Annotated in this window: 46 protein-coding genes and 6 pseudogenes (2 of these 52 running past the window's edge); 27 read left to right on the forward strand and 25 right to left on the reverse strand. The window is 69.3% G+C overall.

Annotated elements, in window-relative coordinates:
- Nucleotides 1–126, reverse strand: partial view of a 3-oxoacyl-ACP reductase family protein gene (locus QOL88_RS31810; protein ID WP_097221721.1) — the 5' portion only. 618 nt of this gene lie to the left of the window's left edge; the window shows 126 of its 744 coding nt (coding positions 1–126); the start codon lies at nt 124–126; its stop codon lies off the left edge, out of view.
- 244 nt (nt 127–370) lie between these two features.
- Between QOL88_RS31810 and QOL88_RS31815 the strand changes: the two genes are divergently transcribed.
- Together QOL88_RS31815 and QOL88_RS31820 are read left to right on the forward strand one after the other, a co-directional pair.
- Nucleotides 371–1,195: an AIM24 family protein gene (locus QOL88_RS31815; protein ID WP_097221722.1), complete on the forward strand. Its 825-nt coding sequence runs from the start codon at nt 371–373 to the stop codon at nt 1,193–1,195.
- 316 nt (nt 1,196–1,511) lie between these two features.
- Entirely contained in the window at nt 1,512–1,907 is a 396-nt protein-coding gene (locus QOL88_RS31820; RefSeq protein ID WP_097221723.1) for a guanyl-specific ribonuclease, read from the forward strand.
- A 38-nt stretch (nt 1,908–1,945) separates the two neighbouring features.
- On the opposite strand, the gene QOL88_RS31825 is transcribed toward QOL88_RS31820, so the two are convergent.
- On the reverse strand, nt 1,946–2,146 hold the full coding sequence (locus QOL88_RS31825) for a hypothetical protein (protein ID WP_097221724.1): 201 nt from the start codon (nt 2,144–2,146) through the stop codon (nt 1,946–1,948).
- Between the two features lie 177 nt (nt 2,147–2,323).
- Between QOL88_RS31825 and QOL88_RS31830 the strand changes: the two genes are divergently transcribed.
- Together QOL88_RS31830 and QOL88_RS31835 are read left to right on the forward strand one after the other, a co-directional pair.
- Nucleotides 2,324–3,598, forward strand: coding sequence for a sensor histidine kinase (locus QOL88_RS31830; protein ID WP_373559320.1), 1,275 nt, complete (start codon nt 2,324–2,326; stop codon nt 3,596–3,598).
- A gap of 106 nt (nt 3,599–3,704) precedes the next feature.
- Nucleotides 3,705–4,382 (forward strand): response regulator transcription factor, encoded by a 678-nt coding sequence (locus QOL88_RS31835; protein WP_097221725.1) that lies wholly within the window; start codon nt 3,705–3,707, stop codon nt 4,380–4,382.
- 16 nt (nt 4,383–4,398) lie between these two features.
- Here the strand turns inward: QOL88_RS31835 and QOL88_RS31840 are convergent, their stop codons facing one another.
- Nucleotides 4,399–5,421 carry a Gfo/Idh/MocA family protein gene (locus tag QOL88_RS31840; protein WP_097221726.1) on the reverse strand — a complete coding sequence of 341 codons (1,023 nt, stop codon included), beginning with the start codon at nt 5,419–5,421 and terminating at the stop codon, nt 4,399–4,401.
- Between the two features lie 128 nt (nt 5,422–5,549).
- On the opposite strand from QOL88_RS31840, the gene QOL88_RS31845 reads away from it, so the two are divergent.
- The 11 genes from QOL88_RS31845 to QOL88_RS31895 all read left to right on the forward strand — a co-directional run bounded on the left by QOL88_RS31845 (nt 5,550) and on the right by QOL88_RS31895 (nt 18,452).
- Nucleotides 5,550–6,287, forward strand: a complete 738-nt coding sequence (locus QOL88_RS31845) for a GntR family transcriptional regulator (RefSeq protein ID WP_179879156.1) — start codon at nt 5,550–5,552, stop codon at nt 6,285–6,287.
- A 148-nt stretch (nt 6,288–6,435) separates the two neighbouring features.
- The gene (locus tag QOL88_RS31850) at nt 6,436–7,584 is read left to right on the forward strand and encodes an ROK family glucokinase (RefSeq protein WP_097221728.1); all 1,149 of its coding nucleotides are present in this window, start codon (nt 6,436–6,438) and stop codon (nt 7,582–7,584) included.
- Nucleotides 7,581–8,162 carry a sugar kinase gene (locus QOL88_RS31855; RefSeq protein ID WP_097221729.1) on the forward strand — a complete coding sequence of 194 codons (582 nt, stop codon included), beginning with the start codon at nt 7,581–7,583 and terminating at the stop codon, nt 8,160–8,162. The genes QOL88_RS31850 and QOL88_RS31855 overlap by 4 nt, the downstream gene beginning before the upstream one ends.
- Before the next feature lie 122 nt (nt 8,163–8,284).
- On the forward strand, nt 8,285–11,179 hold the full coding sequence (locus QOL88_RS31860; protein WP_097221730.1) for an SCO1167/SCO6262 family helicase: 2,895 nt from the start codon (nt 8,285–8,287) through the stop codon (nt 11,177–11,179).
- An 827-nt stretch (nt 11,180–12,006) separates the two neighbouring features.
- Entirely contained in the window at nt 12,007–13,836 is a 1,830-nt protein-coding gene (locus tag QOL88_RS31865) for an SWIM zinc finger family protein (protein WP_441349302.1), read from the forward strand.
- A 298-nt stretch (nt 13,837–14,134) separates the two neighbouring features.
- Nucleotides 14,135–14,425 carry a hypothetical protein gene (locus QOL88_RS31870; RefSeq protein ID WP_257027946.1) on the forward strand — a complete coding sequence of 97 codons (291 nt, stop codon included), beginning with the start codon at nt 14,135–14,137 and terminating at the stop codon, nt 14,423–14,425.
- Between the two features lie 496 nt (nt 14,426–14,921).
- Nucleotides 14,922–15,125 (forward strand): cold-shock protein, encoded by a 204-nt coding sequence (locus QOL88_RS31875; protein WP_023586116.1) that lies wholly within the window; start codon nt 14,922–14,924, stop codon nt 15,123–15,125.
- 335 nt (nt 15,126–15,460) lie between these two features.
- On the forward strand, nt 15,461–16,951 hold the full coding sequence (locus QOL88_RS31880) for a DEAD/DEAH box helicase (RefSeq protein WP_097221731.1): 1,491 nt from the start codon (nt 15,461–15,463) through the stop codon (nt 16,949–16,951).
- 46 nt (nt 16,952–16,997) lie between these two features.
- Entirely contained in the window at nt 16,998–17,402 is a 405-nt protein-coding gene (locus QOL88_RS31885) for a CBS domain-containing protein (RefSeq protein WP_097221732.1), read from the forward strand.
- 50 nt (nt 17,403–17,452) lie between these two features.
- On the forward strand, nt 17,453–17,761 hold the full coding sequence (locus tag QOL88_RS31890) for an SCO5918 family protein (protein WP_097221733.1): 309 nt from the start codon (nt 17,453–17,455) through the stop codon (nt 17,759–17,761).
- A 487-nt stretch (nt 17,762–18,248) separates the two neighbouring features.
- Entirely contained in the window at nt 18,249–18,452 is a 204-nt protein-coding gene (locus QOL88_RS31895; RefSeq protein ID WP_030052720.1) for a cold-shock protein, read from the forward strand.
- A gap of 591 nt (nt 18,453–19,043) precedes the next feature.
- Here the strand turns inward: QOL88_RS31895 and QOL88_RS31900 are convergent.
- The 3 genes from QOL88_RS31900 to QOL88_RS31910 form a co-directional block, all read right to left on the reverse strand.
- Nucleotides 19,044–20,729: a ribonuclease J gene (locus QOL88_RS31900; RefSeq protein WP_097221735.1), complete on the reverse strand. Its 1,686-nt coding sequence runs from the start codon at nt 20,727–20,729 to the stop codon at nt 19,044–19,046.
- A 746-nt stretch (nt 20,730–21,475) separates the two neighbouring features.
- A complete protein-coding gene (locus tag QOL88_RS31905; protein ID WP_097221736.1) occupies nt 21,476–22,327 on the reverse strand; it encodes a YihY/virulence factor BrkB family protein in 852 nt (283 codons plus the stop codon).
- A gap of 207 nt (nt 22,328–22,534) precedes the next feature.
- Nucleotides 22,535–23,551: a DNA-directed RNA polymerase subunit alpha gene (locus tag QOL88_RS31910; protein ID WP_097221737.1), complete on the reverse strand. Its 1,017-nt coding sequence runs from the start codon at nt 23,549–23,551 to the stop codon at nt 22,535–22,537.
- A 587-nt stretch (nt 23,552–24,138) separates the two neighbouring features.
- Here QOL88_RS31910 and QOL88_RS38980 point away from each other — a divergent pair.
- A pseudogene (locus QOL88_RS38980) lies at nt 24,139–25,240 on the forward strand (IS110 family RNA-guided transposase).
- Between the two features lie 573 nt (nt 25,241–25,813).
- Here the strand turns inward: QOL88_RS38980 and QOL88_RS31930 are convergent.
- Nucleotides 25,814–26,146 (reverse strand): CobW C-terminal domain-containing protein, encoded by a 333-nt coding sequence (locus QOL88_RS31930; protein WP_306456193.1) that lies wholly within the window; start codon nt 26,144–26,146, stop codon nt 25,814–25,816.
- 239 nt (nt 26,147–26,385) lie between these two features.
- Between QOL88_RS31930 and QOL88_RS31935 the strand changes: the two genes are divergently transcribed.
- Nucleotides 26,386–26,541 (forward strand): hypothetical protein, encoded by a 156-nt coding sequence (locus QOL88_RS31935; protein WP_010059700.1) that lies wholly within the window; start codon nt 26,386–26,388, stop codon nt 26,539–26,541.
- 879 nt (nt 26,542–27,420) lie between these two features.
- Here QOL88_RS31935 and QOL88_RS31940 read toward each other — a convergent pair.
- The gene (locus QOL88_RS31940; protein WP_143668904.1) at nt 27,421–28,083 is read right to left on the reverse strand and encodes a hypothetical protein; all 663 of its coding nucleotides are present in this window, start codon (nt 28,081–28,083) and stop codon (nt 27,421–27,423) included.
- Nucleotides 28,084–28,637: 554 nt separating this feature from the next.
- Between QOL88_RS31940 and QOL88_RS31945 the strand changes: the two genes are divergently transcribed.
- Together QOL88_RS31945 and QOL88_RS31950 are read left to right on the forward strand one after the other, a co-directional pair.
- Nucleotides 28,638–28,853 (forward strand): DUF6243 family protein, encoded by a 216-nt coding sequence (locus tag QOL88_RS31945; RefSeq protein ID WP_179879016.1) that lies wholly within the window; start codon nt 28,638–28,640, stop codon nt 28,851–28,853.
- A gap of 257 nt (nt 28,854–29,110) precedes the next feature.
- A pseudogene (locus QOL88_RS31950) lies at nt 29,111–29,225 on the forward strand (transposase); the annotation flags it as partial.
- Nucleotides 29,226–29,763: 538 nt separating this feature from the next.
- Here the strand turns inward: QOL88_RS31950 and QOL88_RS31955 are convergent.
- On the reverse strand, nt 29,764–30,243 hold the full coding sequence (locus tag QOL88_RS31955) for an RICIN domain-containing protein (protein WP_097221739.1): 480 nt from the start codon (nt 30,241–30,243) through the stop codon (nt 29,764–29,766).
- An 811-nt stretch (nt 30,244–31,054) separates the two neighbouring features.
- On the opposite strand from QOL88_RS31955, the pseudogene QOL88_RS31960 reads away from it, so the two are divergent.
- A pseudogene (locus tag QOL88_RS31960) lies at nt 31,055–31,231 on the forward strand (ATP-binding protein); the annotation flags it as partial.
- A gap of 696 nt (nt 31,232–31,927) precedes the next feature.
- On the opposite strand, the gene QOL88_RS31965 reads toward QOL88_RS31960, so the two are convergent.
- The 7 genes and pseudogenes from QOL88_RS31965 to QOL88_RS31995 form a co-directional block, all read right to left on the reverse strand.
- Nucleotides 31,928–33,373: a glycoside hydrolase family 43 protein gene (locus QOL88_RS31965; RefSeq protein ID WP_078615424.1), complete on the reverse strand. Its 1,446-nt coding sequence runs from the start codon at nt 33,371–33,373 to the stop codon at nt 31,928–31,930.
- A gap of 683 nt (nt 33,374–34,056) precedes the next feature.
- Complete coding sequence (locus QOL88_RS31975; RefSeq protein WP_097221740.1) at nt 34,057–35,484, reverse strand: non-reducing end alpha-L-arabinofuranosidase family hydrolase; 1,428 nt, start codon at nt 35,482–35,484, stop codon at nt 34,057–34,059.
- A gap of 434 nt (nt 35,485–35,918) precedes the next feature.
- Nucleotides 35,919–36,736, reverse strand: a protein-coding gene (locus tag QOL88_RS31980; protein WP_373559322.1) for an IS5 family transposase whose coding sequence is annotated in 2 segments (ribosomal slippage) — nt 35,919–36,373 and nt 36,373–36,736 — 819 coding nt in all. Because the reading frame shifts where the segments join, the coding sequence is not laid out codon by codon here.
- Nucleotides 36,737–36,940: 204 nt separating this feature from the next.
- The gene (locus tag QOL88_RS31985; RefSeq protein WP_143668905.1) at nt 36,941–37,813 is read right to left on the reverse strand and encodes a hypothetical protein; all 873 of its coding nucleotides are present in this window, start codon (nt 37,811–37,813) and stop codon (nt 36,941–36,943) included.
- Nucleotides 37,814–38,282: 469 nt separating this feature from the next.
- Nucleotides 38,283–38,729, reverse strand: coding sequence for an SPDY domain-containing protein (locus tag QOL88_RS38985; protein WP_373559355.1), 447 nt, complete (start codon nt 38,727–38,729; stop codon nt 38,283–38,285).
- A gap of 15 nt (nt 38,730–38,744) precedes the next feature.
- A pseudogene (locus QOL88_RS38990) lies at nt 38,745–39,005 on the reverse strand (DUF317 domain-containing protein); the annotation flags it as partial.
- A gap of 215 nt (nt 39,006–39,220) precedes the next feature.
- Entirely contained in the window at nt 39,221–39,862 is a 642-nt protein-coding gene (locus tag QOL88_RS31995; RefSeq protein WP_373559323.1) for a helix-turn-helix domain-containing protein, read from the reverse strand.
- A gap of 690 nt (nt 39,863–40,552) precedes the next feature.
- Between QOL88_RS31995 and QOL88_RS32000 the strand changes: the two genes are divergently transcribed.
- The 3 genes from QOL88_RS32000 to QOL88_RS38995 all read left to right on the forward strand — a co-directional run bounded on the left by QOL88_RS32000 (nt 40,553) and on the right by QOL88_RS38995 (nt 44,981).
- Nucleotides 40,553–40,852 (forward strand): trypco2 family protein, encoded by a 300-nt coding sequence (locus QOL88_RS32000; protein WP_097221743.1) that lies wholly within the window; start codon nt 40,553–40,555, stop codon nt 40,850–40,852.
- Complete coding sequence (locus QOL88_RS32005) at nt 40,849–43,758, forward strand: NACHT domain-containing protein (RefSeq protein ID WP_097221744.1); 2,910 nt, start codon at nt 40,849–40,851, stop codon at nt 43,756–43,758. The genes QOL88_RS32000 and QOL88_RS32005 overlap by 4 nt, the downstream gene beginning before the upstream one ends.
- A gap of 71 nt (nt 43,759–43,829) precedes the next feature.
- The gene (locus tag QOL88_RS38995) at nt 43,830–44,981 is read left to right on the forward strand and encodes a DUF6801 domain-containing protein (RefSeq protein WP_373559356.1); all 1,152 of its coding nucleotides are present in this window, start codon (nt 43,830–43,832) and stop codon (nt 44,979–44,981) included.
- Here QOL88_RS38995 and QOL88_RS32010 read toward each other — a convergent pair.
- A complete protein-coding gene (locus QOL88_RS32010) occupies nt 44,876–47,704 on the reverse strand; it encodes an AfsR/SARP family transcriptional regulator (RefSeq protein ID WP_257027951.1) in 2,829 nt (942 codons plus the stop codon). The two genes, QOL88_RS38995 and QOL88_RS32010, sit on opposite strands and share 106 nt — an antisense overlap.
- Nucleotides 47,705–47,906: 202 nt before the next feature.
- Here QOL88_RS32010 and QOL88_RS32015 point away from each other — a divergent pair, with 202 nt between their 5' ends.
- A complete protein-coding gene (locus QOL88_RS32015; RefSeq protein WP_097221746.1) occupies nt 47,907–48,248 on the forward strand; it encodes a hypothetical protein in 342 nt (113 codons plus the stop codon).
- Nucleotides 48,249–48,841: 593 nt separating this feature from the next.
- Nucleotides 48,842–49,306, forward strand: a complete 465-nt coding sequence (locus QOL88_RS32020) for a GNAT family N-acetyltransferase (RefSeq protein WP_097221747.1) — start codon at nt 48,842–48,844, stop codon at nt 49,304–49,306.
- A gap of 224 nt (nt 49,307–49,530) precedes the next feature.
- On the opposite strand, the gene QOL88_RS32025 is transcribed toward QOL88_RS32020, so the two are convergent.
- Nucleotides 49,531–49,980 (reverse strand): hypothetical protein, encoded by a 450-nt coding sequence (locus QOL88_RS32025; protein ID WP_257027952.1) that lies wholly within the window; start codon nt 49,978–49,980, stop codon nt 49,531–49,533.
- A gap of 301 nt (nt 49,981–50,281) precedes the next feature.
- On the opposite strand from QOL88_RS32025, the gene QOL88_RS32030 reads away from it, so the two are divergent.
- On the forward strand, nt 50,282–50,851 hold the full coding sequence (locus tag QOL88_RS32030) for a hypothetical protein (RefSeq protein ID WP_143668906.1): 570 nt from the start codon (nt 50,282–50,284) through the stop codon (nt 50,849–50,851).
- A gap of 149 nt (nt 50,852–51,000) precedes the next feature.
- Nucleotides 51,001–51,189: pseudogene (locus tag QOL88_RS32035) on the forward strand (tyrosine-type recombinase/integrase); the annotation flags it as partial.
- A gap of 133 nt (nt 51,190–51,322) precedes the next feature.
- Here the strand turns inward: QOL88_RS32035 and QOL88_RS32040 are convergent.
- From QOL88_RS32040 to QOL88_RS32070, 7 genes and pseudogenes are all read right to left on the reverse strand, one after another.
- Entirely contained in the window at nt 51,323–52,123 is an 801-nt protein-coding gene (locus tag QOL88_RS32040; RefSeq protein ID WP_257027953.1) for an HNH endonuclease, read from the reverse strand.
- A 471-nt stretch (nt 52,124–52,594) separates the two neighbouring features.
- The gene (locus QOL88_RS32045) at nt 52,595–54,067 is read right to left on the reverse strand and encodes a glycoside hydrolase family 32 protein (RefSeq protein ID WP_097221749.1); all 1,473 of its coding nucleotides are present in this window, start codon (nt 54,065–54,067) and stop codon (nt 52,595–52,597) included.
- Nucleotides 54,068–54,189: 122 nt separating this feature from the next.
- A pseudogene (locus QOL88_RS32050) lies at nt 54,190–54,750 on the reverse strand (fibronectin type III-like domain-contianing protein); the annotation flags it as partial.
- Between the two features lie 16 nt (nt 54,751–54,766).
- On the reverse strand, nt 54,767–55,015 hold the full coding sequence (locus tag QOL88_RS32055; RefSeq protein ID WP_257028113.1) for a hypothetical protein: 249 nt from the start codon (nt 55,013–55,015) through the stop codon (nt 54,767–54,769).
- Nucleotides 55,016–55,024: 9 nt separating this feature from the next.
- Complete coding sequence (locus tag QOL88_RS32060) at nt 55,025–56,029, reverse strand: multidrug effflux MFS transporter (RefSeq protein ID WP_257027954.1); 1,005 nt, start codon at nt 56,027–56,029, stop codon at nt 55,025–55,027.
- A 40-nt stretch (nt 56,030–56,069) separates the two neighbouring features.
- Complete coding sequence (locus QOL88_RS32065; RefSeq protein WP_097221750.1) at nt 56,070–57,011, reverse strand: SMP-30/gluconolactonase/LRE family protein; 942 nt, start codon at nt 57,009–57,011, stop codon at nt 56,070–56,072.
- Between the two features lie 96 nt (nt 57,012–57,107).
- Nucleotides 57,108–57,671: the 3' portion of an NADPH-dependent F420 reductase gene (locus QOL88_RS32070; protein WP_097221751.1), read on the reverse strand. The gene runs 87 nt beyond the window's last position; the window shows 564 of its 651 coding nt (coding positions 88–651); its start codon lies beyond the right edge, outside the window; it ends in the stop codon at nt 57,108–57,110.

The raw sequence follows: 57,671 nt of genomic DNA on the forward strand, positions 1-57,671 counted from the left end.
GTTCACATAGCCGACGGCCACGTCCGCGCCCTCACGCGCCAGCCGCACCGCCGTCGCCGCGCCGATGCCACGGCTCCCGCCGGTCACGAGCGCCACCTTGCCGTCCAGAGTTCCCTGAGAAGTCATGGCTCCATCCCAGCGGCCGCGCGGCACCGGCGCTGGCGGCGAACGGACGTCGACGTTCCCGGTCGCGCGCCGGAGGTTCCACGGTCCGGCACACACCCGATGCGCCCACAATCGATGCGCCGCACACCCGATCCGCACCCACTCGATCCGGCTTTGCACCCGATCCGGCATGCACCCGATCCGGAGCCCACCCGATCCGACGCACATGCGGAACCTTTCCCTCCGCCTCCCTCGTTCTCCGGTCGTGACCCTTCAGCAAGAGATCGTCGGCAACGCCATGCAGATGGCGGTCGTGAGCCTGCAGCCCGGTCAGACGGTGTACTGCGAGGCCGGAAAGTTCCTGTTCAAGACCACGAACGTGACCATGGAGACCCGCCTGGGCGGCCCGTCGGGCGGGGGTGGGCAGCAGTCGCAGCCCGGCGGCAGCGGCTCGGGCGGCATGGGCGGGCTGCTGCGCCAGGCCATGGGCACGGCCATGCAGGCCGGCCAGCGCGCCCTCGCGGGGGAGTCGCTGGCGTTCCAGTACTTCACCACCCAGGGCGGCGAAGGCACCGTCGGCTTCGCGGGCGTGCTCCCCGGGGAGATGCGGGCGCTGGAACTGGACGGCACGCGCGCGTGGTTCGCCGAGAAGGACGCCTTCGTGGCCGCGGAGTCCACCGTCGACTTCGGCATCGCCTTCCAGGGCGGCCGTACCGGCCGGAGCGGCGGCGAGGGTTTCGTCCTGGAGAAGTTCACCGGACGCGGCACGGTGATCATCGCCGGAGCCGGCAACTTCATCGACCTGAACCCGGCCGACTTCGGCGGCCGCGTCGAGGTCGACACGGGGTGCGTGGTGGCCTTCGAGGAAGGCATCCAGTACGGCGTCCAGCGCGTCGGCGGCCTCAACCGCCAGGGCGTGATGAACGCGGTCTTCGGCGGCGAGGGGCTGTCCCTGGCCACTCTGGAGGGCAACGGCCGCGTGATCCTCCAGTCCCTCACCATCGAGAGCCTCGCGAACGCCCTGAGGAAGGCCCAGGGTGGCGACAAGCAGGGCCCGACGGGCGGGCTGTTCTCCACGAACGCCCAATGAGCGGACGTTCGGACCGGCGACGAGTTGCGGGTGCTGATGGGGTCTGACGTGATGGCATCAGGCCCCACACCAGGAAGCGGGCACCCGCCATGGGCAAGCTTGTCTCCCCCTTCTTCGGGAGCGTCACCGGCGGGGGCGTCTCGATCCAGACGTACGACCTGAAGGGCCGGCCGGAGTACGGCGAGTCCGGCCTGCCGGAAGGCGCGTGAGGGCGCTGCCGGGCCGGTGAACTCCCCGCGAACTCACGGGGCTTCACAGGAAATTCTCCTGGCTTGTCATTGACATGCCAGCGTCTACGCGCGTCATCATGAGCGTCATGAATTTCCCCCCACGCGCCTCGCGGCTCGGCGCAGCAGCCGCCCTTCTGTCCGCTCTCCTCGTCGGCGGAACCGTCTCCGCCACCACGGCCGACGCGGCCCCCACCGCCGTCGGCGACATCTGCTACAGCGACCTGCCGTCCCAGGCCCACGACACGCTCGACCTGATCGAGCAGGGCGGCCCCTACCCGTACGACCAGGACGGCACCGTCTTCCAGAACCGGGAAGGCGTCCTGCCCAGCAAGTCGTCCGGCTACTACCACGAGTACACGGTCATCACCCCGGGCTCCTCCAACCGCGGTGCGCGGCGCATCGTCACCGGTGAGCAGAACCAGGAGGACTACTACACGGCCGACCACTACGAGTCGTTCGACCTGGTCGACTACGGCTGCTGAGCCCTGACGGGACCGCGGGCCGGACGTCCGTCGGCAGCTCAGACGGACGTCCGGCTCCCGGCCGCCGCGAACAGGGCCACGCCCAGCACGAGCAGCGCGACGCTCGCGTAGATCTCGTAGCCGTCGAGGAACCCCAGGCGCTGGACCAGGCCCCAGTTCCAGTCGGTGAACTCGTGCACCAGGCCCGCCACGCCCTGGACCAGGGCGAGGAAACCGAGAATCTCCAGTACCTGCTTCATGCCCCCAGCCTCGTCCGGCGGACCCCTCACGCACATCGGCCGCGGGACGAGCACCCCGGGACGGAAGTCCCCGCTCCGGGGTGCCGGCCGACATCGAAAGTCTGCGGCGTGACGACTTTGGTCGACGATCCCGCCCGAGGACGGCCGGTCGCGCTTCGGCTGCGTAGATTTGGCGCCGTGAGTGGTGACGACGTGGGGCACGCCTCCCCGGTACCGGTGGGGGCGACGCCCGCGCTCGTCACCGGGCGCAGATGGTTCTTCCCCTCGGCGCTCCTGCACGAACTCGACCCGGACGCCGCACGGGCCGGGCGGCGGCCCCGGCGCACCGCCCGCGACTGGGTCGTCGACTTCTCCTGCTTCCTGCTGGCCGTGATCGTGGGCGCGACCGCCATGGAGGCGCTCGCCGACAACCCCCACGTGCCGCCCGGGCTCGCCGCCGTCGACCAGGTGATCGGCGCGCTGGCCTGCGCGGCGGTCTGGCTGCGGCGCCGCTGGCCGCTGGGGCTGGCCGTGGTCATGACGCCCCTCTCCCTCGTCTCGGACACCTCGGGCGGCGCGGGCCTGATCGCCCTGTTCACCCTCGCCGTGCACCGCCCCTTCCGGTACGTGGCATGGGTGGGCGGCATCAACGTGGCGTTGGTGCCGCTCTACTACTGGCTGCGCCCCGACGCGGACGTCCCCTATCTGGTGAGCGTTCCCTTCGCGGTGGTGCTCACCGTGGCGATCGTCGGCTGGGGCATGTTCGTACGGGCCAAACGGCAGCTGATGGTGAGCCTCAGGGACCGCGCCCGGCGCGCCGAGACCGAGGCGCGGCTGCGGGCCGAACAGGCCCAGCGGCTCGCCCGCGAGGCCATCGCCCGGGAGATGCACGACGTGCTCGCCCACCGGCTGACGCTGCTCAGCGTGCACGCGGGCGCCCTGGAGTTCCGGCCCGACGCGCCCCCGGCACAGACGGCGCGGGCGGCGGGCGTGATCCGGGAGAGCGCGCACGAGGCACTCCAGGACCTGCGGGAGATCATCGGTGTACTGCGCGCGGGCGAACCCGACGACACGGGCCGGCCGCAGCCGACCCTCGCGGCGATGGACACGCTGGTCGCGGAGTCCCGCGAGGCCGGCATGAAGGTCGCCCTCGACCAGCGCGTCGAGGAAGCCGCCGCCGTCCCGTCCTCCGTGGGCCGCACCGCCTACCGGATCGCCCAGGAAGGCCTGACCAACGCGCGCAAGCACGCCCCCGGCACGGAGGTCACGGTGACGGTCACCGGCGCGCCGGGCACCGGCCTCACCGTCCGCGTGCACAACCCGCCACCCGTGGGCGAGGTGCCGCACGTCCCGGGCTCCGGGCAGGGCCTGATCGGCCTCACGGAGCGGGCGACCCTCGCGGGCGGCCGGCTGGAGCACGGGCACACGCCCGGGGGCGGGTTCGAGGTGGGGGCGTGGCTGCCGTGGCCGTGAGCACCCCTCGCCCTGCCCTGCGGCCGTCAACCGCGCGCGCGGCGCCGGGTGTTGGCACCGACCGTCCGGGTCCGCCGCCCCGCCCGGCCGTGATTACGTAAGGTCCATGACTGCGATCAGACTCCTCCTCGTCGACGACGATCCGCTGGTGCGGGCCGGGCTGTCCTTCATGCTGGGCGGCGCCGACGACATCGAGATCGTCGGTGAGGCCGCCGACGGCGGCGAGGTGGAGGCCCTCGTCGACCGCACCCGTCCGGACGTCGTGCTCATGGACATCCGGATGCCGGCGGTGGACGGTCTCACGGCCACGGAGCGGCTGCGCGCCCGCGAGGACGCCCCGCAGGTGGTGGTGCTCACCACGTTCCACGCCGACGAGCAGGTGCTGCGCGCGCTGCGGGTGGGCGCCGCGGGGTTCGTCCTCAAGGACACCCCGCCGGCCGAGATCATCGCTGCGGTGCGCCGCGTCGCGGCCGGCGACCCGGTCCTGTCGCCCGCGGTCACCCGCCAATTGATGCGGCACGCCGTCGGCACCGGCCCCGACACGCGCCGCACCCGCGCCCGGGACCGCATCGCCGTCCTCAACGACCGCGAGCGCGAGGTCGCCGTCGAGGTCGGCCGGGGCCTGGCCAACGCCGAGATCGCCACCGGCCTCTTCATGAGCGTCGCCACCGTGAAGACGCACGTCTCGCGCATCCTGGCCAAGCTCGACCTCAACAACCGGGTGCAGATCGCGCTGCTCGCCTATGACGCGGGGCTCCTGGAGGAGGAGCAGGAAGAGCACTGACCGCCGGGGTCCGGCGTCAGGCGACCACGGGCGGGGAACCGCCGGCGATCTCCGCGAGGTGCACCGGCCTGCGCTCCCGCCGCGACAGCTCGCACGCCTCGGCGATCCGCAGCGCCTGGAGCGCCTCGCGCCCGTCGCAGGGGTTGGCGCGCTCGCCCCGGACGACCTCGACGAACGCGTTCAGCTCCGCCTCGTAGGCAGGGCCGAACCGTTCCAGGAAACCCGTCCAGGGCTTGTCCGCGGCAGGTGGCCCCGTCGGCTCGGTGGACGCGATCGGCGTACGGTCGTCCAGGCCGACCACGATCTGGTCGCGCTCTCCGGCGAGCTCCATGCGCACGTCGTAGCCGGCCCCGTTCATCCGGGTCGCGGTGAGCGTGGCGAGGGTGCCGTCGTCCAGGGTGAGGAGCGCGGCCGCGGTGTCGACGTCGCCCGCCTCGCGGAACATCCGGGGACCGGCGTCGGACCCGGCCGCGTAGACGTCCGTGACCTCCCGGCCCGTCACCCAGCGCAGCACGTCGAAGTCGTGGATCAGCGTGTCCCGGTACAGCCCGCCGGACAGCGGCAGCCACGCGGCGTCCGGCGGCGCCTGGTCGCTGGTCAGGGCCCGCACAGTGTGCAGCCGCCCCAGCCGGCCGGACCGCACCGCCTCGCGCGCACCCGTGTAGCCCGCGTCGAAGCGGCGCTGGAAGCCCATCTGGAGAACCGTCCCGGCCGCCTCGACCTCGGCGATCGCCGTCATGGACCCCGGCAGGTCCAGTGCGATGGGCTTCTCGCAGAACACCGGCAGACCCGAGCGTGCTGCCCGACCGATCAGTTCGGCGTGGGCCGACGTCGCCGTCGTGATCACCACGGCGTCGACGCCCCAGCGGAAGATCTCCTCCACGCCGGGCGCCGCCGTCTCGCCCAGCCGGTGCGCCAGTTCCTGGGCCCGTGCGGGGTCCGCGTCCGTGAGGATCAGGGAGCCGACCTCGCGGTGCCGACTGAGCGTGTTCGCGTGGATGGTGCCGATGCGGCCCGTACCGATGACGCCGATGCGCATGGAAACAAAGTGCGTGCACAGCTCGCCGCTGTCAATCTATATGTCCGGACAATCTGACTACACGACTTCCCGTCAACAACGCACGGAGCTACGCTCGGCCCGTGCCGAAACCAGAAGTGGACCCGACCGTGCAGCTCGAGCTGAGCGTGGACCGCAGCTCTCCCGTGCCGTTGTACTTCCAGCTGTCCCAGCAGCTGGAGGCCGCGATCGAGCACGGCACGCTGACCCCCGGCAGCCTGCTGGGCAACGAGATCGAGCTCGCCGCCCGGCTCGGCCTGTCCCGGCCGACCGTCCGCCAGGCGATCCAGTCGCTCGTCGACAAGGGCCTCCTCGTGCGCCGCCGCGGCGTGGGCACCCAGGTCGTGCACAGCCAGGTCAAACGCCCGCTGGAGCTCAGCAGCCTCTACGACGACCTGGAGGCGGCGGGCCAGCGCCCGGCCACCAAGGTCCTGGTCAACAAGCTCGTCCCCGCCTCCGCCGAGGTCGCCGCCGCACTCGGCGTCGCCGAGGACAGCGACGTCCACCGTGTCGAGCGTCTCCGCCTCGCCCACGGCGAGCCCATGGCCTACCTCTGCAACTTCCTGCCCCCCGGCCTCATCGACCTCGACACCGACCAGCTGGAGACGACCGGCCTTTACCGCCTGATGCGGTCGGCGGGCATCACCCTGCACAGTGCCCGCCAGTCGATCGGCGCCCGGGCGGCGACGACGGAGGAGGCGGACCGGCTGGCGGAGGAGACGGGCGCGCCGCTGCTGACCATGCAACGCGTCACGTTCGACGACACGGGCCGGGCGGTCGAGTACGGCACGCACACGTACCGTCCGACTCGCTACTCGTTCGAGTTCCAGCTCCTGGTACGCACCTGATCTGTCAAGGGCGCGGGGCTGTGTCGATGTACGGCTCCGCCGCGTGGGCGCGAGCACCCACCACTCACCCGCACCCGGCAATGATCCGTGCCACCCCGCCCCTGCCCCGCTCCGCACAGCACCCCACCGTGAGGCAGAATCGGCGGCGATGAGCACCTACCGCGACTTCACCGCCCCCATCGGCTCCCGCCGTGCCACCGTGCTGCGCACCGTCGGCACCCGGGAGCGCCGCTCGCACCTGACGGCCCCCCGCGTGCCCACGGTCGGCATCGACATCGGCGGTACGAAGGTGATGGCGGGTGTCGTCGACGCCGACGGCAACATCCTGGAGATGCTCCGCACGGAGACCCCGGACAAGTCCAAGAGCCCCAAGGTCGTCGAGGACACCATCGCCGAGCTGGTCCTGGACCTCTCCGACCGGCACGACGTGCACGCCGTCGGCATCGGCGCGGCCGGCTGGGTGGACGCCGACCGCAACCGCGTGCTGTTCGCCCCCCACCTGTCCTGGCGCAACGAACCGCTGCGCGACCGCCTCTCGGGCCGGCTGTCCGTCCCGGTCCTCGTGGACAACGACGCCAACACCGCCGCCTGGGCCGAGTGGCGCTTCGGCGCCGGCCGCGGCGAGGACCACCTCGTCATGATCACCCTCGGCACCGGAATCGGCGGCGCGATCCTGGAGGACGGCCAGGTCAAGCGCGGCAAGTACGGCGTCGCCGGCGAGTTCGGCCATATGCAGGTCGTGCCCGGCGGCCACCGCTGCCCGTGCGGCAACCGCGGCTGCTGGGAGCAGTACAGCTCCGGAAACGCCCTGGTCCGCGAGGCCCGCGAGCTGGCCGCCGCCGACTCTCCGGTCGCGTACGGGATCATCGAGCACGTCAAGGGCAACATCGGCGACATCACCGGCCCGATGATCACCGAGCTGGCCCGCGACGGCGACGCCATGTGCATCGAACTGCTCCAGGACATCGGCCAGTGGCTCGGCGTCGGCATCGCCAACCTCGCCGCCGCCCTCGACCCCTCCTGCTTCGTGATCGGCGGCGGTGTCTCGGCCGCCGACGACCTGCTGATCGGCCCCGCCCGGGACGCCTTCAAACGGCACCTCACCGGCCGCGGCTACCGCCCCGAGGCCCGCATCGTCCGGGCCCAGCTCGGCCCGGAGGCCGGCATGGTCGGCGCCGCCGACCTCGCGCGGCTGGTCGCCCGCCGCTTCCGCCGCGCCAAGCGCCGCCGCGTGGAGCGCTACGAGCGCTACGAGCGGTACACGCAGTCGCTGCGCAGTACCCAGGAGACGTCGTGACCGCCTCCCTGCCCCACCAAGGCCCCTGGCCCGACGAGCCGGACCGTCCGGCCGAGAACCGCCGCCACATGATCCGCCGCAGGTCCCTCACCCTGCTGATCATCGTGCTGCTCATCGGCGTCCCGGCCGGCTACCTCGTGATCTCCGCGAACCAGAGCCGCGACAGCGGCAAGGACAAGGAGGCGAAGTACTCGGCGACCGGCCTGACCGAGGGCTGGCCCTCCAAGCTCCAGCGCCGGATCTACCAGGTGCCCGTCCCGCACCCGGCCTGGCACGTGGCGTACTACGAGACCAACAACTGGAAGACCAGCCGCCTCTACACCCAGTTCGAGACCAACGCGGCCGGTCTGGACGCCTACCTGACCGGCCTGGGCGTGACCCGCAAGGACCTGAAGCAGGGCCACATCACCATCGGCGCCCGCGACCGGAAGATCACCGGCTGGAAGTTCGCCACGAACGACTCCTGGTACGGCTTCGTCCACCGGCAGAAGAACCCGGCACCCACCCACGACGTGGTCGTGGACCTGTCCAACCCGGCGTACCCCTGGGTGTACGTCGTGGGCCGGACCGTGCCCTAGGGGTCGTGACCGCGGAGATCCGTCGGAAGCCTCCAGGCCCGCCGCCGGGGCCGAGTGTCAGACCCCGCCCGTAGAGTCGGAGACAACTGATCCGACACGCGGGACGGGAGGTGGCAGGACGTATGCGAGAGGCGGCTCAGGTGGCCGAGCGGGCGGGGGACGCGACGGTTCCGGTCCGGCTCCCCGCCGTCTTCCTGCCCGCGCCCCTCCCGCGCGAGGGCCGCATCGCCTTCTGGGACCCCGAGGGCGAGTCCCTGCCCCCAGCGGACACGGAAGGCCCCGCGGACGCGGCAGGCCCCGCGGACGCGGCAGGCCCCGCGGACGCCCAGGACATCGAGCTGACCGTCGTACGACGGCACGGCGCCGCCGGAGTCCGGCGGCGCACCACCCGCGCGCTGACCCTCCCGCTCGACGCGGCCCTGCCGCTCCTCGTGCGCGCCCGGCACGACCCCGCGGCCCACCCCGCCACGGCCTGCTGGGGCGCGGCCGCCCTGCACGCCCTGCGGCTGACCGCCCGTGGCCGGCTGCTGCCCGGCCTCACCGCCACGGGCCACGACGCCTGGCGGGCCGGCCCCCTCGACCCGGACGACATCGCGCACCTGCGCGCGGTGGCCGCCGCCCTGCCCTACGAGGGCCACGCCGTGCCGCTGCCCGGCCCCGGCCCGATCCTGCTGCCCGAACCGGAAGCCCTGGTGCGCGCCTTCCTCGACGCGGTCGCCGACACCCTGCCCCGCACCCCGGCCGCGCCCCACACCTCCGGCAGGCCCTTCGCGGCCCGCGAGGCCCAGCACCTGCCCACCGCCCACGACTGGGCCGCCGAGGTCGCCGCCGGCATGGACGCCGGCGTGCGGATCTCGCTCCGCCTGGACCTGTCGGCCTACGACCTGTTCGACGACGCCTCAGGCGGTGCCCGCAGCGCCGGTGCCGCGATCGTCCAGGTGCACAGCCTCGCCGACCCCACCCTCGTGGCCGACGCGGCGGCGCTGTGGGCGGGCGCCGCCGCCGACGCCTTCGGGCCCCGCGCGCGCGTGGACGCCGCCCTCGCCGTGCGCCGCGCGGCCCGCGTCTGGCCCCCGCTCGACCGGCTCGCCGACCAGGACGTGCCCGACGTGCTGGCCCTGACCGAGGACGAGCTGAGCGACCTGCTCGGCGTCGCGGCGACCCGGCTCGCCGCCGCCGGGGTCGCCGTGCACTGGCCGCGGGACCTCGCGAAGGACCTGTCCGCCGCGGCGGTGGTCCGTCCGGCCCCCGGCTCGGCGACCGACGGCACCGGCTTCTTCGAGAGCGAGGACCTCCTCCAGTTCCGCTGGCAGCTGGCGCTCGGCGGCGACCCGCTCACCGACACCGAGATGGACGCCCTCGCCGAGGCCCACCGCCCGGTCGTCCGGCTGCGCGACCAGTGGGTGCTGGTCGACCCGGCGCTCGTCCGCAAGGCCCGCAAACGGGACCTGGGCCTGCTCGACCCGGTCGACGCGCTGTCCGTCGCCCTCACCGGCACGGCCGACGTCGACGGCGAGACGGTCGAGGCCGTCCCCGTCGGTGCGCTGGCCGCCCTGCGCGATCGCCTGACCGCGGGGATCCGCCCGGCCGAACCGCCCCCGGGCCTGCACGCCACCCTCCGGGACTACCAGCTCCGTGGCCTGGCCTGGCTCGACCTGATGACCTCCCTCGGCCTCGGCGGCTGCCTCGCCGACGACATGGGCCTCGGCAAGACCGTCACCCTCATCGCCCTGCACCTGAAGCGGGCCCGCCGCGAACCGACCCTGGTCGTCTGCCCTGCCTCCCTGCTGGGCAACTGGCAGCGGGAGATCACCCGCTTCGCCCCCGGCGTCCCCGTCCGCCGCTTCCACGGCCCCGACCGCAGCCTCGCCGACCTGGACGGCGGCTTCGTCCTCACCACCTACGGCACCATGCGCTCGGCGGCCCCCGCCCTGGCCGACCGCACCTGGGGCATGGTCGTCGCCGACGAGGCGCAGCACGTCAAGAACCCCTACTCGGCCACCGCCAAGGCCCTGCGCACCATCCCGGCCCCCGCACGCGTGGCCCTGACCGGCACGCCCGTCGAGAACAACCTCTCGGAGCTGTGGGCGCTGCTCGACTGGACCACCCCGGGCCTGCTCGGCCCGCTGAAGTCCTTCCGCGCCCGGCACGCGCGCGCCGTGGAGAACGGCGAGGACGAGGAGGCGGTGGAGCGCCTGGCCCGGCTGGTCCGGCCCTTCCTGCTGCGCCGCAAGAAGTCCGACCCGGGCATCGTGCCCGAGCTGCCGCCCAAGACCGAGACCGATCATCCGGTGCCGCTCACCCGCGAACAGGCCGCGTTGTACGAGGCGGTCGTCCGCGAGTCGATGCTCGCCATCGAGACGGCCGAGGGCATGCCCCGCCGGGGCCTGGTGCTGAAGCTCCTCACCTCGCTGAAGCAGATCTGCAACCACCCCGCGCTGTTCCTCAAGGAGGAGCACACCCCGGCCGCCGGCGACCGGGTCGCCGCCCGTTCCGGGAAGCTCGCCCTGCTGGACGAGCTGCTGGACACCCTGCTGGCCGAGGACGGGTCCGCCCTCGTCTTCACCCAGTACGTCGGGATGGCCCGCCTGATCACCTCCCACCTGGCCACCCGCGCCGTCCCGGTCGACCTCCTCCACGGCGGCACGCCCGTCCCCGAGCGGGAGCGCATGGTGGACCGCTTCCAGGCCGGTTCGACGCCGGTCCTGGTCCTGTCGCTCAAGGCGGCCGGCACCGGCCTCAACCTCACCCGGGCGGGCCATGTCGTGCACTTCGACCGCTGGTGGAACCCGGCCGTGGAGGAACAGGCCACCGACCGCGCCTACCGCATCGGCCAGACCCAGCCGGTCCAGGTGCACCGCCTCATCACGGAGGGCACCATCGAGGACCGCATCGCCGAGATGCTCCAGTCCAAGCGCGCCCTCGCCGACGCGATTCTCGGCTCCGGCGAGTCCTCCCTCACGGAACTGACGGACCGGGAGCTGACCGACCTGGTGTCCCTGCGGAGGTCGTCATGACACCCCGCGAGGACCACCCACCCGTCCCCGGCGAGGACACGACGAGCGCCCGCCCGGCCGACGAGGCCCGCCGCGCGCTGCGCGAGGCCCGCGAGCGGGCCGCCGCGGCCCAAGACCCCGCCCCGGCACCGGCTGTCCGTCCGGAGCCGTCCCCGGCCGGGGGAACCGCCGCCCAGGACGCCCCCGGTCCGGCCGACGCTGCCCGCGAGGCGCTGCGGAGGGCGGTGTCCGAGCAGCGGGGGAGCGGACGGGGGGACACCGATGCCGTCGAGGCCGCCGACTCCTCCGAAGGCGCCGACGCGCCAGGGGATGCCGGTGCGCCCCCGGTCACCCGTGCCCCCGAGGGCGGCGGTGGGCAGGAGGGCACGCCTGCCTGCGGTGTGGACAGTGGGTCGGAGGACGCGGGCGCGTCCCACACCGCGGGGGCGTCCCACACCGTGGGGGCGTCCCACATCGCGGGGACGTCCCACGTCACCGGCGCGCCTCAGGACACCCCGGCGGCCGTGAAGCCGCAGCCGCCGGGGGAGTCCGGCGACCCGCGGACGAGCCCGGAGGAGACCACCCCGGCCGGTGCGGCTCCCGTGCGCTCCGCCGACCGGGCGGGCACCGAGCCCCGTGCCGCGGACGTGGCGCGCGAGGCGCTGCGCGCGGCTCGGGACGACGCGCGGCGGGCCCGGGAGGCGACCGAGCGGGAAGGCGCCCGCCGCAGGCGCCGGGCCCGGCAGAGCGCCGTGGACGACAGGGCGGCGGCTGTGCGGCGGGCGGGCGCGGACACCCCCGGCAGGGGCGCGCGTGACGTACGGCAACTGCTGTCCGACGCCTTCCGGATGCCGAGCCTGTCGGACGCGACCGCGGACGACCACGAGCGAACGAGCGGGCAGGAGGCCCGGTCCGCTCGCATGAACGACCTGCTGAACGGCCCGGCCGCGCCTGGCCCGGAAACGCCGCACAGGGGGCCCGCCCTGGCCGCAACGAGCCCGGACGAGCCGGACAGCGCAGCGCGCCCGGGGCTCCGGCCCGAGACCCCGCACACCCCGACCGCCGGGGCCAGCGCCCCGGACCTCGGGGGTCCGGCCCCCGCCTCGCACGGCAACGGCCGGGCCGACCATGATCCGGCCCCCACCCCGCACGCCGACGTCCCGCACAAGGACGCCCCGGCCACCGACGTCCCGCACAAGGACGCCCCACCCACCGGCGTCCCGCTCGCCGATACCCCGCCCACCGACACCGCCCCGGCGAAGCCCGCCCCGGCCTCGGTCGCGACCCCACCCCCCACCACCTCCACATCCACCCACGCCCGACCCCGCCACCCCGCGCCTCCGAGCTCCCCACCCCCCGACCCCACCCCGCCCACGACCTCCGCGTCCCACGCCTCACGGGCCGCCCGGTCCCCCCGCTCCATGGCCGCCCCGTCGCGTGACAACGAACTCCGCCGTACCTTCCCGCCTCTCCCGCCCCGGGACGGCGACCGCTTCGCCGAGAGCTGGTGGGGAAACGCCTGGGTCGAGGCGCTGGAGCAGGGCGCGCTGGACGTGAAGCGGCTGGAGCGCGGGCGGGGATACGCGGGGCAGGGGCATGTCGACGCCATCACGGTGACACCCGGCCTCGTGCTGGCCTACGTCCAGGGCAGCCGCCCCCGCCCGTACCGTGTCCAGGTGCGCCTGCGCACGCTCGACGACACCGACTGGGACCGCTTCCTGGACGCCGCCGCCGACCGCCCGGGGCACATCGCGGCGCTGCTCGACAAGGAGATGCCCCAGTCCCTCGCGGAGTGCGGCGTTCCGCTGCTGCCCGGCCCCGGTGACCTGGAGCCCCATTGCAGCTGCCCCGACCGCGGCCACCCCTGCAAGCACGCGGCCGCCCTCTGCTATCAGACGGCCCGGCTGCTGGACGCCGACCCCTTCGTCCTGCTCCTGCTGCGCGGCCGGGGCGAGCGGGAGCTGCTCGACGCGCTGTCCCGGCTGAGCGCCACTCGCGCTGCGCGCGCCGCGCAGGACAGGGGCCCGGCGCCCCTGCCCGGCGTGCGGGCCGCGGAGGTGCTCGCCGCGCGTGCCCTCGCGCCCCTCCCCGCTCCACTGCCTCCGCCCGCCCATCCCGAGCAGCCCCCGGCCTACCCGGCGGCTCCAGGCGGCCCGGACCCCTTCGCGCTGGACCAGTTGGCCACGGACGCCGCCGCCCGTGCCCACGCCCTGCTCGGCACCGGCCGTGACCCGGTCGGGCAGCTGACCTTCTGGCAGGACGCGGTCCGCCTGGCCGCCGCCCGACCCGGGGCGGGACTCACCGCCGGCACCCGGGCGCTGTACGCGTCCCTCGCCACCGCGGCGGGCCGTACCCCGTCCGAGCTGGCCCGTGCGGTCGCCGCCTGGCGCCAGGGCGGTCCGGAGGGCCTCGCCGTACTGGAGGAGCCGTGGGACCCGCTGGCAGGGCGGTTCGACCGGGCGCGCTCCCTCCTGCTCGCCGCCGACCTGCCCGCCTTCCGGCCTCGGCGCAACCACCTCACCCACCCCCAGGGCCACGTCCAGCTCCGCCTCGGCCGCGACGGCCTCTGGTACGCGTACGAGTCCGAGCCGGGCCACGACGACTGGTGGCCCAGAGGCACCCCCGACCTGGATCCGGTCGGCGCCCTGACCGGCCTCGGACTGCCGGGCGCTCTCTGACCGGCTTGCCGGAGCACCGGCCAGGCTCTGGAGGGGGTGCCATCCCGGCTTCGACCCCGGTCCGGGAGAGGGTGGGAAAACGACTGGATCATTGCCATCAGCAACCGCGGCCGTGACCGGAAACGCGGTGCTGGCATGGGATTTTGCGCGGAGGCTCAAGAACCTGGCGCCCCTGTGCGGGATTCCTGAAGCATCTGCCTGGGCTCCATGCGACTTCAGCTCATCAATTGACGGGCGACGAGGGAGAGAATCGCGCGCCGAGAAAGTAGTGATCATCGGGGGCGGCACGGCCGGGTGGATGACCGCCACATATCTGCGCGCCGCGTCCGGAGAGCGCGTTTCCGTAACGGTGGTGGAACCCAGAGGATCAAGACGATCTGGGGTCGCCGGAGAACGTATGGATGCCCGGGTGCAATGCAATCTGCAAACTAGGAATCCTGTTCGAGAACTGGCGGCAGAAGGGCACTACTTCTACCCCTTCGAGCGGCCGCGGAGGATGGCCGGGTTCCCGATCACCGACTGGTGGCCGGGCCACGGGGCCGGCGACCCGGTACGACCGCGACGTGTTCCTCATCGCGGCGGTCTGTGACGCCGAACGCTCACCCCGCCGCCTGGACGGGACGCTGGTCGAGCCGGAGTTCAAGGAGCGGTGGGCTCGCTCATCCGGGAGCCGGAAACGGCAGTCGCTGCATGGTCAGCCTCACGTTCTCGCAGCTGCGTTTCCTGGTGGCAGCGCTTTTCCCCGGTCGTCGCGCAGCCTGCCGATTGGCCACCCTTCCTGAGGCGTTGAACTCCGAGTGAATCAATATCTGTTCTCGAGGGATCAGTTTTTGGGGGGTCACGCAGCGGGAGATTTTGCCGTGAGGAGGAGAGTGGAATTATCCAACGTGCACGGGCCGCTCCGGCGTGCTATTGTCTGTCTCAGTTGCAGTTGTGGTTCCCAAAACTTCAAGTGCCCTCGCCGCTCTTTTTGCCGGTCGGGAGCACTTTTGTATTTCCGGTCATTTCCGGGCGGGGTAATCATCGCGGCGACACGGCGTCCGCGTGGTGTGGACGCCGATGCACTGCCCCAAAGGAGATATGACATGGCTGCCGGTACCGTGAAGTGGTTCAACGCGGAAAAGGGCTTCGGCTTCATCGAGCAGGACGGTGGCGGCGCAGACGTGTTCGCCCACTACTCGAACATCGCCGCGCAGGGTTTCCGTGAGCTGCTCGAGGGCCAGAAGGTGACCTTCGACATCGCGCAGGGCCAGAAGGGCCCGACGGCCGAGAACATCGTTCCCGCCTGACGCTCACGCGTAATCCGTAGCTGGGGCCCGCATCCCTCGGGGTGCGGGCCCCAGCTGCACGCGTATCCCGCTGCGGATTCCTCTGCGGGACGCCCCCGGAGGAATCCGCAGGACCACCACAAGCGGTTCCTCTCTCGTGACGCAGACGCATCCTGAAGCGCTGCACCGCATCCGGCGCCCGGATCGCAAGGTCCCCATCGCGTCACCCATTTCAGCACCTGTGCCGATGTTTCCGCCGGTCAGTTCTGCTCGCACCCGGTCCATACTTGTAATTCTCCATGCCGTTCATCGCAGCGGGGATTCCTTGATATGTGCCACATCGAGGAAGGTTCCGCATGAACCGCACGTACACGAACGACCGCCCCGCCCGCTCCCGCGACGGCCGTGCCGACACGGAAAGGGGCGGCGGCTACGGCTCGCAGGCACCGCGTCGTACCGGCGGGCCCGTCCGCTCCGGCGGTTACGGCCGCCGGCCCGCCGCAGCGCAGGGTGAGTTCGCGCTGCCCAGGACGATCACCCCCTCGTTGCCCGCCGTCGAGGGCTTCGCCGATCTCGACATGCCCGAGCAGCTACTGGCCGAACTCGGCAGGCATGGGGTGACCGTGCCGTTCCCGATCCAGGGCGCGACGCTGCCGAACTCCTTGGCGGGCCGTGACGTGCTCGGCCGCGGGCGCACCGGCTCCGGCAAGACCCTGGCCTTCGGCCTCGCCCTGCTCGCCCGCACCGCCGGACAGCGTGCCGAGCCCCGCCAGCCCCTGGGGCTGATCCTCGTACCCACGCGTGAGCTGGCGCAGCAGGTGACCGACGCGCTGACTCCGTACGCCCGCTCCGTGCGGCTGCGGCTGGCCACGGTGGTGGGCGGCATGTCGATCGGCAGGCAGACCAGTGCGCTGCGCGGCGGAGCCGAGGTCGTCGTCGCGACCCCGGGGCGGCTCAAGGACCTCATCGACCGCGGCGACTGTCGGCTGAACCACGTGGGCATCACCGTGCTGGACGAGGCCGACCAGATGGCCGACATGGGTTTCATGCCCCAGGTCACCGCGCTGCTCGACCAGGTGCGCCCGGAGGGGCAGCGAATGCTGTTCTCCGCCACCCTTGACCGCAACGTCGACCTGTTGGTACGCCGTTACCTGACCGACCCCGTCGTGCATTCCGTCGACCCGTCGGCCGGGGCGGTCACGACGATGGCACACCACGTCCTGCACGTCCACGGCGCCGACAAGCATGCCGCCACGACCGAGATCGCCGCCCGCGACGGCCGCGTGATCATGTTCCTGGACACCAAGCACGCCGTCGACCGGCTGACCCAGGACCTGCTCAACAGTGGCGTACGGGCCGCCGCGCTGCACGGCGGCAAGTCGCAGCCCCAGCGCACCCGCACGCTGGCGCAGTTCAGGACGGGGCACGTCACCGTGCTGGTGGCGACCAATGTCGCGGCGCGCGGCATCCACGTCGACAAGCTCGACCTGGTCGTCAACGTCGATCCGCCGACCGACCACAAGGACTACCTCCACCGCGGTGGCCGTACCGCCCGCGCCGGAGAGTCGGGCAGCGTCGTCACCCTGGTCACACCGAACCAGCGCCGCGGCATGGTCCGTCTGATGGCGGACGCCGGAATCCGGCCGCAGACCACCCAGGTCCGCTCGGGAGACGAGGCCCTGAGCCGGATCACCGGTGCTCAGGCCCCGTCCGGCACCCCGGTCGTCATCACGGCACCGGTGACCGAACGCCCCAAGCGCGGCGCCACCTCCCGAGGCCGGCGCAGCCCCGCCTCGGCGACCCGGCGCGCGCCCGTGCGCCGGCCTGTCGTCGCCGCGGCGGTCTAGGCCCATCGTGATCAGGAATCCGGCCCATCACCGCAGGAGGCACCCTTTGACGCTGGTTCAGATGCAGCCTCGCTCGACGGACGCCGATCCCGTGCACAGGACGGTGGCTGAGGTCATGGACCCGGCCGGACCGCAGGTCTGTGACGACATGAGCGTGGAGGTGGCGCTGGCCGTCATGGCCGCCGCACGCACGGGCCGGCTGGTCGTCTGTGACCAGGACGGCCAGTGCACCGGCCTGGTCACCCGGACCGAACTCGCCGCCGTCCGAGACAGCTCCGACTACACGGACCGTGTCCGCCTGCGCGACATCCTCGGCGACCACGGCTCGTTCGCCTCACCCGTGACCACGATGGCCGAAGCCGAGCACGCGATGCGCACTCGTCGGCTCGGTGTCCTGCCGGTGGTCGACGAGCAAGGCAGCGCCCTGGGCATCCTCGCCCTCTCCCGCTGAAACACCTTGCCCCTGGTCGGACCGCTCGTTCCTTCTCTCTGTGAGGCCACATGCGCTGCGTCATCGCCCGCTTCCCCTTCGAGCTCACCAAGGGCGGCGTGCTGGAATCGATGAAGGGCATCAAGCCCGAACCGGTCACCGGCGAATCGGTGATCATCGGCCGCCGCCACTACCCCGTCAAGCAGGTCGGCCAGGTCATCACGCGCCAGGACCGTCGTGACTTCAGCGCCGCCGAAGTCCTGCGGGCCATGGCTCAGCTCGGCTTCACCTGCCGCGCCGTTCCCAAGGCAGCGCCCCTGGGCGTTCTCAGCCCGATGCAGCACGCCTCCGCGATGCTCGGCGCCCCCGTCACGGTCTGATCGGGGCAACAGACACGAGCCGACACCTGGCCAGCAGTGTGGGTCCGACCGGTACGCCGGTCGGACCCACACTGCGTGCAGCCGGGGTCCCGTCGGCGTCGCTCAGTGGTCGCGATAGCTGAAGTCGCCCACGGCCCCGGCGCTGACGTCCTCGATCGCAACCCGGTACCTCCACCCGTCTCCGGACCCCCAGGGTGCTCTGCGGGATCTGGGCGACATGGAAGTGCGGACGCGGAGCAGCGTGAGATGAGCGTGCCCGTCCGCGCCGACGGACACGCGCGCATGGTCTGCCATGCGGTGTGATCGTTTCCTGTGGTGACGCGGCGTGTGGGCGTGTAGCGTCTGCGTCAGCTGTCGTGGTTCGGAATTCCCTCGTGCCCATGCCTTCGGTGTGGGCATTTTGCTGTGCTGTGCCGCAGGGACCAGGGCGATCACCTCTGCCTTCCACATGGAGTGGGAGGCGTTCATCGACTGGAAGGCATCAGACATGGCAACGGGAACTGTGAAGTGGTTCAACGCGGAGAAGGGCTTCGGTTTCATTGCCCAGGACGGCGGCGGCCCGGATGTCTTCGCGCACTACTCCGCGATCAACTCCACGGGCTTTCGTGAGCTCCAGGAGGGCCAGGCCGTGACGTTCGACGTCACTCAGGGCCAGAAGGGCCCGCAGGCCGAGAACATCAACCTGGCCTGACCTCGCAGACCTGCCCGGGGATCGCGCACGCTGCGTCCGGTGAGCGCCGCCCGTGCGGGCTTTGCCGGGCGAAGAGCCTGCTCTCGTGCCGGGCGTGCAAAGGATCAGGGGCCGCGCAGCCTTGGCTGCGCGGCCCCTGATCTGTTGGCGGAGGCGGGTGCGTCCTCGGCCGAACTTCCTGACCCCGGTTGCTTCGAGCGTCGTCCGGTTCGGGTGCCGCATGCTATGCGTCTCTGTTCGCGCAGTTTGGCACAGCAGACGGTCACCGATACTCCTTGACGCTCGCTGGTACTCAGAGTTTCGGTCCCGGCGGCGCGAGGGCCCGCGCCAAAAGCCTGGTGCTGGGCAGCTGGTACGGCGTCCACGGTGCCCTCGGACGGTGTTCCACTCGGCCGAGGACCCGTTGGCTGCTCGCTGGTTCTGGTCGATGAGGTGGTGCTTTACGGCGTCGTCGAACGTGGTCGCCTCGGTCGTGCCCGGTGTCGTGTCGCTGGTGTCGGAGTACAGGTGGGTGGCTGTCGGCTCCCGTGCCCGGCCGCGGTGCCGGCAAGACTGCGACCGGAACCGCGGACCGGGCTGCCGGGCCGTGGCTCAAGCGTCGATGATGACGGGGATGATGAGGGGCTTGCGGCGGTGGGTGCGGAAGGCCCAGTTCGCCACGGCGCGGGCGACGAGCTGTTCGAGCTGGTGGGCGTCCCCGACGCCTTCCTCGGCCGCGGTGGCCAGGGTCTTCTCGATGACGGGGATGACCGGCTCGAAGGTGGTGTCGTCGTGGACGAAGCCCCGGGCCAGGAAGTCGGGGGCCTCAGCGAGGGCGCCGGTGTCCGCGTCGACGATCGCCACCACCGTGACCACGCCTTCCTCCGCGAGGGCGAGGCGGTCCTTCAGGGACGCTTCGGTCGCGCCGCCGACTTCCATGCCGTCCACGTAGACGTTGCCGGCGGGGACCTTGCCGGTGATGGACGCCCGCCCGTCGACGAGGTCGACGACGACTCCGTCCTCGGCGATGACGACGCGGTCGGGGTCGACACCGGTACGGATGGCGAGGTCACCGTTGGCCCGCAGATGGCGCCATTCGCCGTGTACGGGCATGACGTTGCGGGGCTTGACGATGTTGTAGCAATAGACGAGTTCGCCGGCGCTGGCGTGTCCGGAGACGTGCACCTTGGCGTTGCCCTTGTGGACGACGTGGGCGCCCCACCGGGTGAGTCCGTTGATCACCCGGTAGATGGCGTTCTCGTTGCCGGGGATGAGGGAACTGGCGAGCAGTACGGTGTCGCCCTTGCCGATGCGGATCTGGTGGTCGCGGTTGGCCATCCGTGACAGCGCGGCCATCGGTTCGCCCTGGGAGCCGGTGCACACCAGAGTGATCTTGTGGTCCGGGAGCTTCTCCAGCTCCTTGGTGCTCACGACCAGACCGGACGGGACCTTCAGATAGCCCAGGTCACGGGCGATGCCCATGTTGCGGACCATCGAGCGGCCGACGAAGGCGACCTTGCGGCCGTGCTGGTGGGCGGCGTCCAGTACCTGCTGGATGCGGTGCACATGGCTGGCGAAGCTGGAGACGATGACGCGGCGCGGCGCGGTGCGCATGACCTGCTCGATCGCCGGGTTCAGCTCACGCTCGGATGTGGTGAAGCCGGGCACTTCGGCGTTGGTGGAGTCGGTGAGGAACAGGTCCACGCCCTCCTCGCCGAGCCGGGCGAAGGCGCGCAGATCGGTGATGCGATCGTCGAGAGGGAACTGGTCCATCTTGAAGTCACCGGTGTGCAGCACCAACCCGGCACTCGTGCGGATCGCGACCGCGAGGCTGTCCGGAATGGAGTGGTTGACCGCCACGAACTCGCAGTCGAAGGGCCCGAAGCCCCGCCGGTCGCCTTCCCGCACCCGCACCGTGCGCGGTCGGATTCCGTGTTCCTTGAGCTTGGCCTCCAGGAACGCCAGCGTCAGCTTGGAACCGACGACGGGGATGTCGCGCCGCTCGCGCAGCAGGTACGGCACGCCGCCGATGTGGTCTTCGTGACCATGAGTGAGGACGATGGCCACGATGTCGTCCAGCCGGTCCCGGATCGAGGTGAAGTCCGGCAGGATCACGTCCACGCCGGGCTGGGTCTCCTCGGGGAACAGCACACCGCAGTCGACGATGAGCAGTTTGCCGGCGTGTTCGAAGACCGTCATGTTGCGGCCGATCTCCCCCAGGCCGCCCAGGGCGATGACTCGCAGCCCTCCGGCGGGAAGGGGAGGGGCGGCTTTGAGTTCGGGGTGCGGATGGCTCATACCTCGACGGTACCCGGAGAGCGGGACGGCATGATCCATTGCCTGTGTGATCCCTTCTTCCCGACGGAGCGGGGCGTCCGCAGTGGATGCCCCGGGACGATCGGATCACGCCGGCGGACGGCCCGGGCACGCACTCGCAGACGGAGTGCAGTGGCTGGCGTGGGCACCGTTGTACTCCGGTCCTCCGCGGGCCCGGTCAGCCGTCCCCGGTGGTCCGGCTCACCCGTGCGCCGTACGCCAGTCGCAGCGCGTCCGCGCCGGCCAGTACCGCGAGCGCGCCCGTGGCGGTCCGGGTTGCCCGGGGTATCAAGCCTCGAGTCGGTGTGGCAAAGCCTCCCAACCTTCCGATCGAAAGATCATTACGAGACTATCCTTGGCCCAGGTTGATGGAAGGCGGGACGGAAGTCCCCGCACACGCCGCTTCCGGTCCGCACCCGGGACGGCGTCCCGTGCGCCTCGCAGTCTGAACGCCCGTCGGAGGGTGCCTCTTCGGCTACGGCGCAGCAGCGAGGTCCTCAGGGCTGGTCAGGTGCTCTGAAGGCACCCCTTTCAATGGCGTCCAGGAGCGCAGGCAGGTCTGCGCTGGTTACCCCGCCTGCGAGGGGTACTGGCCTCCTGCGGTGCCCTGCCGGTCCAGGCGGCGGGCGGCGCGCCGCGCGAGGCCAGAGGCCGCCACTGCCCACGTGGCCGCAGCGAACCGGCCCCAGGGGGTTCGGGCGGTCAGCCGCAGGTACGAGAAGACCGGCTCATTCCCCGTGCGCAGGCTTCGTCAGCTCTGCGTTGAACTGAGCGCCGATCAGGAGGGACAGGTTGGAGAGCCACAGCCAGACCAGAAACACCACGACGCCTGCCAGTGAACCGTACAGACGGTCATAAGTGCTGACCAGGGAGGTGTAGACGGCGAATCCGAGTGAGACGGTCAGCAGGAGCGCCACCGCCAGTGTGCCGCCGGGCGTCATCCTCCGGACAGGGCGGGAGGACGCCGGTCCTGACCGGTACAGGACGAGCACCAAGATGACGGCTACAGCGGCCACGACCGGCCACCGCAGCGTGTCCCAGGTGGCCTGGGGCCCGGTACCCAGACTCAGAGCCTGACCCAGACGCCGGGCCAGGCCGCCGGTGAGCAACAACGCCAGGGTCGACGTCAGAAGCAGGGAGCTCAGGACGAGTGCTGTGGCGATGATGCGCGGAGCGGTACGCCAGACCGGCCGGTCCGCGCTGATCCGATGCATGGAATACAACGCCCGGCGGAAGACGCTCAGATAGCTGCATCCCGACCACAGGGCTCCCGCCCCTCCGACGAAGACCAGCGTCCATGCCGCCGTCGGCTGGGCGACCATCTGCCGCAGGGTGCTGCGCAGCAGAGCGCGGGACTCGGCCGGGGCGGCCTGAGTCATGCGGTCGATGACCTCCGGCTTGGCCGTGGGCATGGTCAGACCCAGGATCGAGAGGATCACCAGCAGCAACGGGAACAGGGCCAGAACCGCGTAGTAGGTCAGCGCAGCGGCCCAGTCCGTGACGTCGTCGTTCCAGACGGCCACCGGCGTCCGGCGCAACGCCACCCACCACCGAGCCGTGTGGCCGTCTGCATCATCCATGACGCGGATGCTCTCATTCTTCGTCCTGGGGCCACCATCCAGCACTGGGGGGCGGCAGGACCCGGCACGCGTGCCGGGTTACCCGACGTGCTTGGGAAGGCGGGACGGTCACGGGGCCACGGCCCCCTGGCACCGCGCGGGAACAGAGCCTGGAGATTCTCCTGTCCCTGTGCGCGAGGTGTCTCTATGACCGGCGCGGCGCAGCGTTCAGTATTGTTCGGTCTCCACGAAACCCCCGTCCGAGTCGTCGTCCGCACCGAGTGCGGCGGCGGTCGGGTTGAATCCGGGCGGGCTGTCCTTGAGGCCCAGGCCCAGGCCGGCCAGTTTCGCCTTGACCTCGTCGATGGACTTCGCACCGAAGTTGCGGATGTCCATGAGGTCGGCCTCGGAACGCGCGAGGAGCTCACCCACGGAGTGGACGCCTTCACGCTTGAGGCAGTTGTACGACCGGACGGTGAGCTCGAGCTCCTCGATCGGCAGCGCCAGGTCGGCGGCCAGGGCGGCGTCCGTGGGGGACGGGCCCATGTCGATGCCCTCGGCGTCGATGTTCAGCTCGCGGGCGAGACCGAACAGCTCGACCAGGGTCTTACCGGCGGACGCCATGGCGTCACGCGGGCGCATGGCCTGCTTGGTCTCGACGTCGACGATCAGCTTGTCGAAGTCGGTCCGCTGCTCGACACGCGTGGCCTCGACCTTGTAGGTGACCTTGAGAACCGGCGAGTAGATCGAGTCGACCGGGATGCGCCCGATCTCCTGACCGACCTGCTTGTTCTGCACGGCGGAGACGTAACCGCGGCCACGCTCGACCGTCAGCTCCATCTCCAGCTTGCCCTTGCCGTTGAGCGTGGCGAGGACGAGGTCGGGGTTGTGCACCTCGACACCGGCCGGGGGCGCGATGTCGGCGGCGGTGACCAGACCCGGGCCCTGCTTGCGCAGGTACATCACGACCGGCTCGTCGTGCTCCGAGGAGACGACCAGCTGCTTGATGTTGAGGATCAGGTCGGTGACGTCCTCCTTGACGCCCGGCACGGTGGTGAACTCGTGCAGCACGCCGTCGATGCGGATGGACGTGACCGCCGCACCCGGGATCGAGGACAGGAGGGTCCGGCGCAGGGAGTTGCCGAGGGTGTAACCGAAGCCCGGCTCCAGCGGCTCGATCACGAACCGGGAGCGGAACTCGTCGACGACCTCTTCGGTCAAAGACGGACGCTGAGCAATCAGCACGGGGTGTTGCCTCCAGTGGTTTCGGCGCCCGCTCTGTGACGCCGTCGACACACGAAGAGTACGAGCTATACGGATGCAACTCTGGGAAATAGCACCTGGAGTGGTCCATCAGCCACAGTGACGACCACGGCCAAGATCGGCACGGAGACGGTGGCTCTCAGGGTCTCAGCGTGTAGCGCGACCCATATCCGCGATGGCACCGTGCATGTCACCAGGGGCGTCGTTCGGCACAACCATTTGGGTGCATCCCCCGTTATCTTCTTCGCGGTCCTGCAATGGGGCCGCTGGCCTCCGGGCCCGGCATGACTGTGTCCCCCTGTCGAAGGCATGACCTGGAAGGTGGTGTCACCGGGCCCGAGGGTGCCGTCGGAGACGCTGATCAGAGGTCCGGCCACCGTCCGGTCCGGCGCAATGCCGGACAGTTCGCGGGCGGCAGGTCTGCATAACGTGGATGCGCGAGCACGACACCCGAGCCGGGGCGTGTCCCGATAGGGGCCTTGCCGACGATCAGGCGCCATCACAGTTCAGACCGCCCGAGCAGGCCGGTGCCATTCACCTGCGCCTCACATGGCGGGAGGCGAACCATCATGACGACCAGACAGCGCAGCACCTCCTCGAGCACGGATCCTCCAGTTCGGCGCGAGGTGGTCCTGGGCGTGGACACGCACGGAGAGGTGCATGTCGCCGCCGTGGTCTCCCTGTTGGGGAAGGTCCTGGGCACCGAGTCCTTTCCGGCGGCGGTCGGCTACCGTCAGCTGCTCGTCTGGGCCCGCAAGCGGGGGACGGTGCGCCGGGTCGGTGTGGAGGGAACCGGCACTTTCGGCGCGGGCATGTCCCGTTACCTGCTCGCTCAGCAGATTCAGGTGTTCGAAGTGAATCGGCCCGATCGGTCGGCCCGCCGTCTGCTGGGGAAGTCGGACCCGCTCGACGCTCAGGCCGCCGCGCGAGCCGTGCTCAGCGGTCGTGCCCGGGCCCGGGCGAAATCCGGCGACGGCCCGGTGCACAGCGCCCGGATCTACAAACTTGCCAAGGACTCCGCGGTCAAGGCCCGCACCCAGGCGATCAACAGCTCGAGGCCGTCCTGGTCGTAGCCGACCCCGCCCTGCGGGAACGGCTGCCGAGCCTCGGCAACGCCGAGCTGTTCCGCACCTGCGCGCGCCTCGGCCCGCACGACGGTGGGGGAGACGAGGACGCGGTGACTCAGGCCACCCACATGACGTTGCGCATACTCGCCGAGCGCATCGAACAGCTCACCGCGCAGATCGACGAGCTGAACCAACGCCTGACCCGGCTCGTCGAGCACCACGCGCGGCCCTGCTCGAACAGGTGGGCATCGGTCCGGACAGCGTCGTCACTCTGCTGATCACCATGGGAGACAACCCCGAGCGGCTGAACACCGAGGCGTCCTTTGCGGCCCCTTTGCGGAGTCAGCCCCATCGAGTACTCGTCGGGCCGACGGCGCACACGTCGGCTCAACTACGGCGGCGACCGCCAGGCGAACGCGGCCCTGCACCGCATCGTCTTCACCCGGCTACGTCACGACCCACGCACCCAGGCGTACTACGAACGTCGCACCCAGGAGGGCAAGACCCGACGCGAGATCATCCGAGGCCTCAGCGATACGCAGCCCGTGAGGTCCTCAGACCGGTTTCCCGCATCCCGCGTTATAGGGGCGTCTGTGAGACGTGAGAGGGTCTGGGGCGTGAGTGAGACACCGTCGAACACCCTGCAATACCGCTTTGACGGGCCAGAAGACGCCCCGGTCCTGATCCTTCCTCGGTCCCTCGCTGGGGACCACCTGGCACAGGTTGTAGAGACCGTCCAGGTACGTCTATGCCAGTCCAATGAGGGCGTGGAATTGCAGGTCAGAGCCTCTTGGTCCGGGTGGGTCTGACCAGTTGGTGATGGCTGTGTGATATGCGGGTGATACGGCGAGACCGCACCGAGGTCCGTCCGGGCGGGATCTCTGCGCGGATGCGTGAGACGGCGAAGCCGCACCGGAGCACTCCGGTGCGGCTTCGCCATGAGGTCGAACGCGCTGGCGCACAGGACACGCGTTCGGCTCTTCACTCAGTCAGGTTCCGGCGTTGCTTGTGGGGATAACGGATTTGCGATCGCATCCGCTGTCAACATTGCAGCGTTGAGACGACGGAACCCCGCGGGAGGCAGGGCGGGGCTGGCGCCAGAAAAGTCTCGTGTCAGGGGCCATTGAAGCTCCGCCGTGGCTGCGACCACCGACCGACCCAGAGTTTCAGTGCCCTGTCACCGTGGTGAGGGGGTCGTGCTCATGCGCGCAGCTCTCGCAGGAGCCGTAGGTGTCCCAGGCAGGGAAGGGATCGGAAGCAGAGCTACGCCTTCCTGCATGAGGCAGCCGTTCTGGTCGGCCCGCAGCAGCTCCGCGTCCATCTGGGTGCCGGTGAAGGCGAGTTCCTGCGCATAAGAGCTGGCGGTGTCACGAGCAGAGGAAGGCTCGAAGCGAACCACCGAACCGGCCTGCGGCCACGGTCCCGTCACCCAGGGCCGGCTGGCGAGGGTGAAGAAGCCCTTGGACCTGAGGACCTGCCCGCAGGCGCCGCTGCCCGGTGTCTCCGTCACCAACGGCCAAACCGGTCCGGGGTGGGAGGGCCTTCGGAGCGGAGGACGGACGCTGAGATGGCGTACTGAACGAAGTCTCGAAGGAGGGCGTGAACCCCGTGTCGCCGGGCACAAGGGTTATCGCACCGAGGTCCTGGCATTCGGAGTTGGTCGGGATCTACCCACCAAGGGACGAACTCAGGCCCTTGTGAAGCTCATACGCACACGCGCCTGAGCCGGAATTGACGATGGGGTTTAAAATGATCATTCTTGGGCTTATTCTGCTGATCATCGGCCTGCTTGTCGGCATGGGTCTGTTGACGACGATCGGTGGCATCCTCATTCTGGTTGGCGCCATCCTGTGGATCCTGGGTGCGACCGGTCGCGCGGTCGGTGGACGCAAGCACTTCTTTTAAAGTCAGGGGGCCTCGCCAACCCTCTGCGACGACTGACGTGTCCATGGCTTCCTCCGTGTCGGAAAGTCCACATCGTGAGGAGCTTCTGGACCACTCGAGGCCGGGACGAGGTGAGAGCCCGGCCAGAGAGACAGTTGGGAATCCCGTGGGCGGGGCCATGTGCCGACCCCGCCCTGTCTCGTTGGCGATGGGGTTGCCCTGAGCCGGGCCCTGCCCGCCGGTCGTCGAGGGCAGAGCCTGGCTGCGGGGTGAGGCGGATGCTGCCGCTTCGGTCAGGAAGTGACGGGCGTGCTGCATCGATGCCAAGAGTGCCCGCCCGATCAAGCTGAACCCCGTGCAGGAGAGCCTGGGGCGCAGGGTGGAACGGGCTCCGGACCACGGTGCCCAGGGTGGTCACGTCGATCTCGGGGACGGCGGTCGCGAAGACGAAAAGCTCAGCCTTCGTCCCGAACCAGCGGACCTTGCGGTCGGCACGGCGGCCGGTCACCACCTGGCACTCGTTTCAGTGCGGCAGGGTCACCGTGCAGCCGTCGGCAGTCAGCCGTTCGTGGAGCACCGTGAGGTACGCGGCCGCCGCGTCGGCGGTCGGTCCGGTCGCATGCGGGTTCATGCGTGGATCCTCCAACACCCTTACTCAGTAAGGGGAGAGGAGTGAAAGAATCCATGTTCCGAGCACCGCGCGCGGCATCGGAGAACCGATGAGGGGCAGGCATCTGATCATTGCGGGACAGCCCTTAAAGGGTGTTGCACAACGGCGATCACGACGGGATCCGGCCACGCGGGGCAAGGTCGACTGCCCAGCTGTGGGTCGATTTCCACCGTCCTGACAGCGTCTTCGAAGACTCCTTTGGAAGATCGTTTCGCGTTGTGCAACACCCTTTAGGTGGCGAGGTCCCAAACCGTCGCTGTGAGCCTCATGGTGTGCCCAGCCGGTGCGGCCGACACGACACGCACGAACGCAATACGCCCCTCGGTGGTCTGAACACAGAACTGCGCATCCTGAGGCGGGTCCTGCAGCATGGGGTCGCCGTTGCTCCGCAACGCCTCCGCGCACTGCGCCTCGGTTGGATCAGCATCAGTTCCCGAAATCGGCGCGATGATCGCCGCGAGCCGGGGGCCGCCATGGAAGTTGGTGGAACCAGCCGTCCCGCTTCCATCGGTGACGGCCGACAAGTCGGCGCCCTTGAGGTCATCCGCAACAAGCGGCTTGCGCGTGTCGAAGTCGATGTCAACCCCGTAGGCGCTGGTCCGGAACTGAATGTCGTGTGGACCGAACATGGCGCGGGACGCCGTGTTCTCCGGGCTGGCCGGATCCGCTGATGCGGCTGGCTTGGCTTGATCATGCGTGGCAGACGGTGCCCCCGCGACGGCGGGTGGCTTCGAGTCGTCAGCAGAGCTGTGCCGGTTGCTGACGAACACCGTGGCTGCGATGCCGACGACGGGCACGACGATGCCTACGACCCACCAGGCCCAGCGCGGCTGCCCCGGCGCAGACGTGCCCGGACCCGCTGCCGACGGATTGCTACCGCTGCTGTTCGTCACAACTTCCCCACCACATCACTGGCATCCCGGCCGTTCACACTATGACGGACTCCGTAGACCGGTGATCAGTTCCCAGCTGTGTCACGGAGTCGTCGGTCGCACTCGGGTGGGCTGACCGCGCACAGCGCCGCGAACGACGCCTCGCTGCGCAGACGTTCCGCAGAGGCTGGCCGGTGCAACGGCGGGGCGTAAGTGAGATGATCCCTCATCCCGTCAGTGTGCTCGCGACCACTGGCAACGCCCGCGGCGGCCCAGTAACGCCCATCTGGACCTGCCCCGGGCGGGCGGCGACCTCCAGCGGGTGCCGGCGGTGCTGAGACTCCCGGAAGGAATCGGCTGCCCCCGGGCGCTCGCCGAAGGCCCGGCCGACGCCGGAGCGGCGAAAAGGTTGGTGTGCGGGGCCGAAGGGACCAGGTAACGTCTTTGTCATGTTCTTCCAGACGCCGATTTACGAGTGAGAGCGTGACGGGCCCCTGCTGACGTCCTTCGACGTCGCCGCCCGTCTTCCCACCGATGAATCCGTAGATCACTTCACATCACTACCGGGAGAACCCGTGACCGTGAGCAAGAACATCAACAACCCCGTGGGCATGGGCGGCGGCCAGCGCAAGAAGCTGTCCCGCGCCGAACGGCAGAACAACGGTCCGCACCGGAACCTCGACCGCCAGGGTGCAGCCGACCAGAAGGCGGAGCTGGTGCGCAAGATGCGCGAGAAGGCAGGCGCAGCCGAGGGCGCCGGGCAGACGAGCGACGACACCGCACAGAGTTGACGCACCGCCGCCGCAGGGCGGCACCGCATGGGGCAGTGCCCCGCACCGCGACGCGCGGTCCGGGGCACTGCTGCCGTACCGGGCGCAGCCGGTCCCGCTCAGCTCTCGGCCGAGCACCCGCGTCTCAGCCGACCACCCGGGGCGGCCGCAGATTCAGCAGCCCCGTCACCGCCAACACCCGAGCCGCACCAGCAGCATCACCACCAGCGCGGTCCACGTGCCCAGCCCGGGCGACACTGTCAGGAAGAGCGTGCAGGGCGTCCTTCGCCGCTTTGTGCGGGGGTCAGTCCCCTCGAGCGTCCCTCGGGACGCCGGCAGTTCCGTCGCCTCAACCCAGGCGGCGACCGGCAGGCCAACGCCGCGCTCCACCTGCAAGGACGGTGGCGACGGTACGAGTCTCACGGCCGACGCACAGCATGTGGCCCGGGAAACTCTCCTCGGCCAACCAGGACGTATCCTTCGCTTCTGCAAAGTTCAACGCCTTTGGGGTGTCTGCGGCACTGCCTGATCCTTTGAGGCTGCGCGGACCGCGCGCACGCGACTGCCTAGAGGCGCTGTTGGGCCCGGCGAGACTGTGGCCGACTGTGGTCCGCAGCGCAGCCTGGCCCAGGGCCGGGGCGGTGTGCTGGGCGCGGAGAGGCGCGCACCGGGGTCCTGCGCGCGGGCTCTCATGGCCGGGCGAGCCTGCCAATATCTCGACTGGGGTGGGGGCCGGGCTGAAGTATGGTCCGCTCACAGTTGACCAGGTCTCAGCCATCTTGTGTTGAGGTGTGGGGCTGATGACGTCCCGCTGCGGGGAACCGCCGTTGCATCGCCGTTCCGGTCGGCGCCTGGCGGTTCACCCGCTGACCGACCGGCACGCTTCAGGTGGCACTCCCCGCGATGGGGCAGTGCGCGTGCCTGTCCGGAGTCATCCCTGGTCCTCTGAAGAGGGGTAGATCCGCCACAGTTGGGAGAGGTTCGGTCCGCCCCACATGCGGGTCAGGCCCACCAGCCGGTCGTTGCCCTGGAGGTGGTCGGCGATGGCCAGGGCGTAGCGCGGGTGCACGACGGAGACCATGTAGAAGTCGTTGCCTCGCTCAGCGTGGGAGACCAGCCGCCAGTGCTGGTTGAGGCTGTTCGTGTGTTCTCGAAGGGTCACGAGGTCGGGCGGGTTGGCTCCCGCGGTGAGGCAGCGGTGGTTGGCGTACGACTCGACGCGCACGGTGCCGTCGGCGTTCTGCCGCAGGAACCATCGGTGCGAGTTGTTGTCCTTGGCGAACGGGTCCTGTGCCCAGGTCTGGGTGTGGTTGCCGACACCGTCGTGCCAGTCGTTGCACATGAAGTAGGTGCCGGTGACGTGGTGGGTCATCGTCACCGATCCGCCCGCGAGCAGTACGAGGTCGCTCATATCAGTGCTCCTCAGCCTCGAGAGTTTCTTTTACAGGGGGGCGCCCCTGAAACTCAGCGTAAAGAGCCAGCTGTAGATCCACAGCGTGGCCAACCGGTCGTTTGCCGAGGTCAGGGCCTGTCCGGGAGATCTCGAACGGATGAACGGAGCTAGTCGAGCCGGCTAACCGAGCGTCACCCACACGTCCCGCAGGCGGCGCAACGATGTGGCAGGGCACCGCTGGATTCGAACGGGCAGGGCGAACGCCATGCGGCAGGCGGGAGCTGCAAGAACGAGAAGATGACAACCCTCCCGACGAGCCGGCTGTCTCATTCCGTTTCTCTGTCGCTCCGGTGTGCGAGTCTGCGGCGGCATGCGCGGATTCCCGGACCAGCTCGCGGAAGTCGAGCGTGCGGGTGCCGCCGGACGCGGACGCGAAAAAGTGTTCGGCCTCGCGTTCGTAGCGACGGTCCACGCGATCTTCCAGCGACGCCGACGAGTCACAGGACGTCCTGGACGTCGTGGTCGATTTCGCCGTGCACGGCCACGACGAGGACACCGTCGACCATTCGTCCTGGAGGGAGAGTCGGTCTGGCCGGTCTCCCTAGTGGATGTCGCTCACGTCTCCTCGACTGAGCCCAGCTTGCCCACTCAGGGCGTGCCGGGACGATTCTGCCCCACAGCTGCGGCGGCATGTGCCCAGCCAGATGCGTGGGATCTGGTGACATGCGTGTCGCTGACGTGGGTACGTGCGCACGTCGACGGGGGAGTGAGGGCGAGATACGTGGGAGTCAACGCCGAGGGTGACGGCTGTACCGCAGATCAGTACCTGATGCGAGCCGGCTACGCCCTGGACGGAGGCGTCGGCTGTATCGCCGACGTTCGCCACCATGCTGTCGCCTTCCTTGACCAGGCCCGTGCTGATCATGGCCTGCCCGTGCCCGTGCCCGTGCCCGCTCGCGCGAGAGACCTCACGCAACTGGTGGTCAGTGAGCTGGTCACCAATGCGCTCACCCCCGGCGGGAAATAGCACCTGGAGCGGTCCATCAGCCACAGTGACGACCACGGCCAAGATCGGCACGGAGACGGCGGCCCTCAGGGCCTCAGCGTGTAGCGCGCCCCATATCCGCGATGGCACCGTGCATGTCGCCAGGGGCGTCGTTCGGCACAACCACCTGGGTGCATCCCCCCTGCGTGGCGGTGGGACAGCACCGTCGAATACACGCCGACCGGGACATCGGTATCGGCATGGTCATCCGCCCGGCGCTGCGGTGTGCCACGGCGGACTCCAGAGGGCGGTCCTCCAGGAACTCGCCCCCGACGAACTCCAAGGACGGGCCCAGGCCACCGGAGCGTGGCTCGCCTTCAGCCTGAGACCCTTCGCCGCCCTCGCCGCTGGCGGCCTCGGCACGTGGCTAGGGCTGCACCTCACCCTCATGCTCATCACCGCGGCCATGGTCATCCCGTTCCTTGTGCTCTGGAACTCACCCGTGCGACGCCTTCGTGGACCGAACGGCTCACCACCACCCCTGCGCTCCAGGCAGGGCACGGACACGACTCGACGGGCTGGGGAAACACAGCGCAGCGCGACGAAGCAGGAAGCCACGGATTCCCGTCCGTTGCTGTGTCACGTAGCGGCACAGCAACGGACGGGAAGGCCGGAACTCTCGGGCTTCAGCCCGAGGAGCAAGTCAACGCGGTGCGGTTACGCGGCGCGGGTGAACTGCCACCAGTTGACATTGAACAAGAAGCCGCTGCCGCCGCTGAACGTCAGGTAGAGGTCACGGGTTCCCGTCACGCCGCTGACTGGGCAGGTCACCGTTCTCCAGGCCTGCCAGCCACCGGTGTTCGGCACACCGCACCGGCCCACGATCGGCCCGCTCGGACTGTCCAGGCGCACTTCGAGGGTGCCGCCGCTGGTAGCCGAGGCGACGCGCGCGGCGAAAGAGGAAGCGCCGGCCGCGAAGGTCACTCCCTTGACCTTGATGTAGTCGCCGTTCTCGATCCAGCCGACGTTCATTCCGCCGTCACTGGACCATTCGGTCTCGATCCCGGAACCCCAGGCGATCGTCTCGGCCTCCTGGCGGACGTACGGATCCAGTGGGCCGACCTGCGGGGCACCCGTGCTCGTCATGTTGATCGTCGGAATAGTGCCGTCGGCGTTGTAGGAGAACTTCTCCACCGCAACCGAGCGGGTGAAGCCGCCTCCGCCCGGGAGAGCTCCGTTGTGGTAGAAGAAGTACGAACCGCCCTTGAAGTCCACGATGCCCGCGTGGTTGGTGAAGCTGTTGCCCTGGGCGGGCATCACTGTTCCACGGTAGGTCCAGGGTCCGGTCGGGCTGGGTGCCGTGGAGTAGGCGATGAACTCCTGGCAGCACTTGGCCGCGTACACCAGGTAGTACAGACCGTTCCGCTTGTAGACCCACGGCCCTTCTTCGTACAGCGTGGGACGGTTGGGGTCACCGGTGCGGGTGCCGAATCCCGAGGTGGTGAGCGGGATCTTGGTGGGGCTGCCCGAGTAGGAGGTCATGTCGGCGTTCAGCTTGACGTACCACAGGTTGGGGTTGCCCCAGTAGAGGTAGGCCTGACCGTCGTCGTCGATGAAGACGGTCGGGTCGAACTCCGTGTTCTCCAGCAGCGGGTGGCCGAGGGCGTCCCGGAACGGTCCGGTGGGGCTGTCCGCCACCGCCACGCCGATGGCGAATGCGCCGGTCGCCCGGACCGTCACCGGCACGTACCAGTAGAACTTGCCGTTCCGTTCGATGGCCTGGCCCGCCCACGCGTTGGCGCCCGCCCAGCTGAAGGTGTTCAGGCTGAGCGGTGAGCCGTGGTCGGTCCAGTTGACCATGTCGGCGGAGGAATACACCCGCCAGTCTTTCATCACGAAGGAGGAGGTGGAGCCGTCCTCGTCGTGCCCGGTGTAGAGGTAGACCCGTCCGTTGTGCACCAGCGGGGATGGGTCGGCGGTGTAGATGTTCTGCACGATCGGGTTGTCGGCCTTGGCCGGCGTGGGATGCACCGCGGCAGGAAGGACGGCGAACGCCAACATGAGGATCAGCACCCAGGTTGCCCGGGCGAGTCTCGTACCGGTGGCGGGTGATCTCACTGCGGTCGGGGGAGCCGTTGGCCTGCGGACGTCGGTACTGGACATGGTGTGGTCCTCCTGGCGCTGCGGGTCGGGGACTGAGCAGCCGGTCAGATGCGGGGAGAGGGAGTTGCTGCGCTCGGGGTGTGGTCAGCGCGAACCGTGCGATGCGGACGGAGCCGCCGAGTGTCTGCGTGGCGTAGTTGGTAAGGGCGAAGCGGCGGCCCATGAAGAACTGCCAGATGTCGCCCATGGTGCGGGCCCCAGGCGGGTGAAGTTGGTGCCGGCGGTGCTGTGGAGAAGGTTCCCGGACGGGAGGCGCCCGGGGCGGACGTCGGCGGCCGCACGCAGCCGGATGCGACCGCCTGTGACGTTGGCGCTCGCGACTTCGGCGCCGGTGCGGGTGCCGGTGGTGTTCCAATTGCTGTCCGTGGTCTAGCCGTTGACCATCACTACCGTGTTGTGCCGCTGACCATCACTACCGTGTTGTGCCGCCGTCTCGTTCGATGGCGACCCACCTGGAGAGGTCGCGCAGCAGGGCGAGTCGGCCCGGTCGCCGTCGTGCGTCGTCGTGTAGTCCAGCTGGATGGTCGCGGTGGAGGTGGTGGAGGGAGGAACCCCGGCCGACGCGCGGCCGGGGTTCCTCAAGGTGGTGGGTCGGTCAGCGGGTGGGTTCGCCCACGTCGTGGACAGCTCGACCACGCGTCGGCGGGCCGACCCGCGTTGCGATCACCGTTGAGCGGGTGGGGTCAGCGCTGCAGGGTGAGCAGGGCCGGCCGGTACGGCAGCGACAGGTAGTCGGTGCCGTCCGATGAGGGAGACCTGCCCTGGTAGAGGAACTGCAGGTTGCAGGGGTCGATGGTCATGGTCTGGTCGGAGTTGACGCGGATCATGTCACCGTGGCTGATGTCGTTGGTCCAGGTCTGGTTGGTGTTGGCCTTGCCCGCGAAGGGGTTGCTCTCGGTGCCGGCCTGCTCGGTCCACTTGTCCTTCAGGCTGGGGGCGGTGAAGGAGCGGAAGTAGCGCCCGTTGGCACCCCGCGCCTCGACGATCATGAGGTACTGGTTCTGGCCCTGGACCTTGTAGACCTCCGGGGCCTCGAACAGGCGCTCCTCGGTGTCGCTCATGACCGTCTCGTACGACGAGCCGAAGCTGCTGGGGAAGTTCGCCAGCGGCATGGTCGACTTGAAGATGCCGCCCTTGTCATTGGCGAAGAACAGGTACATGTTCTGGTCGTCGGCGATCAGGGTCGGGTCGATCGGGCCGCCGACGGGGAGGCTGCCGGTGAACAGCGGCTGCGGCGCGGACCAGCTGTTGGGGTTGGTGGGGTCGCTGGACGTGCGGTAGGTGAAGGGCCAGGCGGTGTCCCACCCGTTCGAGGCCATCACCCAGATGTTCTTGGTCGAGAGGTAGAACAGTTCGGGCGCGATCACCGACCCGCTCACCTTGGACTGGGTGGCTGTCCCCATGTCCGACCAGTTCGTGAAGGGACTGAACATCGTCGCGCCCCACGACTTTCCGTCGGAGGTGGTGGCGTAGACGAGGTTCTGGCCGTTGATCTTCGCGGTCGTGAAGTCCTTCACCGCGAGCGCGCCGTTTTGCGGCTGCGCCAGCGGACCGGTCGAGGACCACCGGTACGTCGACGGAAGTGCGCACGTGGTGGAGGTCCCGGACAGGCCGGTCCACTTCTGGGTGTTGCCGCCGTTGCAGTTCCAGAGCTGCACCGCCGTGCCGTTGGCCGTGGCGCCGCCGCTGACGTCCAGGCACAGCCCGGACTCCACGGCCACGATCGTGCCGTCGGCGTTCGCCCGCCACCGCTGGTTCGTGCCGCCGTTGCAGGACCAGATCACCGGCCGGGTACCGGCCGTCGTGGCGTGGCCCGGAACATCCAGGCACTTGTTGCCGTACACGGTCAGCTGGTTGTTGTCCGTCAGCGTCCACCGCTGGTTGGTCCCGCCGTGACAGTCCCAGATCTGCACGTTCGTGCCATCGGTCTGGCTGGCGCCCGGCACATCGAGGCATCGGCCGGAACCGGCGCTGCGCACGGCGCTGGTGGTGGCCGCCTCAGCGGGGCTGGCGAGGAGCGTCGCCGCCAGGGCGGCCAGGGCGGCCAGGGCGGCAACGGTGGCGGCGAGCACCGCATGCGGGTGTTTGCGGCTGAAACTACGTCTGTGCATGCGAACCTCGTCATCCTTTGAGGTAGCGGCTCCGGTTGGTCCCGTCAGCGGCTGTCCGGAGGCCGACGGGGTGCGGCCTTGGCGTGTTCGATATTGCGAACGAGGGTCGAAGTATCGATCGACTGGATCATATGGTTCCGGTGAACCGCGTCAATACTTTTCGCACGATTCGCGATCCGAACTCGCAGATTGAACCAGGCGGCTTCGGATTCCGTGGATATGCGGGTCTCTTCTCGTGGGAGGACGTTACGAAGCCCGACGGCGGGTTCGCCGACCGATCAGGCGCGCGTGTGCCTCGCTGCGCCGCTACCGGCCTCAGCCACGCTTCAAGGTTTGTGTCAGAGCAGCACGTGACGGCCAGCCCGTGTTGCGGGAGGGGCGTGAAGGGCCTCGCGCTCTCGTCGCACGCCCACAGATGGCGTCTGTTACTGGTCCTAACAAAGCCTTTGGACGTGTCGGTGGGTGATCAGGCAGACGGCAAGCCCGAGGAAGGCCTCGTGGATGTCGTCGCGTCGTTCCCAGCGGATGCGCAGGCGGCGGAAGCCGTGCAGCCAGGAGATCGTCCGCTCGACGACCCACCGGAAGGTCCCCAGGCCGGTGCCGTGAGGCTGGCCTCGTTCGGCGATCACCGGCCGGATGCCCCGCTCGCGAAGGAGCCGGCGGTACTTGTCGTGGTCGTAGCCGCGGTCGGCGAAGAGCATGTCCGGGCGGCGTCGGGGCCGGCCGACGACTCCCGCGACCGCTGGGATCTTGTCGAGCAGAGGCAGGAGCTGGGTGACGTCGTTGCGGTTGCCGCCGGTCAGCGACACCGCGAGCGGGATGCCCTGGCCGTCGGTGAGGATGTGGTGCTTGCTGCCCGGCCGTGCACGGTCGACCGGGCTGGGTCCGCTTTTGGGCCCCGCCGAGCCGCTCTGACATGCGAGGAGTCGATCACCGCCCGCGACCAGTCCAGCTGGTTCTTCGACCGCAGCTTGTTCAGCAGCAGCTGGTGCAGCTCGTCCCAGACACCGGCCTCGTTCCAGGCCGCCAGGCGCCGCCAGCAGGTCATGCCCGAGCCGAAGCCCAGCTCCTGGGGCAAGTACTCCCACTGAATGCCGGTGTGCAGGACGAACAGGATGCCGCACAGTGCCTGCCGGTCAGGCACCCGCGGCCGTCCCTCGACCTGCTTCGGCGGTGGCTCGGGCAGCAACGGCTCGATCAACGACCACAGTTCGTCCGACACGATCCACGGCCGCGACTGACGCTTCCCCATGCCCGCATCAACGAGCGATCAGGCCGACAGTCACATGATCACACGCTTTTGTTAGAGCCGGTAAGCCCGTGCGACGCACCTTACCGAGACGAGCACGTTTCGGCCGATTCGTGGTTCCAACCTGTTGATGTGTCGCACGGGCGGTCTCGTGCCGTTCTGTGCCGTGACCTGACGAGGGTCGTTGGGCGCGGAACGTTTCGACTTCTAGGGTGTCCCGGGTCCGCACAGCCCAGCGAGGACGCTCGGGGACAAGCCCCTTGTGAAGCCTGTCTCGGGCATGCGGCGAAGAATGGATTGCCAGAGATCTGGGGCCAGTCGGGAGGGAGGCCGTTCTACAGTGGCTCGGAGTTCGAGCACCGCTGTCCTGCCGACGTCGCCAAGGGTGAATTGCTGGTCGGCACCGCAGTTCTCGTCGGTGTCGCCGCGAAATCTCTGGAGGGAGAGGGGGAGACCGCATACGGGGTCCACTAGGGCGGCGACGATGTGGTGCGGTCCCGGCCCTTGCTCGCGTGCATGTGAGGAGCGCACGACCAGCCTCTCCACATCGAACGCGGCGCCCCGGTAGCCGTCGACCAAGAAGGTGTTGGCGACGGAATGGAGAAGAGCTGCGCGACGGAGCAGGCCACTGCTCAGCCAGGCGCCGGCCTTCGTCACTTGCACGTAGTGATCGCTGCTGTCTTCCCACTGTGCGTTGTGCTGCCGCTCTGCGACGGTCCAAGACCGTGGAGAGGAAAGCCAGCACAGCTGCATGCTGTTGGGGTCGATCCACTTGGTGAGCATGCTTGCCTCGGCGCTGCGCCAGAGCCTGGCCGGCAGTCCTGTCAGTCGAACCCGGGCGGGCTCTCCCAGTACCTTCAATTCGATCGCAGTCTGGTCTCGCCGGGTGATGCGTAGGCCGGGCACGCCAGATACTTCGTGGTCCTCCGCGTATGAGGGGAGGAGGTTGAAGAGAAGCTCGGTTGCCCGTTCTTCGCTCTCTACGGCCAGGGCGATGCCGTGAGGCTCAGGGTGAACTGATGCGATCCCTAGGGGAAAGCGCGTGTAGATGTTCCGGAACTCCAGGAGAGCGAGAAGCACGCGGGCCTCAAGCCAGCGTTGGGCTGACGAGGCGGCCTCTGGAATCGGTGATGCGCCGTCCTGCAGGCGTCCAACCGCCTGGCGGGCCTGTTGGACGCTCTCACCCGTGTAAAGGCGTCGGAGCAAGGCCATGTCTTGGTGAAGTGCGCGCATGGTTCTCCAGTACGTTTCGGCCCAGGACGTACGGATGAGATCCGGTGGGATGCGCGGAAGTTCGTTGGAGGACCGGTTCACCCGAGCGTGGAGGAATTCAGGGCCGAATCGTCTCCGGGGAGCGGTGGTCTAGCCGCGTTCGCATCGTAGGTCACGCGAGAGCCCTCCCCGTTGTAAGCCGAGCAGGATTCACTCTTTGGCGGTACGGCAGCTGGTGGCGGGGCTGGGCTCGACTGAACGAAAACCCAAGAGCGTCGCGCGGCCCTTCTGGGCCGGGGTCTGCGCTGGCGTTTCGAGCTGGGCGGTGGGCCGGTCGTTACAAGCTCCGGCTGACCGCCTGGTGGTTGTAGACCCGTGGAAGCCCGGGCGGCACGGTGGCTAGCGTGGAGTTGCGCTGGGAAGTCGTTGGCATCTTGCGCGTGCCGATTCCGTGGGCGAGGTTCTTGGTGAGGTCCGCCAATAGGGAGCTGGGGGTGTGCGGGGACGCGGTGATGGCCCAGGTGGGCCGGTCCGGATCAGGGCCAGCCCAGATGGTCCAGCTGGCTGGGTTCTGGTGGTGCTGCGCGGTCAGTGGGTCAAACCGAACGCCTGCCTGCCCGTCGGGTGATGTCCACCGAATCCCGTGCCCTGTCAGGGTGTACTTCCACCCAGCCTCCGTGAGCGGCTGAGTGGCTGCGGCGACCACCTTCTCGTCCACCGGGCCGTCGATGGCTGTGTCCCAGCCATCGCCGTCGCCGAGGTGGATCAGGAGAGCCTGCAGCACGGGGGCGGGGGTGTCGCTGGTCGCGGTGAGGTGCCACATGCGGTCGGAGACGGGTGTCTCGTATGCGGCTATGGTCCAGGCAGTCTCGTGGGCGGGGGGTTCGTGGACGCGCTCTATGCGCAGAGTCTGCGATTCGTGGATGGCGTGTGTCGTGTCATCTGACCAGGTGCGTTCCCTGTCAAGTTCGGCGTGTTGATGTCGGGACGCTTGCGCGCGTCGCCGGTGACCGGGTTCGAGGCGGCCCACGTCGCTGCAAGGGTGATGATCCGCCGACACTGGTTCCTGTACTGACGAAGGGCATCTGACCAGGTGCTTCTCTGTGCCCCGGCAGGACTCGAACCTGCGACACCCGCTTTAGGAGTGGGATCGAATCCGTGCCGGGTGGTGCCCGAAGCTGCCGCGCGGTGCTGTTTCCCCTGGTCGAAGCGGCAATACGAACCACTTGATCCGGCTCATCCCGCCCTGTGTCGGACCGTCCGCTCACGCATCGCTCACGCGATGCCGGCTGCTGAGCAGCGCTGGTCATCCGTACCCTGCCCGGGAACTCGTCCACCTCGCGCATCTCCGCCGGTTGCCGGCGATGGCCGGTGCGGCTCGGCGAAACGGGAGGCCGGGGCACTGCCCCATCGTGCCGAGAGGCGCGGCACGTGGTCCACCCACGCCATGTCGGCCGTCGTGATGAGCGACTGGCCGGCCACCGTTGCGGGGGTCACACCGGTGAACGCCACGACGTCCCGGTGCAGATGCGACTGGTCGGCGTAGCCGCAGTCGGCCGCGACCCTGGCCGCCTCCTGGCCCCCGGCCAGGCGGGTGGCGGCCCAGTCGAAGCGGACGAGCTTCACGGCGCGCTTGGGCGGCAGGCCGAGCTGCGCGTGGAAGCGGGACCACAGGCGCTTGCGGCTCCAGCCCAGCTCGTCGGCCAGCTCCTCGACCCGCACCTGGCCGTGCTCGGCGACGATGCGGTCCCGGGCCCAGGCCCAGGCCAGCTCGGGCTCGATGGCAGGCCCCGCGGCGGTCAGTCGGGCGAGGAACGCTTCGACGAGTGCGAAACGTTCCTCCCGCGAGGCGGTCCCGGCCAGCTGCTCGCGCAGCCGGGCTGCCCGCCGCTCTCCCCACAGGTCGTCCAGGGCCACCAGGACATGGGTCCCGATGAGCTTCGGTGGAGATTGGGTGCCGACGCCCCCTGCTGCACGCGGGCGAGGAGTTCCTGGCCGTGTCCGTCCTGGACGGCACCCCGTGGGGACAAGGAGGCCAACAGCCGCCCACCGCCCAGTCGGCGCTGCGCGCGCTCGCTTCCGCACATCATCGAAAATTCATCGGCCTTGCAGCGAGTCCCGCCATGGTTGCAGAGGTGCGACTGAGGACCCCTGAGAAGTCTGGAGACCGATATCCAGCATCTCAATGGGTGTCCCGGTCGGGCCCCAATACAGCAGGAGAAGTTCGCGGCTGCTACGAAACGACCGTTTTCGGCACCGCCGTCGCCCAGTTGACAGGGAGCATGATGTGACAGAGGTGGAATCGGTGGCCGCTGAGTTTGCCCCGCGAACGCCGGCTGGGCTCAGCGGCCCGTATGCGGCCCCGCACAGAGTCTCTGCCTCCGTGGACCTCACAACCGTCGCTGATGTCACTCCGCACGCGACTACCTCACGACCATCAGTTCGGACAGCGACTGTTCCCTCACGTGCGCCGACGCTCGTCGTACGAGACCTGGTTTTCGCTCGGAGGTCAACGCAGGCCCCCGGCCGAGGACAACGCATCGCTCACGGAGACCGCACGAGTCTGCGGTCCTGGTTGACCGGTGTGATCGGCAAAGGGGGAGTGGCGTGATCGAGTTGGCCAGGGTTGTCAGGGATCTGCGGGAGGAGCTGGAGCGGGCGATCGTCGCTTCGGAAGGCGAGGCGCTGCGCTTCGAGCTGGGGTCGATCGAGCTCGAGCTGTCGGTCGCCCTGGACCGATCCGGGCAGGTGGGGGCGAAGGTCCGGTTCTGGGTGGTGGAGTCCGGTACGGACGCGGCGTTGAGCGCGACCTCGACCCAGCGCATCTCCCTGTCCTTGCGGCCGACCCTGACGGGGGCGGACAACCCGCCGTTCGTCACCGGTCGTGCTGCCGAGAACGAGCGGTGAGCGCCCCTGTGGGCGGGGCGTTCAAACCGTACGGGCTTGACCGGCGGCGGGTGGTCCAGGTCATCACCAAGCGCGGCGCGGACGGAGGATGGCGCGGGTCTGGTTACCAGGTGACCCGGAAGCTGGTGCTCACGGCCGCGCACGTGGTGTGCGACGCGACGACGGTTCAGGTGCGCTTTCTCACCGAGGGCTGCGGGACGCGGGAGGTGCACGGCAAGCCGGTCTGGATGAACCCCGCCTCGGACATCGCGTTGATCAGCATCGCGGACGATTCGAGCGCCGACGGACCGGACGCCGCCGGGGTTACGCGGGTGCGGTTCGCCCGTATCGAGCAGCCGATGGACTGCGAAGCGCTGGGATTCCCAAGATTCAGGCTGCGTACGGGTGTCACGTCACGGGACCGCGGTGTGCCCGTGTCGTACCGGGACTCGCACCACGCGCGCGGTGAAACCACCCCATGGTCCAACCACCTCGAGGGCACTTTGGAAATAGCCCTGAAGTCCTCCCCTGAGCACGACCGCGACCGGGGCCGTTCGCCTTGGGAAGGCATGTCGGGGGCCCCGGTGTGGAGCGGTGGGTACGTGATCGGGGTCATCACCAAGCACCATCTCTCCGACGGGCTCAGCACGCTCGCGGCAAGCCCGGTGGAGCACTGGTACGAACACCTGACTTCGGATGAGATCAGCGAACTGAACTCGCTGATCGGTCTGCCGGTGCATCCGGACCGACTTGAGCGGCTTCCTCGCTCATCGCCGTGCCCTGACGGTGCGCCCGAACTGCGGCAGGCTGCCGAGCGACTCGCCTCCAGGGTGGCCCCGCAATGGCGGAAGGAGGAGCGGCGGCGGAATGTGCACGACCCGTTTCCGCTCCCCGTAGGCTTTGGGAACGCCGACACGTGCCGGTTCGATCACTGGGCCAAGATCCGCGATGCCCCGCCTGGGGTGGATCCGGGGCCGCTCACCCTGGCCGGCCGTCTCGACGAGATCGTGGAGGTGTACCGGTCCATCCCGTCCCGCCGGCTGGTCGTGCTCGGTGCGGCCGGGTCGGGCAAGACGATCCTGGCCCTGCGCTTCGTCCTCGATTGGCTGGACGACCGCACTGCCAGGGACCCCATACCGGTGATCTTCAGCTTGGGATCATGGGACCCGACCACCATCTCGCTGCGCGACTGGATGTGCCGCCAACTGGTGCGCGACTACGGCCTCGCAACTCCAGCCGCGCACGGAAAAGACCTGTCCGGCGCCCTCGTCGACACGGGCTGGATCCTCCCTGTTCTGGACGGGTTCGACGAGATCGCAAGCGGCTTGCGGGGCGCAGCGCTCAAGGAGCTCGACCGCACCACCACTCCGCTGCTCCTCACCAGCCGTCCCGGGGAATACGGCGACGCCGTGACGAAGCAGCGCCCGCTCCCCAAGGCCGCCGTCGTCGAGCTGGACGAACTCACCTTGAAGGACATCGTCGTCTACCTGCCCCTCACCAGCAGTCCGGGCACAGATGGCAGCCTGCACAACACCGTGTGGGAGCCCGTCCTGGACGAGCTGCGCAAACAGCGGCGCAGCCCGGGCGCAGAGAACGTCGCCAGGGTGCTGTCCACCCCGCTGATGGTCGCCATGGCCCGCACCATCTACAGCGACGCCCCTGGTCGCGAACCGGAAGAGCTCCTGAACACCGTCGAGTTCGCAACCCCCGAAGCCCTGCAGAAGCATCTCCTTGCCGCGTTCACCCCCGCCGCCTACGAACCCTCGCCGACCGACAGGGACACCGGCCGTCGCCGCCGGAGCCACTGGAACCCGGACCGTGCCCAGCACTGGCTCGGCTACCTCGCCGCACACCTGGACCAACTGGGCAGAGCACGCACGGGCATTCCCGCACGTGACCTCGCCTGGTGGCAACTGGGTACAAGTATGCGCCGTTCTTCGCGCATGGTCGTGATCGGGTTCCTGGCAGCGCTGGCCCTCGGAGTGACGACCGCGGTCGGAAACGTGCCCGTGGGCTTGGTCGCAACATCGCTCGGGCTCGAGTTCGCCCTCGTGCGGGGGCTCGTGGTCGGGCTCCTGCACGGGCTCGTGAACGGGCTGTTCTTCGGGCTCGTGTACGGGTTCGTCTCCAGGGGAGCGGCAGAGCCGTCGCGCGTACGCGTACAGGTCTTCGGCAGGACCAGGGGGAGGCGTGCGAGGTTCCTCCCCCGATTCAAGCTCGGGCTCATGTGCGGGGGGTTGGCCGCGCTCGTGATTCTGTTCCTGGACAGGGTCGTGGTCGAATCGCTGGGGCTCGCGGACGGACTCGATGGCGGGCGCGTGGGGGGCCTCGTCTTCGTACCCGGGCTCGGGCTCGGGGTCGGGCTGGTGCTGGGACTCATGGCTTGGCTGGAAGTCCCCATCGACATCAGATCCGGCGTCAGCTCTTCCGAACTGTTGAGCCAGGACCGCAGGAACGTGATCTTTCATCTGCTTGTGTGGGCGCTCGTGTTCGGGATGGGGGCCGGAATTCCCAACGGGCTCATGGAGGTCGGGCCGGGGGCAGGACCGGAGGCCGGACCTGTGCGGGGGCTCCTGGTCGGACTCGTGTTTGGGATCGAAGCCGCGTTCGGGGGCGGGCTCGCGTACGGGCTGAGTCTTACCGCCTGGGGCCAATGGGTAGCCCTCGCGCGTATATGGCTGCCGCTCACAGGACAATTGCCGTGGCGACTGATCGCCTTTCTGAATGACGCGTGCGAGCGAGGTGTGTTGCGTCAGTCCGGCGCGGTTTACCAATTCCGTCACGCTCAACTCCAAGATCACCTGACCCAGGTCTTCCTGGACGGCCGTGGCCAGCGATCTGTGTACGCCCGCCGATCCGCTTGCCGCGATCAACAGGGGCCTGATCGCAGTTCATGTGATGACAGCCGTCGTTGCCCCCGGTCGTGACGGACCTCTCCCTCCCATGACTGCAGTGCATGAACTCCTTCGAGAAACCCAACACTTTGACGGGAATTGAAATGAAAACTGGCAAGCAAATCCAGAACCTGCCTGAACGGCGCGGGTTGGTCCGTGCTGTTCTGAGCGGTCCAGTGGCGCGTAGCTCCTTTCGGCTGGCGACGGGTGTAGCGGTTGCGGGCGGAATCGTGGGGGTTCTGGGAGTTGCACCCGCCGTTGCGGACCCGGTGTCGCGCACGCTCCGGTACACGTGCTCGAATCGGTTGATCGAGAATCTGCCGGTCGCCGTGAGGCTTCAAGCGGACATCCCGAAGTCGACCGCGGTCGGCCGACCCACTCCGAAATTCGTCGTCAACGCAGCCGTTCCGGTTAACGCGGACGCCACTAAAATCCTAGGCAAGGTCGGTGTGAAGACCGTCGAGGGCACAGTGGACGCGAGGGTGAGCGTGGGCGCCCCGGAGGGCGACGTCGACGTGACCTTTCCGACCAATGTGAGAGCCGACGTCCCGGCGTCCGGGCCGTTCTACGCCAAGGCGACCGGCTCCGCGCCGGCGCTCACCTTCAGGCAGCCGGGCAGCGCAAAGATCATCGTCGGAGACCTCGTAGCGCGTCTCACCCCGAGGGACGTGAGTGGCGAGGTGACGTTCCCGGGCAAGATCGATGCCCGGTGCAAGCTAGACGCAGGGCAGAACAACGTATTGGCGTCGTTCCACATCACGGGGACCAGGACCACGACCGGCCCGTTTGCTCCCGGGACTTCGGGCACGAGCGATACGACCCCCTCGAGCCCATCGGCAGCCGATGAGACCGCTTCAGGCCCCTCCGGCACCGATCCGAAGGGCGCGCTCTCCCAGACCGGAGCAGACGTCAGCCCGTGGCTGCTCGGCGGCGGCGGGTGCTTCGCCCGCTGCCTCAGGCACGGCTTGCACGTAACAGGGCGCGCTGTTCGTCTTACTGGACCGGATCGCGCCGGATCACCGGCACGTTCGTGCGTTCGTGCCCCTGAGTCGCCGGTGACCCACTGTCGCTGCATGGAGCGACTGGTTTCCTGCTCGGCCACTCCTCCTTCACCACCCGGAGATGTAGCTCCTAGCGGTCCTGGATCCCCTCAGCCGCCAGTCGCCCCGCCGGCGCGGCGCGCATGGGCGCCGTGCGCGTCGAGCACGGCCTGGAACTGTCGGCGAGCCTCGTGGACGCGGCCTGTCGCCAAGTAGGCGTGGCCCAGGCGGCTGCGGATGTCCATCTCCAGCCAGTGGTAGCTGGGGTCGGTGATGGGGGACAGCAACTGGTGCTGAAGGAGGGCCTGGTGATGGAGGGGGATGGCCGCACTCGGGTTTCCGTCGCCCCGCTCGGCCGTGCCCAGCCGGGTCAGGCTCCGCGCGCAGAGAAAGGTGTCCCCGACCTGCTGACCCAGTTCGACGGCCTGACGGAAGCGGCTCTTGGCCTCACCGTAGTGGCCGAGGCGGAGGTGGGCGTCGGCGGCGCAGCTCAGGACCCTGCCGAGCATGTGCGGTCTGTCGCTCTTCTGGGCGTGGGTGAGGGCGTCGGCGAAGCAGGCCAGCGCCTCCTCGTTCCGTCCCTGGAACTGATGGGTGAGGCCGAGGATGACGAGTGCCATCCAGGCGACCCAGTCGTTGCGCAGCTGGTGGGCCAGGTCCACCGCCATGGCGCTATGGGCTATGGCCTGGTCGCCCTCGCCCACACTCAGGTGGAGGGCCCCCAGGCCCAGGAGAGCCCGGGCCTCTTCGCCCGGGTCGCCGCGTCGCCGGCTGAGGTCCAGTGCCTCGACGGAGTAGACGCCAGCCTTCCTGTACTGGCGTTGGTGTACGGCGGTGTACGCCATGCAGCTCCGCAAGGCGGCGGCCATCCGCTGGTCGTCGGCCTTGTCCACGTGCGCGAGCGCGATCTCCAGAGCCGTCTGGCTCTCGTGGTAGCGGCCCTGCCGTACGAGGTAGTCGCACAACGCCTCGGCGAGCCAGCAGGCGTAGTCGTGTTCGCCCAGGGCCGCGGCGTACCCGACGACGTCGGCGAGTTCTCCACCGGCCGCCTCCAGCCAGGTTTCCGCGTCCCGCCAGTCCGTGAACGGTGCTCCCATAGGCCCGGGACCGGTGGGGAAACCGGCGGCGCCCCAGTCGCTGGCGATCCGCCCCGCGTCCAGATAGAGCTGGAACGCGGCTCTGCGCGCGGCGGCGGCTTCGGCGGGCGCGGCCTCCGCGACGCGTCGTGCGTGCACACGGACCAAATCGTGCAGCCGGTAACGGCCCGGCCGCAGCTCCTGCACCAGACTCGTGTCGACCAGGCTCTCCAGGAGCCGATCGGTGTCGTACGACGTCCGGCCGAGCATCGTCGCCGGCGTCAGCACGTCGAACTCGACCGTCGGCGCCAGACCCAGGACACGGAACCCGCGCTGCTGCTCGGGTGCGAGCTGGTCGTACGACATCCGGAAGGCCGCCTCCACGCTGCGGTCCCCGACGCTCAGTTCGCCGAGCCGGCGCTCATCGCCCGCCATACGGCCCACCAGGTACTCCACCGTCCAGGTCGCGCGCTTCTGCAACCGTGACCCGGCGATGCGCAGTGCCAGCGGCAGCCCGTCGCACAGTCCGGCCAGCTGATGCGTCGCCTCCTGCTCCCTGCTCGCCCGCTCCTCCCCGATGAGGTGGGTAATCAGGGACACCGCGTCCCCGCTCTCCAGAGGCTCCAGGGTGATCCGTCGGTCGGCGTCCAGTTCGGCCAGCCGTCGCCGCCCGGCCACCAGCACCCTGCTGCCCGCTCCGGCAGGCAGCAATGGCTGTATCTGATCGGCGTCCAGGGCGTCGTCCAGCACGAGCAGCAGCCGTAGCGGGCTCGTCGTTGCGCGCCAGATAGCGGTGAGTTCTTCCAGGTCGCTCGGCAACTCATTGGTGGCAGGATCGAGCGTCCGGAGCAGTCGCTGGAGCGCCTGCTCCGGTGCCTGACGTCGCTGCGTGCTATGCGCACGCAGGTCCACGAAGAGACAGCCGTCCGGGTACTGGGCGCTGAGCTTCCGGGCCGCACGGACGACGAGCGCGGTCTTGCCGACCCCGGCCGTACCGTCCACCGTCACGATCGATACGGATCCGGGTGCTGAGGGCGCGACCAGCTGCGCCAGCTCGGCCTCCCGCCCGATCAGCCGGCCGGCGTCGCCCGGCAGGCCGTTGACCGTGCGGCGGCGCCGGAACCGGGCCTGAACGGGAGGAGCGGTGGATTGAGCCGCGGCCGAACCGAGGAGGCGTTCGTCGTCCTGGTGCAGCACTGCGTCGTGCGTCTGGCGGACCCTCTCGCCGGGGTCGATGCCGAGCTCGTCGCGCAGGCGGCCCCGCATGTCCTGATAGGCGTTCAGGGCTTCAGCCTGGCGTCCGCTGAAGTACAGAGCGCGCATCCACAGCGCCAGTACCGACTCGTTGAGGGGGTACGACGCGGACAAGGCGGCGAGCTCGCCAAGGGTGTCAGCGGGTCGGCCGAGCAGAAGCAGACACTCGAGTCTCTCCAGCCGGAGCGAGAGCCGGCGCTCCAGCAGCCGCTGCCGCTCCGTCCGCGCGCGCTGTCCCGGCAGGCCGGTCAGGGGCTCGCCGTCATCAAACAGGGCGAGCGCCTCGGAGAACCGGTCCAGCGCGGTGGCCACGTCGCCGGCCACCATCGCGGACCGTGCCTCGGTGACTCGTTCGCCCAGCTCGGTGAGATCGAGCCGCACGCCGTGGCCGACGAAGCGGTACCAGCCTTTGCCACTGCGGATCACCGAATCCGCCGGCCCGGCGCTCACCACGTCAAGTGCCTTGCGCAGTGGGTGGACATGGCTCGGAAGAACCTTGTGGCCAGATCCCGGAGGCTGTCCGTCCCACAGGTCGTCGAGCAATTGCTCATGGCTCACCTGCGTGTCCGCGCGCAGCACCAGCGCGGCGAGTACGGCCTGTCGCCGCACCGGCCCCAGGTCCAGTGGCGTTCCGCCGCGCCAGGCCCGGAGCGGCCCGAGTAATGCGATCCGAAGCCGCGGAGGTGTTCCCGTGTCCACCGTGAAGCCTCCGTTCCCGTTCCCGTGCATCATCGGAATTTCATCAGCATTGCAGCACCCCCGGCCATGGTGATGGAGACATTGCACAACCCGCACAACTGAGGGGGTCCCGGTGACCGAAGTGGAGTTGGTGGCCACGGCGTTGGCCGTGGGTGCAGCGGCCGGACTCACGGACATCGAACATGGAGTCGTCCACCACCTCTACACCGGGCTGGGAGAGGCGGTCGGTCGGCGGCTGGCCGGGGCTGGCGGCAGCAGCGGTGCCTACGGCGTACGCGTGCTGGAGGCGTACGCGTCGGATCCCGATGTGTGGCGCACCAGGCTGCTCCAGGTGCTGACGGGCTCCGGGGTCGAGACCGACCAGGAGATCCTCGCAGCGGCCCGCGCCGTACTCCGTGCGGAACGCCGGGTCGGGCACATCAGCGTGGGCGCCTGGGGCGGGCTCGGCCGATGACGCGGTGGACGACGCTCTTGGTGCACAAGCACCAGCGCGACGTCGCGTCCCAGTGGCGGGAGGCTCGGCATGAGCTGTGCGCGGGCTCCCTTCCAGTGCTGACGCAAGCTCACAGCGAGTTGGAACACCTGAGCGACAGCGGCGCACTGGTCCGCGAGGGCGGATGACGAGGTGGCCCAAGACGACCTGCGGCTCCATGAGCGGAACTCGAGCCCGACGGCGCGGAGGAGCCCGGCCCTGAGTCCGTGTCGGACCAGTCAGGAGATCAACTTGTTGTCCGCTCACGCAAACGGCCTCGGACGAGGAGCCCGAGGCCGGATGAGCGCCTCTCCGGGTAGAAACCCCAGGTGAGAGCGGTATTGCGTTGTGCCCCCGGCAGGATTCGAACCTGCGACACCCGCTTTAGGAGTTCGATCGGAGGCCAGTCCTGGTGCCGTAGGCCGTTGTCGCGACGACCGTTTCAGCGTGCGTAGGTCCACGCTTGTCCGGAGACGTTGATGTCAGGCTTGGATGTCAGGGGTCGTCACGACGGCGTCGGTGCTGCCTTCCAAAATTTGCGATAGATCAGTAGGGGTCCGAGATACCCTCCCGCGATGACCCCACCTGACCAGCTCCTCGTGGCCCCCAGTTTCGCCCTGCCGGACCCGCCTGCCACTGACCGCTTCCGCCTGGAGCCCCTCGGCCCTCAGCACAATGCTGCCGACCACGCCGCCTGGACCTCCAGCATCGCCCACATTCGGGCCAATCCCGACTTCGCCGACCGCTCCTGGCCGCCGTCAGAGGGCATGACCCTGGAGGCCAACCTCGACGACCTGCGTCAGCACGCGGAGGACTTCGACCGGCGCGTCGGCTTCACCTACACCGTCCTGTCGGTCCCGGGGGATGAAGTCATCGGCTGTGTCTACGTATACGGCTCACGTCAGGAGCCTGGTGTGACGGACGTCCGCTCCTGGGTCCGGGCGGACCATGCTTCGCTCGATGCCGAGGTCTATCTCGTTGTCAGCGACTGGCTGGCCCGAGACTGGCCCTTCGAGCGCGTCGCGTACGCGCCTCGCTGAGCCACGCGATCCGTGCCGCCCGGAGGGCAGCACGCAGAAGGCCCACAGGTGGACTTGCGGGCCTTCTGATCTGGTCCACTGATGCGGGACTTGAACCCCGGACCTCTTCGTCCCGAAGCAACTTGGGTGGGCGCCTGACCACGGGGCGGTGTGCCTCTCACATGCTGCGATGGACCGCAGGTGTGCGCGGTTGTCCGCCGCTGTCTGTCGGCGTTGTCACGCAGTTAGACACTCAAGGTGCTTGATCTTAGGCCCCTGCTGGACCAGCTCCATGGCGTTCGTAGAGCTGTTTCACTTGCTTGAACCCAGAAGCCGAACTTCTCATCGGCCGACGCGCTCATGGGCAGAAGCTGAAGCTCCTTGGCCAACTGATAGAAGCCAGAGCCAGCGTCGTTGGCACCCAGGTAGTTCACCAGGGCCGAGAGCATGACAGGCGGGTCTGAGGGGGCCATCTCCTGGTCTCGTTCCACGATCAGTCCGAGCAGATGCCCCATCGCGGCCCGTTCGTCAGCACGCTCGAAGTCGAAGGGACGGCAGCCGGTTCGCCTGGCCAGAGTCACGTTGAGCTCCGTGTACGAGGTGAGCTTGCCCAGCTTCGCTCGCTCGACGAGGAAGCCACGACCGGCATGTACCAGCTCGTCCCATTCACTGTCCGCGCGGCCGTATCCAGACATCCCCGCCCCCTGAGCTACATAGATCCGTGAGCGGGAACGTACAGTGCCGGCGCAGTGCCCACAATCGCTCGATGGGCTAGTCACCGCAGCTCCCGGTCGCGGCGGGAAACACCCCATCTTGCCCGACCGTCACCCCTGGGGGAAACGGGTACGGTCGGGGGTCTGACCTGGGGGTTCGCTGCTGGCGGCTGTGGCTCGTCTGTCACTGTCGGTCGTCGGTGGTTGGCCTCGGGGAGCCTCGGACGGCCCGGGGACGGCCCAGGGACGGCCCGGAGAGGTCCCTTCTATGAGCCGGTGATCCATGCGTCAGCAATTGACTCGCCATGTTGATCTATCACTGATTGTTGTCGATCCTGGGTATCCCCAGACACATCGGGTCGTCCCCTGCGATCATCCGGCCATGGATTACGAACCTCTTGCCGCCGCAGTCGTGGCTGCATCTGGTCTAGTTGGCCTCTATTTCCAGACCCGCAGTCCCAACGTGCATGCAGCAGAGGAGATCAAGCGGGAGCTAGACATCCTTGCGTCGCTACCGGAGGGCAGCCAGCTCCGGGCGCCGCTTCAGAGCCGGGTCGAGGACTCGCTGAGGCGGTACATCGCTGGCAATACGCCGGAGAGCCGCACCAGGGACTGGGCTGGCGTCACTGCGTCCATGGTCATGTGCATTGGCGCAGCTTTCCTCACATGGATGGCCATCAGCAACGGTGGGTGGTGGTGGTCAGGTCTTGTCATCGCCGTCCCGTTTGCTGCCGTTGGTCTGATCTCCTTTCCTGACGCTTTTGTAAAAGCGGAGCGTGATGCTCGAGGACGACGCATAGGACCGATTGCTAATCGTTCTGGTGCGTCAGACAGCGACAGCGCTGCTGTCTGACACCTGCCCGCGTGAGGTCAGTGGAGTCTCAATGGCCCGGGCGCAAGTGCCGGCGCGCGGCGCCTGGAGCACCAGTTTGGAAGATCGCGTATGCGGATGCTGGCTGAGCTGCCGAGACTCTGACCTGCGGCTTCGGGGCGAGCGCGCCGCATGACGCCCGGCACGGCACCGCCACACTCCTCACGGCGGCCGGAGTGGCGCCCCGTGTCGTAATGGAGATCCTGGGCCACTCACAGATCAGCATCACCATGGACGTCTACACCCACGTCGTCCAGGACACTCAGCGCGAGGCCATGAGCCACATGGACCGCCTGCTGAGAAGGCGCCTTGGGCGCTAGTGAGCGCACCCATTGACTTCAACACTGGGCGCAGGCCCGGACCGGCGTCGGTCCGGGCCGCGTGATGGGCAGCACCTGAGCTAAAGCTGCCACCTCGCCCTCTCTTTCGTCTACTGCGCGAAGCTGACGATGTTTATTTCGTGGCCCCGTCGGCTTGCCGCGTACTGATCATCTTTTCCTCGACGTACTTGCGGTAGCGTGCGACGTCCTCGTTAAATTCTGAGTTGTCCATATCTAGGCTCGAGGCTGGACCTGGCAACCCGGCGAGTTTGCGCAGGGTCGGCTCGAAGTCCGGGTCCAACCCTTTGTGACACGTCCCGCAGAGAGTTACGAGATTCTCCTCAGCCGTTGGGCCGGCCATCCGCCAGGGCACCAGGTGGTGTACGTGAAGTTCGATATCTGTGTGATCGCTGGCTGCGCGGCCGCAGATTACGCACCGGAAGTTATCGCGTTTGAGGACTTGCATCCGCAGCTTTCGGCTCGGAGCTCGACGCTCCACTGCCTCGCCGGGTAGGTGCTGAGTACCAAGAAACCCGAAACCTCCGGCCTCGGTGGCACCATCATGCATATTCTCCTTGGGTGCAATCACGCTAGCGAGGTGTTCCTCGGCAACATGCTTGGCGACCAGAGCGTTGCCGCCGATTCGCAGATAGATCGCCAGGCTGGTATCCCCGTGTACCGATACCCAGTCTTGTCCCATCGCGGACCAAGCTTTAGCTATGGCGTCAGGGTTGACGAGGCGAGCAGCGCGCATTTCCCAGCGAGGATTTCGTTCGGAGAATCCAACCCAGTAAGTCTGCGCTGACCAGAAAGGGCACCCCCGCCGATTGGCGCCGAGGGTAAGGGCGTAGTAATCGCCTTCTGGCTCGAAAGATTTCATTGCACGAAGTGTCTGCAACAGTGCGGTCCGGGCAGCCTTCTGCTCGTCTGTCATGGCATGACTGTGCCACAGGGGAGTGACAGCCCTGACTCGTCGGAGCACCCGCACCGGCATACGCGATCTTGAACTGTGGCCAGTCCGTGCACGCCCCAGTTGCATGAGGATCGGCAGGTGCGGGCCATGCTCCTCACGGCGGCTGGCATTGTCCCTGCGTCGTCACAGGTACCGCGGACTCAGGCGGCGCTCCGATCGTTGGCGCCCGCCCGCGTTGATGTCAGACGTAGATGTCAAGGGCCCCGGACCTAGATCGGTCCGGGGCCCTTTGTCTGGTGCCCCCGGCAGGATTCGAACCTGCGACACCCGCTTTAGGAGCGGGATCGAATCCTTGCCGGGGGATGCCTGGCGCTGCCGCGAGGTGCCGTTTTACCTGGTCAGCTCCGTCTGGCTTCGTACTTCATCCGGCTCATGACTGCCTGTGCCGGACAGTCCGCTTACGCATCGCGCACGCATCGGGTGGAGTCGGTTCTACGGCGACGTCGGCGCCGGCTCTGCGGTGCCGGTGCTCGGCTCCTTGATCACGAGCGGGTGCAGCTCCCACGCGTCGACCGCGAAGCCGAGGCGGGTACCCGATGCGCTGCGGGCCTCAAGTCGCCACGGGCCTTGCCCTGTGGGATAGCAGCGCAGGGTGAGGACCTGGCCGGTGGTGATCAGGAAGATTTCGACGATGGAGTGGTCGACGACCACGCGCAGGTCGACCGGCTGACCAGAGGGGCAGGGCATCCGGTACGAGCCGCCGCGGGCCCTGCTGTCCAGTGAGGCGTGGTCGCGGTCGACGACCAGTTCGCCCGCATCGGTATCGACGCGGATGTCGAGGTACTCCAAGCCGTCCGGGGTGGTGAGCAGCCGCAGACCGGCGTTTCCGGTCGGCTCCAGACAGGCCGTCAGGTCGAAAGCGCGGCCCACGCTGCCGAGGTCCACCGGCTGCGGGCCGTGCGTCGCGCCTTCGGCGTGGATGGTGCGCTCGCCGCGCAGGGCGAGCAGTTCGGTGGCGGGCTGCTGGCGCAGTGTGCCGTCGTCGTGGACGTGGATCTCGCGGGGCAGGGTGAGGACCCCGGCCCATCCGTCCGCGACGGCCCAGGCTTCTTCGCGGGCTTCCCACGACCAGCCCCACAGCAGCCACCGGTCGCCCGGTGCCCGCAGCAGGGCGGGCGCGTAGCAGTCGGGGCCGTGGTCGGCGGGTACCGCTGGGCCGGCCTCGAAGTGGCCGTCATGCTTATCGCCGATCAGGGCTGTGACGCGCATCGGGCCGGTGGGTTCGGTCCAGGTGCTGAAGATGAGGGCGCCGGGTCCGTCGGCTGCCGGGAGGTATTGGGGGCATTCCCAGCCATCGCCGGTGAGCTCCTCGGTGCCGCCGACGGGCTCTGGACGGCGGGCTGCGAAGGGCCCCCGGTAGGTCCAGTTCTCCAGGTCGGGTGAGTCGTAGAGAAGGGCGGCGGCGCGGCCGTCCGCGAGGGCGGCGCCGACCAGCATCCGCCAGCCGTCGCCGTCCTGCCAGACGTACGGGTCGCGGTACATGGTGCAGCCCTCGGGCAGCTCGGGGATGAGTAGTTCGCCGCGCGGGCGGAAGCTGTTGCCGCCGTCGTGGGAGACGGCGCAGGTGACAGGCTGGTGCTGGAACGAGCGGTCCTCGCGGTGCGCGGAGTAGAAGGCGACCAGCCGGTCGCCGTCGGAGACGGCATTGCCGGAGAAGCAGCCGTCGGCGTCCACGCCACCGGGGGTCGGGGACAGGGCGATCGGCAGCGGCTCCCAGGTCAGCAGGTCGGGGCTGCGGAAGTGGCCCCAGTGCATGTTCGCGTGGGTCGCGCCGTACGGGTTGTACTGGTAGCACGCGTGGTAGTGGCCGTCGTGGAAGACCAGCCCGTTGGAGTCGTTGATCCAGTTGCGGGGCGGCCGCAGGTGCGCCACGGGGCGGTGCGGATCGCGGGGTGTGGTGGACACACGCGTGCCTTTCGGTGTTTCAGATGGAACCCGCCCCGCCGGCCCTCGATTTGGCGGGGCGGCAGGCCGGCGGGGCGGGGGTCTTCGAGCCCGTATGCGGGCTACAGGTCCAGGTACGGGGTTCAGGTCCCGATGCGGAAGCCCGCGCTCAGCTGCTGCTCCCGCCGTGAGCTGGGGCCGACGCGGAGCATGAACTCACCTGCTTCGACCACTCGGCGGTTGTCGGCCGTGACCAGTGAGCACTGCGCGGCAGGGACGCTGAGGTGGACGTCCAGGCTCTCGCCGGGAGCGATCTCGACCTGGGTGAAACCCTTCAGCTCCTGCTCGGCCCAGGTGACGCTGGTGGTCAGGTCGCTGATGTACGCCTGGACCGTTTCCAGGGCCGGACGGCTTCCGCTGTTGGTCAGTCGTACCGTCGCGTCGACGGTGCCGTAGGCGGGGACGTCCGGGTCGTGCACCACGAGGTCGGAGTAGGTGACGGTGGTGTAGGTGAGGCCCTCGCCGAACGCGAACAAGGGGTCTTGGGTGAGGTCCGCGTAGCGCTCCCCGTGCTGGCCTCGCACCTGGTTGTAGAAGACCGGTTGCTGTCCGACGTGGCGTGCGAAGGAGACCGGGAGCCGGCCGCTGGGTTCGATGAGTCCGAGGAGGAGTTCGGCGATGGCGCGGCCACCGCGCATGCCCGGTCGTGGGGCCCCTGGCTCACCGCGCCAGCGGGTCCGCAGTGGGCCTCCACGGGCGGCAGAGGGCGAGGAAGCTGCCCGACGCGGCCAGTGCGAGGCCGAGGACCGATGTGGCCATGGGCAGGGCTGTGCCCTGGCCGCCGAGACCGGCCAGGGCCGGTGCGAGGGCGCCCATGAGGAACTGGGTGGTGCCAAGCAGTGCGGAGGCGCTGCCCGCCGCGAGCGGGGCGCGCTGGAGGCACAGGGCCGTGGTGGTGGGCAGGATCATGCCGACGGGTCAGGCCGTGAAGAACAGCGTGGTGGCGATCCAGGGCAGACCCGCGTGTGTGGTGGTGACCAGGAGGAGCAGGGCGGTGCTGGCGGCTCCGAGTACGGCCAGGCCCGTTGCCAGGGCGCGGTGCGAGGGGAAGCGGCCGAGCAGCAGCTTGCCGTTGAGCTGGCCGGTGACGACCATGCCGATCGAGTTGACGGCGAAGAGCAGGCTGTAGGTCAGCGGGGAGGCGCCGTAGATACGTTGGATGGTGAAGGACGAGCCGGCGATGTAGGCGAACAGGGCGGCGAAGCCGAGGCTGCCGGTGAGCAGGTAGCCGGTGAAGCGGCGGTCGCGGATCAGGTCGCGAATGGTGCGCAGGGTGGTGGTCAGCCCGCCGTGCCGTCGATGTGTGGCCGGCAGGGTCTCGGTGAGCAGGGTCGCGGTGGCGGCGAAGATGGCGAGGCCCAGCAGGGTGAGGGTGACGAAGACGCCGCGCCATGAGGTGAGGCGTAGCAGTTGGGCGCCGAGCACGGGGGCGAGGATCGGTGCCGTACCGGAGACCAGCATCAGCGAGGACAGCAGGCGGGCGGCGGCGAGCCCGTCGTGCAGGTCGCGCACGACGGCTCGGGCGATGACGATGCCAGCGGCGCCTGCCAGACCCTGGACCAGGCGCATGCCGATAAGCACCGCAGGATCCGGGGCGAGGGCACACACGGCGCTCGCAACGACGTACACCGTCAACCCCGTCAGGAGGGGCCGTCGTCGGCCCAGGGTGTCGCTTAGCGGACCGAGGACCAGCTGACCGACCGCTATGCCGATCATGAAGGCGGTCAGGGTGAGCTGGGTGACGGTCTGTGAGACGTGCAGGTCTGCGCTGGCCTGGGGGAGGGCCGGCAGATAGAGGTCGATGGTGAGCGGGCCGAGTGCGGTCAGGGAGCCCAGGACCAGGACGAGTGACAGACCGCGGGGCGTCGGAAGGCGGGGCACGTCTTCCGAGATGGCGGTGCCGGCCTGAGGGGTTTCGGGCATGTCCGTTTCCAGGGCTTCGGGGGCGAGTGGAGCGTGCGCGTCAGCGGTCGAGGTGCGCGACGAGGAGGTTGGGGTCCTTGTTCGTGAGATAGGCCGCGCTGGGGACGTACACCGTGTGGCCGTGGACGGCGACGGACGTGGGGGTCTGCAGGCCGTCGGCCGCGGTGAGGACCGCGGTGTGGGTGCCGTCCGGGCGGACCAGGTCGACCTGGTTGTCGTCGCGTGCGGCGAGGAGGGTGTCGCCGTGGCCGGTGAAGGCGAAGTCGTCGATGGACGGCATGCCGGTGGCGCGGACCTGGACGGGGCCGGCCGTGCCGCGGGCGGTGACGGGGATGCGCAGGACGGTGCCCTTGTCGAGGTTGGTCGCCCACACCGCCCCGTGGTGCAGCTTGATCCCGTTGGCACCGGCGAAGGAGCTCGGCTCGAGGGCCTCGCCCTCGGCCCACACGACGGCCTCGCCGCCTCGTGCGGGAACGCGGTAGACGACGCCGTGCACGGAGTCGGTGGCGTACAGCCTGCCGGTGCGCCGGTCCAGGGCGAGACCGTTGGGCAGGCCGTAGGCGGGCAGGGCGGCGATGCGGTGCGGCCGGCCGCCGGGGCGGACGGCCCAGATGCCGGTGAGGTCGGCGGTGCCGGTGGCGTAGGTGACGTAGAGGGTGCCGTCGTCCGCGCGGGCGATGCCGCCGACGAACGCCTTGCCCAGGTTGGGGGTGCTGGCCTTGGCCGGGGCGGGCAGGGTGGCCAAGACGCGAGGACGGCCGCCCGGAGTGACGCGGACGATCTGCCGGGCGAAGGAGAAGGTCAGGTACGCCGTTCCGGCGTGGTCGACGGTGATGTTCTCGGGCTGCTGCGAGGCCGCCAGGTCGAAGTGGTTGGCGATGCGGGGTGCTGGGAGGGGCTCGGTGGCCGCGGTGGCGGTGGTCGCGGAGGCCAGCAGGGCCGCGGCGGCAGCGAGCGTGGTCAGGGAGGTGCGCAGGTGCATGGGATGGTCCTCCTGGTGGGGGATCGGTGACGGTTCACCGCCGGCCCGTGCGGGTTGCAGGCCGGCAGCGGGGCGAAGGGAGTTGCGGCCGGGCGCTCAGGGGGTGACGATCTTGACCGTGCTGGCCCAACTGTGGCCGCCTTCTCGGGTCTGCATGGCCATGTGCAGCAGCTGGAAGCCCTCCAGCTCGCGGGCGTGCTTGAGGGCGCCGACGTCGACCGGGCTCAGCCCGCAGGAGGTGACCAGGGCGGCGACCTGCCTGCGAGCGGCCTCGTCGTCACCGGCGATGAAGACATCGAGCGGAGTCCCGCTCACCTGTCCGGCGACCAGGGTGGTGGCGAACGTAGTGTTGAACGCCTTCACGACCCGGGTGCCCGGTGCGGCGGCCTCGGCGATCTCTTCGGCGGCGGAGGTGCCCGAGGCGACGACGAGCGCGTCGAGCGAGGCGTCGACGGGGTTGCTGATGTCGATCAGCACCTTGCCGCTCAACTGTGCCCCGTAGGCGGTGGCGAGCTCCTTGGCGGCGTCGAAGGGGACCGCGAGCACCACAATGTCCGCGGTGTCCACGGCCGTTGCGTCGGCGGCGGCGATACGGCCTTCGCCGGTTGCCTGCCCGCGCAGTTCGTCGACGAGTCGTACGGCCTTGCCGGGGTCCTTGGC

It is taken from the genome of Streptomyces sp. Ag82_O1-12 (assembly GCF_900182715.1).
Classification (GTDB): Bacteria; Actinomycetota; Actinomycetes; order Streptomycetales; family Streptomycetaceae; genus Streptomyces; species Streptomyces massasporeus.

Bases quoted from the DNA above. Each gene is read 5' to 3' on its own strand.
- QOL88_RS31975 (WP_097221740.1), bottom strand. From the start codon at position 35,484: ATGCACAGACGTAGTTTCAGCCGCAAACACCCGCATGCGGTGCTCGCC.
- QOL88_RS31900 (WP_097221735.1), bottom strand. From the start codon at position 20,729: ATGAGCCATCCGCACCCCGAACTCAAAGCCGCCCCTCCCCTTCCCGCC.
- QOL88_RS31890 (WP_097221733.1), top strand. From the start codon at position 17,453: ATGCGCTGCGTCATCGCCCGCTTCCCCTTCGAGCTCACCAAGGGCGGC.
- QOL88_RS31860 (WP_097221730.1), top strand. From the start codon at position 8,285: ATGCGAGAGGCGGCTCAGGTGGCCGAGCGGGCGGGGGACGCGACGGTT.
- QOL88_RS31955 (WP_097221739.1), bottom strand. From the start codon at position 30,243: ATGAGCGACCTCGTACTGCTCGCGGGCGGATCGGTGACGATGACCCAC.
- QOL88_RS31840 (WP_097221726.1), bottom strand. From the start codon at position 5,421: ATGCGCATCGGCGTCATCGGTACGGGCCGCATCGGCACCATCCACGCG.
- QOL88_RS31905 (WP_097221736.1), bottom strand. From the start codon at position 22,327: ATGGATGATGCAGACGGCCACACGGCTCGGTGGTGGGTGGCGTTGCGC.
- QOL88_RS32025 (WP_257027952.1), bottom strand. From the start codon at position 49,980: ATGTCTGGATACGGCCGCGCGGACAGTGAATGGGACGAGCTGGTACAT.
- QOL88_RS31820 (WP_097221723.1), top strand. From the start codon at position 1,512: ATGAATTTCCCCCCACGCGCCTCGCGGCTCGGCGCAGCAGCCGCCCTT.
- QOL88_RS32040 (WP_257027953.1), bottom strand. From the start codon at position 52,123: ATGACAGACGAGCAGAAGGCTGCCCGGACCGCACTGTTGCAGACACTT.
- QOL88_RS32060 (WP_257027954.1), bottom strand. From the start codon at position 56,029: ATGCCCGAAACCCCTCAGGCCGGCACCGCCATCTCGGAAGACGTGCCC.
- QOL88_RS31965 (WP_078615424.1), bottom strand. From the start codon at position 33,373: ATGTCCAGTACCGACGTCCGCAGGCCAACGGCTCCCCCGACCGCAGTG.
- QOL88_RS38995 (WP_373559356.1), top strand. From the start codon at position 43,830: ATGAAAACTGGCAAGCAAATCCAGAACCTGCCTGAACGGCGCGGGTTG.
- QOL88_RS32020 (WP_097221747.1), top strand. From the start codon at position 48,842: ATGACCCCACCTGACCAGCTCCTCGTGGCCCCCAGTTTCGCCCTGCCG.
- QOL88_RS31865 (WP_441349302.1), top strand. From the start codon at position 12,007: ATGCCGAGCCTGTCGGACGCGACCGCGGACGACCACGAGCGAACGAGC.
- QOL88_RS31870 (WP_257027946.1), top strand. From the start codon at position 14,135: ATGACCGCCACATATCTGCGCGCCGCGTCCGGAGAGCGCGTTTCCGTA.
- QOL88_RS32055 (WP_257028113.1), bottom strand. From the start codon at position 55,015: ATGATCCTGCCCACCACCACGGCCCTGTGCCTCCAGCGCGCCCCGCTC.
- QOL88_RS31850 (WP_097221728.1), top strand. From the start codon at position 6,436: ATGAGCACCTACCGCGACTTCACCGCCCCCATCGGCTCCCGCCGTGCC.
- QOL88_RS32030 (WP_143668906.1), top strand. From the start codon at position 50,282: ATGCGTCAGCAATTGACTCGCCATGTTGATCTATCACTGATTGTTGTC.
- QOL88_RS31825 (WP_097221724.1), bottom strand. From the start codon at position 2,146: ATGAAGCAGGTACTGGAGATTCTCGGTTTCCTCGCCCTGGTCCAGGGC.
- QOL88_RS31835 (WP_097221725.1), top strand. From the start codon at position 3,705: ATGACTGCGATCAGACTCCTCCTCGTCGACGACGATCCGCTGGTGCGG.
- QOL88_RS31875 (WP_023586116.1), top strand. From the start codon at position 14,922: ATGGCTGCCGGTACCGTGAAGTGGTTCAACGCGGAAAAGGGCTTCGGC.
- QOL88_RS32065 (WP_097221750.1), bottom strand. From the start codon at position 57,011: ATGCACCTGCGCACCTCCCTGACCACGCTCGCTGCCGCCGCGGCCCTG.
- QOL88_RS31880 (WP_097221731.1), top strand. From the start codon at position 15,461: ATGAACCGCACGTACACGAACGACCGCCCCGCCCGCTCCCGCGACGGC.
- QOL88_RS31895 (WP_030052720.1), top strand. From the start codon at position 18,249: ATGGCAACGGGAACTGTGAAGTGGTTCAACGCGGAGAAGGGCTTCGGT.
- QOL88_RS31935 (WP_010059700.1), top strand. From the start codon at position 26,386: ATGATCATTCTTGGGCTTATTCTGCTGATCATCGGCCTGCTTGTCGGC.